Source organism: Micromonospora sp. A200 (assembly GCF_029893845.1).
GTDB classification, from domain to species: Bacteria; Actinomycetota; Actinomycetes; order Mycobacteriales; family Micromonosporaceae; genus Micromonospora; species Micromonospora purpureochromogenes.
Genome location: NZ_JARXXY010000032.1, coordinates 1 through 56,524 on the forward strand (window position 1 = coordinate 1; position 56,524 = coordinate 56,524).

The 56,524-nt window shown below is 73.3% G+C and carries 51 protein-coding genes (1 of these 51 cut by a window edge); 19 read left to right on the forward strand and 32 right to left on the reverse strand.

Going from position 1 to position 56,524, the window contains the following annotated elements:
* Positions 1–127 precede the first annotated feature (127 nt).
* From M2302_RS25550 to eno, 5 genes are read right to left on the reverse strand one after another with little or no spacing between them, the layout of a single operon-like run.
* A complete protein-coding gene (locus M2302_RS25550) occupies positions 128–1,492 on the reverse strand; it encodes a hypothetical protein (RefSeq protein WP_280840388.1) in 1,365 nt (454 codons plus the stop codon).
* Between the two features lie 30 nt (positions 1,493–1,522).
* Positions 1,523–2,035, reverse strand: a complete 513-nt coding sequence (locus tag M2302_RS25555; RefSeq protein ID WP_280840389.1) for an amino-acid N-acetyltransferase — start codon at positions 2,033–2,035, stop codon at positions 1,523–1,525.
* A 1-nt stretch (position 2,036) separates the two neighbouring features.
* The gene (locus M2302_RS25560) at positions 2,037–2,591 is read right to left on the reverse strand and encodes a DUF501 domain-containing protein (protein ID WP_088964863.1); all 555 of its coding nucleotides are present in this window, start codon (positions 2,589–2,591) and stop codon (positions 2,037–2,039) included.
* A 34-nt stretch (positions 2,592–2,625) separates the two neighbouring features.
* Positions 2,626–3,249, reverse strand: coding sequence for a septum formation initiator family protein (locus tag M2302_RS25565; protein WP_280840444.1), 624 nt, complete (start codon positions 3,247–3,249; stop codon positions 2,626–2,628).
* A gap of 30 nt (positions 3,250–3,279) precedes the next feature.
* Complete coding sequence (eno, locus tag M2302_RS25570; RefSeq protein ID WP_210776630.1) at positions 3,280–4,563, reverse strand: phosphopyruvate hydratase; 1,284 nt, start codon at positions 4,561–4,563, stop codon at positions 3,280–3,282.
* Between the two features lie 233 nt (positions 4,564–4,796).
* Between eno and M2302_RS25575 the strand changes: the two genes are divergently transcribed.
* Both M2302_RS25575 and nudC read left to right on the forward strand, forming a co-directional pair.
* Positions 4,797–5,489, forward strand: a complete 693-nt coding sequence (locus M2302_RS25575) for a hypothetical protein (protein WP_280840390.1) — start codon at positions 4,797–4,799, stop codon at positions 5,487–5,489.
* A complete protein-coding gene (nudC, locus tag M2302_RS25580) occupies positions 5,486–6,451 on the forward strand; it encodes an NAD(+) diphosphatase (protein WP_280840391.1) in 966 nt (321 codons plus the stop codon). The genes M2302_RS25575 and nudC overlap by 4 nt, the downstream gene beginning before the upstream one ends.
* A gap of 6 nt (positions 6,452–6,457) precedes the next feature.
* Here the strand turns inward: nudC and M2302_RS25585 are convergent, their stop codons facing one another.
* From M2302_RS25585 to mfd, 4 genes are all read right to left on the reverse strand, one after another.
* Positions 6,458–8,077 (reverse strand): DUF885 domain-containing protein, encoded by a 1,620-nt coding sequence (locus tag M2302_RS25585; protein WP_280840392.1) that lies wholly within the window; start codon positions 8,075–8,077, stop codon positions 6,458–6,460.
* Positions 8,078–8,301: 224 nt separating this feature from the next.
* The gene (locus M2302_RS25590) at positions 8,302–9,282 is read right to left on the reverse strand and encodes a nucleoside triphosphate pyrophosphohydrolase (RefSeq protein ID WP_280840393.1); all 981 of its coding nucleotides are present in this window, start codon (positions 9,280–9,282) and stop codon (positions 8,302–8,304) included.
* Positions 9,283–9,284: 2 nt separating this feature from the next.
* The gene (locus M2302_RS25595) at positions 9,285–10,076 is read right to left on the reverse strand and encodes a hypothetical protein (RefSeq protein ID WP_280840394.1); all 792 of its coding nucleotides are present in this window, start codon (positions 10,074–10,076) and stop codon (positions 9,285–9,287) included.
* Between the two features lie 62 nt (positions 10,077–10,138).
* On the reverse strand, positions 10,139–13,777 hold the full coding sequence (mfd, locus tag M2302_RS25600; protein ID WP_280840395.1) for a transcription-repair coupling factor: 3,639 nt from the start codon (positions 13,775–13,777) through the stop codon (positions 10,139–10,141).
* Between the two features lie 280 nt (positions 13,778–14,057).
* Between mfd and M2302_RS25605 the strand changes: the two genes are divergently transcribed.
* Positions 14,058–14,969, forward strand: a complete 912-nt coding sequence (locus tag M2302_RS25605; protein WP_280840396.1) for a cyclase family protein — start codon at positions 14,058–14,060, stop codon at positions 14,967–14,969.
* 77 nt (positions 14,970–15,046) lie between these two features.
* Here M2302_RS25605 and M2302_RS25610 read toward each other — a convergent pair whose 3' ends face one another.
* The gene (locus tag M2302_RS25610) at positions 15,047–16,087 is read right to left on the reverse strand and encodes an LD-carboxypeptidase (RefSeq protein WP_280840397.1); all 1,041 of its coding nucleotides are present in this window, start codon (positions 16,085–16,087) and stop codon (positions 15,047–15,049) included.
* A 133-nt stretch (positions 16,088–16,220) separates the two neighbouring features.
* On the opposite strand from M2302_RS25610, the gene M2302_RS25615 reads away from it, so the two are divergent.
* Complete coding sequence (locus tag M2302_RS25615; protein WP_280840398.1) at positions 16,221–17,258, forward strand: hypothetical protein; 1,038 nt, start codon at positions 16,221–16,223, stop codon at positions 17,256–17,258.
* A 120-nt stretch (positions 17,259–17,378) separates the two neighbouring features.
* Positions 17,379–20,165: a phosphoenolpyruvate carboxylase gene (ppc, locus tag M2302_RS25620; protein ID WP_280840399.1), complete on the forward strand. Its 2,787-nt coding sequence runs from the start codon at positions 17,379–17,381 to the stop codon at positions 20,163–20,165.
* A gap of 192 nt (positions 20,166–20,357) precedes the next feature.
* On the opposite strand, the gene M2302_RS25625 is transcribed toward ppc, so the two are convergent.
* Positions 20,358–21,146: a hypothetical protein gene (locus M2302_RS25625; protein WP_280840400.1), complete on the reverse strand. Its 789-nt coding sequence runs from the start codon at positions 21,144–21,146 to the stop codon at positions 20,358–20,360.
* 54 nt (positions 21,147–21,200) lie between these two features.
* Between M2302_RS25625 and M2302_RS25630 the strand changes: the two genes are divergently transcribed.
* Together M2302_RS25630 and M2302_RS25635 are read left to right on the forward strand one after the other, a co-directional pair.
* Entirely contained in the window at positions 21,201–22,364 is a 1,164-nt protein-coding gene (locus tag M2302_RS25630) for a DNA recombination protein RmuC (protein WP_280840401.1), read from the forward strand.
* Positions 22,365–22,512: 148 nt separating this feature from the next.
* Positions 22,513–25,812 carry a S8 family serine peptidase gene (locus tag M2302_RS25635; RefSeq protein WP_280840402.1) on the forward strand — a complete coding sequence of 1,100 codons (3,300 nt, stop codon included), beginning with the start codon at positions 22,513–22,515 and terminating at the stop codon, positions 25,810–25,812.
* A gap of 206 nt (positions 25,813–26,018) precedes the next feature.
* Here the strand turns inward: M2302_RS25635 and M2302_RS25640 are convergent, their stop codons facing one another.
* A complete protein-coding gene (locus M2302_RS25640) occupies positions 26,019–26,477 on the reverse strand; it encodes a hypothetical protein (protein ID WP_280840403.1) in 459 nt (152 codons plus the stop codon).
* 38 nt (positions 26,478–26,515) lie between these two features.
* A complete protein-coding gene (locus tag M2302_RS25645; RefSeq protein WP_280840404.1) occupies positions 26,516–27,502 on the reverse strand; it encodes a 4-hydroxy-3-methylbut-2-enyl diphosphate reductase in 987 nt (328 codons plus the stop codon).
* Between the two features lie 260 nt (positions 27,503–27,762).
* Between M2302_RS25645 and xseA the strand changes: the two genes are divergently transcribed.
* Both xseA and M2302_RS25655 read left to right on the forward strand, forming a co-directional pair.
* On the forward strand, positions 27,763–28,977 hold the full coding sequence (gene xseA, locus M2302_RS25650; RefSeq protein ID WP_280840405.1) for an exodeoxyribonuclease VII large subunit: 1,215 nt from the start codon (positions 27,763–27,765) through the stop codon (positions 28,975–28,977).
* A gap of 22 nt (positions 28,978–28,999) precedes the next feature.
* Positions 29,000–29,212 (forward strand): exodeoxyribonuclease VII small subunit, encoded by a 213-nt coding sequence (locus M2302_RS25655; protein WP_088964870.1) that lies wholly within the window; start codon positions 29,000–29,002, stop codon positions 29,210–29,212.
* A gap of 70 nt (positions 29,213–29,282) precedes the next feature.
* On the opposite strand, the gene M2302_RS25660 is transcribed toward M2302_RS25655, so the two are convergent.
* Together M2302_RS25660 and M2302_RS25665 are read right to left on the reverse strand one after the other, a co-directional pair.
* Positions 29,283–30,128, reverse strand: a complete 846-nt coding sequence (locus M2302_RS25660; RefSeq protein WP_280840406.1) for a hypothetical protein — start codon at positions 30,126–30,128, stop codon at positions 29,283–29,285.
* A gap of 322 nt (positions 30,129–30,450) precedes the next feature.
* Entirely contained in the window at positions 30,451–31,254 is an 804-nt protein-coding gene (locus M2302_RS25665) for a DUF4245 domain-containing protein (protein ID WP_280840407.1), read from the reverse strand.
* A gap of 158 nt (positions 31,255–31,412) precedes the next feature.
* Between M2302_RS25665 and glpX the strand changes: the two genes are divergently transcribed.
* Both glpX and M2302_RS25675 read left to right on the forward strand, forming a co-directional pair.
* The gene (gene glpX, locus M2302_RS25670; RefSeq protein WP_280840408.1) at positions 31,413–32,447 is read left to right on the forward strand and encodes a class II fructose-bisphosphatase; all 1,035 of its coding nucleotides are present in this window, start codon (positions 31,413–31,415) and stop codon (positions 32,445–32,447) included.
* Between the two features lie 47 nt (positions 32,448–32,494).
* Positions 32,495–33,415, forward strand: a complete 921-nt coding sequence (locus M2302_RS25675) for a DMT family transporter (RefSeq protein ID WP_280840445.1) — start codon at positions 32,495–32,497, stop codon at positions 33,413–33,415.
* A gap of 33 nt (positions 33,416–33,448) precedes the next feature.
* Here M2302_RS25675 and M2302_RS25680 read toward each other — a convergent pair whose 3' ends face one another.
* Positions 33,449–34,366: an NAD-dependent epimerase/dehydratase family protein gene (locus M2302_RS25680; protein WP_280840409.1), complete on the reverse strand. Its 918-nt coding sequence runs from the start codon at positions 34,364–34,366 to the stop codon at positions 33,449–33,451.
* 140 nt (positions 34,367–34,506) lie between these two features.
* Here M2302_RS25680 and M2302_RS25685 point away from each other — a divergent pair, with 140 nt between their 5' ends.
* Positions 34,507–35,196 (forward strand): TetR/AcrR family transcriptional regulator, encoded by a 690-nt coding sequence (locus M2302_RS25685; protein WP_280840410.1) that lies wholly within the window; start codon positions 34,507–34,509, stop codon positions 35,194–35,196.
* Positions 35,197–35,300: 104 nt separating this feature from the next.
* On the opposite strand, the gene M2302_RS25690 is transcribed toward M2302_RS25685, so the two are convergent.
* The 6 genes from M2302_RS25690 to M2302_RS25715 all read right to left on the reverse strand — a co-directional run bounded on the left by M2302_RS25690 (position 35,301) and on the right by M2302_RS25715 (position 40,625).
* Positions 35,301–36,269, reverse strand: a complete 969-nt coding sequence (locus M2302_RS25690) for an NAD(P)/FAD-dependent oxidoreductase (protein ID WP_280840411.1) — start codon at positions 36,267–36,269, stop codon at positions 35,301–35,303.
* A 118-nt stretch (positions 36,270–36,387) separates the two neighbouring features.
* Positions 36,388–37,041 (reverse strand): rhomboid family intramembrane serine protease, encoded by a 654-nt coding sequence (locus tag M2302_RS25695; protein ID WP_280840412.1) that lies wholly within the window; start codon positions 37,039–37,041, stop codon positions 36,388–36,390.
* Between the two features lie 114 nt (positions 37,042–37,155).
* Positions 37,156–37,845, reverse strand: a complete 690-nt coding sequence (locus M2302_RS25700) for a lytic transglycosylase domain-containing protein (protein ID WP_280840413.1) — start codon at positions 37,843–37,845, stop codon at positions 37,156–37,158.
* Between the two features lie 286 nt (positions 37,846–38,131).
* A complete protein-coding gene (locus M2302_RS25705) occupies positions 38,132–39,547 on the reverse strand; it encodes a PhoH family protein (RefSeq protein WP_280840414.1) in 1,416 nt (471 codons plus the stop codon).
* Positions 39,548–39,895: 348 nt separating this feature from the next.
* Positions 39,896–40,249 carry a hypothetical protein gene (locus M2302_RS25710; RefSeq protein WP_280840415.1) on the reverse strand — a complete coding sequence of 118 codons (354 nt, stop codon included), beginning with the start codon at positions 40,247–40,249 and terminating at the stop codon, positions 39,896–39,898.
* Between the two features lie 31 nt (positions 40,250–40,280).
* Positions 40,281–40,625, reverse strand: coding sequence for a hypothetical protein (locus M2302_RS25715; protein WP_280840416.1), 345 nt, complete (start codon positions 40,623–40,625; stop codon positions 40,281–40,283).
* A 264-nt stretch (positions 40,626–40,889) separates the two neighbouring features.
* On the opposite strand from M2302_RS25715, the gene M2302_RS25720 reads away from it, so the two are divergent.
* The 3 genes from M2302_RS25720 to otsB all read left to right on the forward strand — a co-directional run bounded on the left by M2302_RS25720 (position 40,890) and on the right by otsB (position 42,762).
* Positions 40,890–41,330, forward strand: coding sequence for a helix-turn-helix transcriptional regulator (locus M2302_RS25720; protein WP_280840417.1), 441 nt, complete (start codon positions 40,890–40,892; stop codon positions 41,328–41,330).
* Positions 41,331–41,492: 162 nt separating this feature from the next.
* Positions 41,493–41,846: a hypothetical protein gene (locus M2302_RS25725; RefSeq protein WP_280840418.1), complete on the forward strand. Its 354-nt coding sequence runs from the start codon at positions 41,493–41,495 to the stop codon at positions 41,844–41,846.
* A 91-nt stretch (positions 41,847–41,937) separates the two neighbouring features.
* Positions 41,938–42,762, forward strand: coding sequence for a trehalose-phosphatase (gene otsB, locus M2302_RS25730; RefSeq protein WP_210776572.1), 825 nt, complete (start codon positions 41,938–41,940; stop codon positions 42,760–42,762).
* Positions 42,763–42,793: 31 nt separating this feature from the next.
* On the opposite strand, the gene M2302_RS25735 is transcribed toward otsB, so the two are convergent.
* From M2302_RS25735 to M2302_RS25750, 4 genes are all read right to left on the reverse strand, one after another.
* Entirely contained in the window at positions 42,794–43,564 is a 771-nt protein-coding gene (locus M2302_RS25735) for an isoprenyl transferase (RefSeq protein ID WP_280840419.1), read from the reverse strand.
* 46 nt (positions 43,565–43,610) lie between these two features.
* The gene (locus M2302_RS25740) at positions 43,611–44,738 is read right to left on the reverse strand and encodes a geranylgeranyl reductase family protein (RefSeq protein ID WP_280840420.1); all 1,128 of its coding nucleotides are present in this window, start codon (positions 44,736–44,738) and stop codon (positions 43,611–43,613) included.
* Positions 44,739–44,953: 215 nt separating this feature from the next.
* Positions 44,954–45,817, reverse strand: a complete 864-nt coding sequence (locus tag M2302_RS25745; protein WP_280840421.1) for a hypothetical protein — start codon at positions 45,815–45,817, stop codon at positions 44,954–44,956.
* 37 nt (positions 45,818–45,854) lie between these two features.
* Positions 45,855–47,699 (reverse strand): phosphoenolpyruvate carboxykinase (GTP), encoded by a 1,845-nt coding sequence (locus tag M2302_RS25750; RefSeq protein WP_280840422.1) that lies wholly within the window; start codon positions 47,697–47,699, stop codon positions 45,855–45,857.
* A gap of 461 nt (positions 47,700–48,160) precedes the next feature.
* Between M2302_RS25750 and M2302_RS25755 the strand changes: the two genes are divergently transcribed.
* Together M2302_RS25755 and M2302_RS25760 are read left to right on the forward strand one after the other, a co-directional pair.
* Positions 48,161–48,697, forward strand: coding sequence for a GtrA family protein (locus M2302_RS25755; RefSeq protein ID WP_348529453.1), 537 nt, complete (start codon positions 48,161–48,163; stop codon positions 48,695–48,697).
* Positions 48,698–48,760: 63 nt separating this feature from the next.
* Complete coding sequence (locus M2302_RS25760; protein WP_280840424.1) at positions 48,761–49,477, forward strand: GtrA family protein; 717 nt, start codon at positions 48,761–48,763, stop codon at positions 49,475–49,477.
* Positions 49,478–49,588: 111 nt separating this feature from the next.
* Here M2302_RS25760 and M2302_RS25765 read toward each other — a convergent pair whose 3' ends face one another.
* Together M2302_RS25765 and M2302_RS25770 are read right to left on the reverse strand one after the other, a co-directional pair.
* A complete protein-coding gene (locus M2302_RS25765) occupies positions 49,589–50,161 on the reverse strand; it encodes a PH domain-containing protein (protein ID WP_280840425.1) in 573 nt (190 codons plus the stop codon).
* A gap of 118 nt (positions 50,162–50,279) precedes the next feature.
* Positions 50,280–51,155, reverse strand: a complete 876-nt coding sequence (locus tag M2302_RS25770; protein ID WP_280840426.1) for a biotin--[acetyl-CoA-carboxylase] ligase — start codon at positions 51,153–51,155, stop codon at positions 50,280–50,282.
* Between the two features lie 84 nt (positions 51,156–51,239).
* On the opposite strand from M2302_RS25770, the gene M2302_RS25775 reads away from it, so the two are divergent.
* On the forward strand, positions 51,240–52,823 hold the full coding sequence (locus M2302_RS25775; RefSeq protein WP_280840427.1) for an acyl-CoA carboxylase subunit beta: 1,584 nt from the start codon (positions 51,240–51,242) through the stop codon (positions 52,821–52,823).
* 51 nt (positions 52,824–52,874) lie between these two features.
* Here M2302_RS25775 and M2302_RS25780 read toward each other — a convergent pair whose 3' ends face one another.
* The 4 genes from M2302_RS25780 to M2302_RS25795 form a co-directional block, all read right to left on the reverse strand.
* Positions 52,875–53,774: a hypothetical protein gene (locus tag M2302_RS25780; protein ID WP_280840428.1), complete on the reverse strand. Its 900-nt coding sequence runs from the start codon at positions 53,772–53,774 to the stop codon at positions 52,875–52,877.
* The gene (locus M2302_RS25785; RefSeq protein WP_154939573.1) at positions 53,774–54,265 is read right to left on the reverse strand and encodes a SigE family RNA polymerase sigma factor; all 492 of its coding nucleotides are present in this window, start codon (positions 54,263–54,265) and stop codon (positions 53,774–53,776) included. Before M2302_RS25785 ends, M2302_RS25780 begins: the two co-directional genes overlap by 1 nt.
* A gap of 61 nt (positions 54,266–54,326) precedes the next feature.
* A complete protein-coding gene (locus M2302_RS25790; protein WP_280840429.1) occupies positions 54,327–55,310 on the reverse strand; it encodes a 2-dehydropantoate 2-reductase N-terminal domain-containing protein in 984 nt (327 codons plus the stop codon).
* 25 nt (positions 55,311–55,335) lie between these two features.
* Positions 55,336–56,079, reverse strand: a complete 744-nt coding sequence (locus M2302_RS25795; protein ID WP_280840430.1) for a M50 family metallopeptidase — start codon at positions 56,077–56,079, stop codon at positions 55,336–55,338.
* Positions 56,080–56,235: 156 nt separating this feature from the next.
* Here M2302_RS25795 and M2302_RS25800 point away from each other — a divergent pair, with 156 nt between their 5' ends.
* Positions 56,236–56,524, forward strand: partial view of a GH25 family lysozyme gene (locus M2302_RS25800; protein WP_280840431.1) — the beginning only. Its footprint extends 464 nt past the window's final position; 289 of the gene's 753 nt are visible here — the first part of the coding sequence; its start codon is at positions 56,236–56,238; its stop codon lies beyond the right edge, outside the window.

Sequence of the window (56,524 nt, forward strand, 5' to 3'; positions counted from 1 at the left end):
TCATCGCCCTGGCCATGCTCAGCCTCGGCGGCCACCGACCCCAACTACCCAACAGATGATCTACACCGACCCACAAACCCAGCAGAAGACCCATATTTATGACTCCCAGGCATACCGCTGAGAAGGGTCATGCCTCGGGCGGCGCGACACGCCGGGGCAGCGCCGTGGTGTCGGGCTGCCCGGCGGGCGCCGAGGCCGGCGAGGAGGGCGCGAACGGCCCGGACCCGGGCGTCGCGCCACGCGGCACGACCGGGGCCGTCGACCGGCGGCGCCGACGCAGCACCCACGGCAGCCACGGCAGGGCGCCGACCAGCACCAGCAGCGAGAGCAGCGGCAGCCGCCACCATCGCCCGACCGTGGCCGGGGGCGGGTCCGGCGGCGCGGACACCCACGGCCGGGCCGTCTTCGACCAGGCCACGAAGGCGTCCCCGACCGGCAGGACACCGAAGGCGTACCGCTTGGTGTGCGGGGTGTCCAGGGGCAGGCCGACCAGTTCGCCGTAGTTGGCGAGCCCGCCGGCCAGCACCATGTCACCCTGCGTCTGCGCGGCGCCCAGGGTGACCACGGTGGCCGACAGGCTCACCCCGAGCAGCAGCGGGCCCGAGTCGACGTCGGCCGGCCCGTCGAGTCCGCGCGGGTACTCGCGGACGGCCGGGCCGAGGCCCAGCGGCGACACGACGAACAGCTCCCGGAACCGTAGGTACTGCGCGCGGGCGAAGGCCGGGTCGATCTCCGCCAGGAAGCGCTGGATGACGCTCTGCGAGGTCCCCCGGGCAACCTCGGCCGGCGCGCCGCTGACCAGATCCACGCGGTGCGGCAGCAGGCCGGTCCGCGGGTCCAGCCGCTGGCGTACGCCATCCAGCCAGCGCCGGACCGTCGGGTCGAAGCGGGCCGGCAGCAGCGTGTCGTGCAGGCGCAGCGAGGCGACCGCCACGGTCGAGTCGACCGGCCACGCCTGCCCCGGGTACGCGGCCAGGTACGGCGAGGCCGACGCGTCGAAGGCGGCGGCGAGGCCGGTCGAGGCGGCGGCGAAGCGGGCGACCTCGGCCGGGTCGCGGCGCTGCGCCGGTTGCAGGGCGAGCACGCCGCCGCGCAGCCAGTTCGTCCACCCCTGGTAGAAGACTCCGTACCCGGGGGCCAGGTCGGGGCTGAACGGGGCGCGGCCGGCCGGCGACTCCAGCCGCTGAAGCGCCCAGCGGGCCTCCCGCAGCGCCTCGTCCCGCCGGTCCGGCGGCTGCCGCAGACCACTCTCGACCCGGGCCAGGCCGTACAGCACGTGCGCGAAGTACCACCCCTCGGGGAAGAGCGCCTGGGCGTCCTCCCCCGCGCCGTCGTCCAGCGCGGCGCGCAGGAAAGGGAGCTGCCGGGCCACCCCGGGCGGTTCGGCGGCGACGCCGGCGGTGGCGGGGGCGACGAGGCGTACCACCCCGAGCAGGGCGGCGAGGCTCACCAGCGCCGCCACGACCGCGGCCGTCCGCCGCACGATCATCACGGGCACAGCGTGCCGCAGACGATCAAGGGGCTACAGCCGCAGCAGCATCCGGGTGTTGCCGAGGGTGTTCGGCTTGACCCGCTCCAGGTCCAGGAACTCCGCGACACCCTCGTCGTACGAGCGCAGCAGCTGCTCGTAGACCGGCTGTGGCACCGGCGCCCCGTCGATCTCGGTGAAGCCGAACCCGCCGAAGAACCGGGTCTCGAAGGTGAGCACGAAGATCCGCGCGACGCCCAGCTCCCGGGCGGCGTCGATCAGCTCGCCCACGATCCGGTGACCGATCTTGCGGCCCCGGCACACCGGGTCCACCGCCACCGTCCGGATCTCGGCCAGGTCCTCCCACATCACGTGCAGCGCGCCGCAGCCGACCACGGTGCCGTCGCCGGTCACCGCGACCCGGAACTCCTGCACGTCCTCGTAGAGGGTGACGGTGGCCTTGCTCAACAGCCGCCGGTCGTCGGTGTACGTGTCGACCAGCCGCCGGATGCCGCGCACGTCACCGGTGCGCGCCCGGCGTACGACGATCTCGTCGGCGGCGCTCATCTCACTCCGCCGGCACGTCCACGCACGGCCCGGCCGCCCACCACTTCTCCACCAGCGCCAGCGTCTCGTCGCCGAACGGGTTGACCCCCGGCCCGGCGCCGAGCGCGTGCCCCAGGTGCACGTGCAGGCACTTCACCCGGCCCGGCATCCCACCGGCGGAGATGCCGGCGATCTCCGGCACCTGGCCGATCGCCTCCCGCCGGGCGAGGTAGTCCTCGTGCGCCGCGCGGTAGCGGGCGGCCAGCTCCGGGTCCTCGGCGAGGCGGTCGGCCATCTCCTTCATCAGCCCGGCCGACTCCAGCCGGCTGCACGCCGCCGTCGCGCGGGGGCAGGTCAGGTAGAACAGCGTCGGGAAGGGCGTGCCGTCGGCCAGCCGCGGCGTCGTCTCCACCACGTCGGGCAGCCCGCACGGGCACCGGTGGGCCACCGCCCGGGTGCCGCGCGGCGGGCGTCCGAGCTGCGCGGCCACCGCGGCCAGGTCGGCCTCGGTGGCCGGTTCCCGCTGCGGCAGGGGTACGGAGTCCGCCGCCGGCTCCTGCGGTGGTACGACAGTCACGGTGCCCATCTCTCGTTCGGTGCTCGGGTGGTGCTCACTTCTCGGGGCGCTCGCCGTTCGCCGCCCGCACGCTCGACCAGAGCGTGTCGTACCAGGGGTCGGGGGTCTTCGGCGGGACCGGCGGCCTGCCGGCGTTGGCGTCCCGGGCCGCACCCTCCGGATCGTTCAGCACGATCACCGGCGTCTCGCCCGGCCGGACCATGTAGAACCGCTCCCTGGCCTTGATCTCGATGTACGCCGGGTCCTGCCACTTCGCCGCCTCGGCCGACAGCTTCGAGATCTCCTGCCGCTGGGCGGCCTGCGAGCGTTCCAACCGCTCGATGTCCACCTGCTGGTCGAGGTAGACCCGGACCGGATAGGTGTAGGCCAGGGCGAGCGCGATCAGCACCGCGAAGAGCACGGTGGCCCGGCCGGTGAAGCGTCGGGGGTGGGGTGCGGTGAGCCGCTTGATGGTGCCGCCGGCCGCCGTACGACGGGCGGCGGCGGGACGGCTCGCGGAGCGTACGCCCTCGGCGCCCCGCGTGCGGCCGGCGGCCGCCCGCGGCTCGGCGCGGACCCCGCCGTCGCGCACGGTCGGCCGGGCGCCACGGGCCCCGCCCGGCCGACCGGTCGGTCGACGGGCGGGGCGCTGACCGCCCGGTGTGCGGCGCTGCTGCATCGTCACACCCCTCCCCCGAGGCTCAGCGGGTCAGGCCGAACGGTAACGCGGGAACGCGCCCGCGCCGGCGTACCGCGCCGCGTCGGCCAGCTCCTCCTCGATTCGCAGGAGCTGGTTGTACTTGGCCACCCGGTCGGAGCGGGCCGGCGCGCCGGTCTTGATCTGGCCGCAGCCGGTGGCGACGGCCAGGTCGGCGATGGTGGTGTCCTCGGTCTCGCCGGACCGGTGGCTCATCATGCACTTGAAGCCGGCCCGGTGCGCCAGGTCCACCGCGTCCAGGGTCTCGGTCAGCGAACCGATCTGGTTGACCTTGACCAGCACCGCGTTGGCGGCGTTCTCGGCGATGCCCCGGGCGATGCGCTGCGGGTTGGTCACGAAGAGGTCGTCGCCGACGATCTGGATCCGGTCGCCGATCGCCGCGGTCAGGGTCGCCCAGCCGCTCCAGTCGTCCTCGGACAGCGGGTCCTCGATGGAGACGATCGGGTAGTCGCCGATGAGCTTGGTGTAGTAGTTGCTCATCTCCTCGGCGGACTTCGCGCTGCCCTCGAAGGTGTAGGTGCCGTTGTCGAAGAACTCGGTGGCGGCCACGTCGAGCGCGAAGACGATGTCGGTGCCCAGCCGGTAGCCGGCCTTCTCCACCGCCTCGGCGATCAGGTCCAGCGCGGCGGCGTTGGTCGGCAGGTTCGGGGCGAAGCCGCCCTCGTCGCCGAGGCCGGTGGAGAGGTCCTTCTTCTTCAGCACCGACTTCAGCGCGTGGTAGACCTCGGTGCCGGAGCGCAGCGCCTCGCGGAAGCTGGGCGCGCCGATCGGCGCGATCATGAACTCCTGGATGTCGACGTTGGAGTCGGCGTGCGCCCCACCGTTGAGGATGTTCATCATCGGCACCGGCAGCAGGTGCGCGTTCGGGCCGCCCAGGTAGCGGAAGAGGCTCAGCTCGGCGCTGCCGGCGGCGGCCTTCGCCACCGCCAGGGAGACGCCCAGGATGGCGTTGGCGCCCAGCTCGGCCTTGTTGTCCGTGCCGTCGAGGTCGAGCATCTTCTGGTCGATCAGCCGCTGCTCGCTCGCCTCGTAGCCGATGAGCTGGTCGACGATCTTGTCCTCGATGTTGGCGACCGCGTTCTCGACGCCCTTGCCCTGGTAGCGGTCGGAGTCACCGTCGCGCAGCTCGATCGCCTCGAAGGCGCCGGTGGAGGCGCCGGAGGGCACCGCGGCGCGGGCGATCGTGCCGTCGTCGAGCCCGACCTCGACCTCGACCGTCGGGTTGCCCCGCGAGTCGAGAATCTCCCGGGCGACGATTCCCTCGATGGTTGCCACTGAGTCGCTCCTCGTTCGTGTGTGCGAATCCGGTATGGGCCGCGACGGTGCGGCTGGGGCAGGTGTTGAACGCAGCGTATCGGGCGACGGCCGGCCGCACGTCGTCGCCCGCCGTTCGTACCGCGCCCCGGATCCCCACCGGCGCGTGGGGTGAGACGGACATTCCCGGATTCTCGGGCCTCAACCGGCAACGGGTTTGCGTCGGGTGGACCCGATCGACCACGCTGGTCGCCATGCCCGCCGTATCGACCACCCTCCGCGTGCTGGCCGTGTCGGTCGCCGCGTCGCTCACGGTGACCGGATGCCAGACCCTCGACGACGCCGGCCGGGCGCTGGGCCGGGCCGACCTGGTCAACGACCTGGCCGCCCGGCTGGACGGCGCGCTGACCGGCACCTGGGCCGCGGACTACCGGTTCGCCGGCGGGCGGACGGCCTCGATCGCGCAGACGCAGGAGCCGTTGCGCTCCGCCTACACCTGGCCGGACGGCAAGATCACGGTGACCCAGGACGCGGTCACCCGGTGCGAGAACGCCGGCGGCCGGACCGCCTGCACCGTGCTGCCGCCCGAGCTGACCGCCGGCAAGCCGTCGGTGGTCGTCTACTCCGAGGCGGACAAGCGGGGCCTGGTCACCCCGCCGGCCGTGATGGCGCTGCTCACCGAGGCCGCCCTCGACCCGGACGCCCAGGTCACCCAGAGCGACACCACCGTCGCCGGCCACCACGCCACCTGCGTCGACGTGCGGCGCTCGGCCGGCGACTTCACCACCTGCGTCACCACCGAGGGGCTGCTGGGCAGCTTCACCGGCACCCTCGACGGCACGTCGACCGAGGTCACGCTGACCCGCTACACCGAGACGGTCGACCCGGCCGCCTTCGAGGTGCCGCCGAACGCGGGCGTGGTGGACCGCCGACCGGCCACCTCGTGACCGCGCCGCCCCCCGGCCTCCCCGCCGACCGGGCGTCCGCGGCCGGGGCGCCCGCCCAGACCGCGGACCCGACCGCCCTCGGGGCGTCCGCAGCCGGGGAACCGGTGCCACCCGCCGCGTCGGCGACGCCCGTTCGCGGCGGGTTCCTCCCCGGGACGGACCACACCGCCGCGCCGGCGCCGGACGACCTGGCCCTGCCGGTCTCCGGTCGCCGGGTGCTCACCCGCGCCGACGGGCGGTTCACCCGCGTCGGCGAGCTGCCCGCCGACACCGACTGGGTCCCGGTCGGCACGCTGGACGGCGTACCGGCGTGGGCGGCCGACGTCGCCGAGGCCGCGGAGTCGTGGGGGCGCTGGCGCAGCTGGCGGTCGCTTGCCGCCGAGCTGCCGGAGCCGTTCGCCACGGCGGCCGCGCGGGCGCTGGCCGTGGTCACCTGGCGGCGTACCCACCGGTGGTGCGGGGCCTGCCGGGCCGAACTGGCCGACGTGCCCGGCGAGACGGCCCGGCGGTGCCCCGGCTGCGACCTGTACGTGCCGATGCGGCTCTCCGCGGCCGTGCTCACCGCGATCACCCGCCCCGGCCCGGCCGGCGGCCCCGACGAGCTGCTGCTGGTGCGGCACGCGTACGGGCCGACGGAGCTGTGGGCGCTGGTCGCCGGGTTCGTCGAGGCCGGCGAGACGCTGGAGGCGGCGGTGCGCCGGGAGGTCGGCGAGGAGGTCGGGCTGGCCGTCGACCGGCTGGCCTACTTCGGCAGCCAGCCGTGGGCGATGTCCGGGCCGGGGACGCTGCTGACCGGGTTCACCGCCACCGTCGCCGACCCGTCCGCCGAGCCGGTGGTGGACGGGCGGGAGCTGACCGAGGCGCGCTGGTTCCCGCTGGACGCGCTGCCGGCGGAGCTGCCGCCGGCGTACTCCATCTCGCGCTGGCTGATCGACGCGGCGGTGACCGCCGGGCGGCGCTGAGCCGGGTCAGACGCCGAGCAGGGTCCGCAGGTGGCGCGGCGGCGGGCAGTCGTGCGCGAGCATCGCGTCGTGCCACTCGCGCACCGACACCCCGTCGGGGCGCGCCGCGGCGATGTCGGCCATCTCGCTGTAGCCCACGAAGTACGTGGAGAGCTGGGTGGAGGTGAGCAGCGCCCGCCGCCACTTGCCGGCCGCCTCGCCCTCCTCCTGGAAGCCGCGCCCGGTCATCAGCGCCATCGCCTCCGCCTCGGGCAGGTCCTCGCAGTGCACCAACTGGTCCAGCAGCGCGTTGATGGTCATTCGCAGCTGCATCTTGAGCTGCTGCAACCGCACCGGCAGGCCACCGAAGCCGAGGCCGGCCATCAGCTCCTCGGTGTAGACCGCCCAGCCCTCGACGAACACGCCGGACTCGGTCAGCGGGCGGACCCGGGTCGGGCCGGCGTACCGGCGGGCGTGCGCGAGCTGGAGGAAGTGGCCGGGCATCGCCTCGTGCACGGTCAGGTTGCGGATCATGTGGTCGTTGTACTCGCGGTAGAACGACTCCACCCGGTGCGCGGGCCAGTCCGCCGGGGTGGGCGAGATGCAGTAGAAGGTGGGCAGCGCCGCCGTCTCCAGCGGGCCGGGCGAGTCGCAGTAGGCGACGGCCACGCCCCGGGCGAACTCCGGCATCTCCTGGATCACGCACGGGTCGTCGACCAGGGTGACCAGGTCACGGTCCCGGACGAAGTCGACGGCCTCGTCCAGGGTGGTCGAGGCGAGGTCCACGATGGAATGGTTGTCGGGGTGCTCGGCGGCGAGCAGGTCCAGCGCCCGGCGTACCGTGTCGTCGTCGGCCGGGCCGCCGACCAGCTCGACGGCCGCGGCGCGGATCTCCTCGGTCACCCGGTCCAGGTTGGCCCAGGCGCGGCGCTGCACCTCGGCGGCGCCCAGCTCGGTGTCGAGGGTGTGCCACAGCCGCGCCTCCCAGCGGCGCCGCCCCAGCCGCGGGTCACGCCCCGGCCCGGCGTCGGCCTCGAGGCCGATGCGCAGCCACGCCACGAACTCCTCCAGCGCTGCGATCGCTCCGGTGGCGGCCGGCTCCACCCGGTCGAACATGGCGGGCGCCTGCGCCAGCAGCAGCGGCACCTCGTCGCGGATCAGCGCCGCCGTGCCGGTGAACTGCCCCACCGCCGTCTCGGCGTGGACCCGGGGCATGTCGCGCAGCGTCGCGCGCGCAGTCGCCAGCGCATCGGGTACGGCCGACAGCCGCCCGACCAGGTGGGTCAGGCGCTCCTCGACCGGGGCGTACGGGCGGGCGACGACCGCGTGCAGCAGCGGCCCCGGGTTGTGCCGCAGCGGGTCCCACTCGTACCCGCGGATCTCGCCCAGCTCGAACAGCTCCCGGTCGACCAGGGCGCTGAGCAGCGCGTGGTCGACCTGCTCCTCCACGTCCAGCGCGTCGGGGTCGAGTTCGGAGAGCGCGTCGGCGGCCTCCCGCAGCATCGCCTGATCGGCCTTCACGGCCTCCGGGGAGAGATCGGGCAGCCGATCGTCGTACCGGTGGTCACCGGCGGAGGTGGCCAGCCCGGGGCGGATCTCCAGCAACGCCTCGACGATCCGTTCCGCCAGCGGCACGAACTCTTCCATTCCCCGACCCTACCGACCGCACCGTCCCGACACCGCCCACCGGCCACCGGCCCTGGCCCCTGGCCCCTGGCCCCTGGCCCCTGGCACGAATTGCGGCGTGTCGCGGTGTCCGGGCCACGGGACGCCGCGACACGCCGCAAATGGAGTCGATCACGACCCGGGATGGACGGGCGCCGGCGCGGGGAAGGCAGTGACGGGAGGAGTGCCCGGCGCCGACGCGGGGTTCAGTCGCGGGTGGTGCGCTCGGCGGTGCGGACGGCGTCGGCGTAGGCGAGGGTGGTGCGGCGCAGGGCGGCCTCGGGGTCGATGCCGGCCTGCCGGGCGGCGGCGACGGTGGCCAGCAGGCTGGCACCGAGTCGCGCCTCCGGGTCGACCTGGGTGTCGGCCAGCGGGGGCGGGACGGCGAGGCCGATCCGGCCGGCGCGGTCCAGGATCTTGGCGGCCAGGGCGAGCGCGGGCTGGCTCAGCGCGATGCCGTCCAGCACCGAGGCGCGGGCCTTCTCGGCCTGCTTGATCCGCTCCCAGCTCGCCTCGATCTCCGCCAGCGTGCCCGCCTCCGCGCCGGCGAAGACGTGCGGGTTGCGGCGGACCATCTTGTCCACCAGGCCGCCGGCCACGTCGTCGACGCTCCACCGCTCGCCCTCGGGCAGTTCCTCCGCCAGCCGGGCATGCAGCAGCACCTGGAGCAGCACGTCGCCCAACTCCTCGCGGAGCGCGTCGGTGTCGTCGGCGCTGATCGCGTCGTACGCCTCGTAGCACTCCTCCAGCAGGAAGCCGGCGAGGCTGCGGTGGGTCTGCGAGCGCTTCCACGGGTCACCGCCGGGCGAGGCGAGCCGATCCATCACCTCGACCGCGTCGAGCAGCCGCGCGCCGGGCGGGTCCCACGAGCCGTACATCAGCTCCAGCTCGGCCAGCCCCGGCTGGCGGGCCAGCCGCAGGCCCAGCTCCCGGGCGAGCGCCTCGTCACCGGCGGGACCGGCCAGCCAGACCGCCGTGCCGTGCGCCGCCACCGCGTCGAGCAGCGCCTGCGTCGCGCCGGCCTCGACCACGGTGACCTCGGCGCCCGCCGCCCGCACCGCCGTGGTCAGCGCGCTCTCCCCGCCGGTCAGCACCGGCGCGGAGCGTACGACGTCCCAGGCGGCCGCGGTCAGCAGGCCGGCCGGCAGCCGGGGCGAGGTGACCAGCAGGACGATCCGTGCGGACATGCTCAGGGGGCCACCGACGCCGACCCGGCCTGCTCCGCCGGGGTGGTGACCGGCTCGGGGGTCGAGATGTCGGTCACCGGGCCGCTGGCGTCGACGTACGGCAGGGCGTAGAAGACGAGCTCCTGGCCCTTGTTGACCCAGGACGGGACGCCGAGCGGCCGGAAGCGCGGGTTGACCGACAGGTCCACCTTGTCGGCTTCCTCCTCCAGTGCCGCGCTGAGCGCCGACGCGGTACGGACGAACCCGCCCTCGCCGAAGAGCTGCCGCACCTCGCCCACCGAGAGCCCGGACTGGATCCCGCCGGTCTCCTCGATCGCGTGGTAGACGGCCATCACCGAGGCGTCGCTGAGCTCGGCCGGCGGCAGCTTCTGGCTGAGCACCATGGAGATGTCGGCCCACTCGCCCCAGAGCTTGGCGAACTCGGCCTGCGGCGGCATCTGGAGCTGCTGCGCGAGCTGCTCCGGGGTGACCTGGTCCGACACCTGGATGCCCTGCTCGGCCACGACCCGCTTACCCAGGTCGATGCTGACCAGCAGGTTCACCACGTCCTGCCGGGTCACCCGGGAGCGGAGCTGCTCCGCGTCCGGGGTGACGCCGGCCTGGGTCGCGCTCTGGCGCACGGCCTCCGCGAACTTCGCCTGGGCGTCGTCGTAGATCGCGTCCACCCGGTCGACCGAGTAGGTCCGGTCACCGACGTACGCGGCCACGTCGGGCGAGGACTTCCCGCAGGCGGCGAGGGAGAGGACACCGAGAGCCGCGACGCTGGCGGCGGCGATGAGACGGCGTGCACGCATGCGGGTCACTCTCTCATGCCCGGTACGGCGGTGTGACGCCGCCCACCACGGACGGGAGCGTCTCACGCCGACGCCCCGGCCAGCGCGGCCGGCTCGCCCAGCACGTCGGAGAGGAGCTGCGCGCACCACTCCAGCAGCGCCTGGTCGCGCAGCGGTTCGCCGCCGACCCGGCGGGTGCTCGGCCGCGGCACGCTGACCTGGTCGGTGGCCTGCTTGTAGACCGAGTCCGGGTGGTAGCGCTTGAGCCGCAGCTGCTTGGAATCCGGCAGCGGCAGCGGGCCGAACCGGAGGTGCTTGCCCTGCATCGACACGTCGGTCAGGCCGTACCGGCGGGCCAGCAGGCGGAACCGGGCCACCGCGACCAGGTTCTGCACCGGGGCGGGCGGCTCGCCGTACCGGTCGGTCATCTCGGCGACCACCTCGCGCAGCCGCTCCTCGTCGCGGGACTCGGCCAGCTTGCGGTACATCTCCAGCCGCAGCCGCTCCACCCCGACGTAGTCGTGCGGCAGGTGCGCGTCGATCGGAAGATCGATCTTGACGTCGGCCTCCTCCTCCTGGCGCTCGCCCTTGAACGCCGACACCGCCTCGCCGACCATCCGGACGTACAGGTCGAAGCCGACGCCCTCGATGTGGCCGGACTGCTCGCCGCCGAGCAGGTTGCCGGCGCCCCGGATCTCCAGGTCCTTCATCGCCACGTACATGCCGGCGCCCAGCTCGGTGTGCTGGGCGATGGTGGCCAGCCGCTCGTGGGCGTGCTCGGTCAGCGGCTTCTCCGGCGGGTAGAGGAAGTACGCGTACGCCCGCTCCCGGCCGCGACCGACCCGGCCCCGGATCTGGTGCAGCTGGGCCAGGCCGAGCAGGTCGGCCCGCTCCACGATCAGGGTGTTGGCGTTCGGGATGTCGATGCCGGACTCCACGATCGTGGTGCAGACCAGGACGTCGAACTCCTTCTCCCAGAAGCCGACCATCACCTTCTCCAGGGCGTCCTCGCCCATCTGGCCGTGTGCCACCGCGACCCGCGCCTCGGGCACCAGCTCGCGGATGCGCCGGGCCGCCTTGTCGATCGACTCGACCCGGTTGTGCAGGTAGAAGACCTGCCCGTCGCGGAGCAGCTCGCGGTGGATGGAGGCGGCCACCTGCCGGTCGTCGTACGCCCCGACGAAGGTGAGCACCGGGTGCCGCTCCTCCGGCGGGGTGGCGATGGTGGACATCTCCCGGATGCCGGTGATCGCCATCTCCAGCGTCCGCGGGATCGGGGTGGCCGACATGCTCAACACGTCCACCGAGGCGCGCAGCGTCTTCAGGTGCTCCTTGTGCTCGACGCCGAACCGCTGCTCCTCGTCGATGATCACCATGCCGAGCTGCTTGAACCGGGTCGCCGTCTGGAGCAGCCGGTGGGTGCCGATGACGATGTCGACGGTGCCGTCGGCGATCATCTCCAACGTCCGCTCGGACTCCTTCGGCGTCTGGAAGCGGGACAGCTGCCGGATGGTCACCGGGAACTGGCTCATCCGCTCGGCGAAGGTGTTGTAGTGCTGCTGCACCAGCAGCGTGGTGGGCACCAGCACGGCCACCTGCTTGCCGTCCTGCACCGCCTTGAAGGCGGCCCGGACGGCGATCTCGGTCTTGCCGTAGCCGACGTCGCCGCAGATCAGCCGGTCCATCGGGACGGTCTGCTCCATGTCCCGCTTGACCTCTTCGATCGCGGCGAGCTGGTCCGGCGTCTCCTGCCAGGGGAAGGCGTCCTCCAGCTCCCGCTGCCACGGGGTGTCGGGTGCGAACTGGTGCCCCTTGGACGCCTTGCGCGCGGCGTAGAGCTGGATCAGCTGCGCGGCGATCTCCTTGACCGCCTTGCGGGCGCGGGCCTTGGACTTCTGCCAGTCCGAGCCGCCCATCTTGTGCAGAGTGGGCTGCTCGCCGCCGACGTAGCGGCTGAGCTGGTCGAGCTGGTCGGTGGGGACGAAGAGCCGGTCGCCGGGCTGGCCGCGCTTGCTCGGCGCGTACTCGATGACCAGGTATTCCCGGGAGGCGCCGTTGACGGTGCGCTGCACCAGCTCGACGTACCGGCCGATGCCGTGCTGCTCGTGCACCACGTGGTCGCCGGCCTTGAGCTCCAGCGGGTCGATGGTGTTGCGGCGGCGGCTCGGCATCTTGCGCATGTCGCGCGTCGAGGTGCCCCGGCCGCCGGTGACGTCGTTGCCGGTGAGCAGCACGAACCGGGACGCCTCGTCGACGAAGCCGGCGGTCAGGCAGCCACAGCTGACCAGCACCTCGCCGGGGGCGGGCGCGGCCGGCACCTCCTCGACCAGCCGGGCGCCCAGACCGGCGTCGCGGAGCACCTCGACGGCCCGCTGGGCGGGGCCGTGCCCCTCGAAGACCAGCGCGATCGACCAGCCCTCGCCGGCCCAGCGCTTGAGGTCGTCCACCACCCGGGAGGTCTCGCCGTGGTAGAGCGGGGCGGGCCGCGCCGCCAGGCTCACCGCGATCGCGTCGTCGGGCGTGACGTCGACCTCGGTGGGCTCGTCCTCCCAGGGCTGCCGGACCGGTGCGGCGGCGTCCGCCTCGACCAGGCCGAACGGGGCGAGGGTCCACCAGGGCTGGCGCAGCGTGCGGGCCGACGCGCGTACCTCGGCCAGGGTCCGGAAGGCGGCGGCGCCGAGGTCGACCGGGGCCTGGCCGCCGACGGCGGCCGCGGCCCAACTGGCCTGGAGGAACTCGTCCGAGGTACGGACCAGGTCGTGCGCCCGGGTGCGGATCCGCTCCGGGTCGCAGAGCAGTACGTGGGTGCCGGCCGGCATGCAGTCCAGCAGCAGCTCCAGGCTCTCGTTGCCGAGCAGCGCCGGGACCAGCGACTCCATCCCCTCGACCGGGATGCCCTCGGCCAGCTTGTCGAGGATCTCGGCCAGCTCCGGGTGCTCCTGGGCCAGGGCGGCGGCCCGCTCCCGCACCGACGGGGTGAGCAGCAGCTCCCGGCAGGGCGGCGCCCAGAGCTGCGGGACCTGCTCGATCGTGCGTTGGTCGGCGACGGCGAAGGTGCGGATCTCCTCCACCTCGTCGCCCCAGAACTCGACCCGGGAGGGGTGCTCGTCGGTGGGCGGGAAGACGTCCAGGATGCCGCCGCGCACCGCGAACTCGCCGCGCTTGGTGACCAGGTCGACCCGCGCGTACGCCATGTCGGTGAGCCGGCGGGCCACCTCCTCCAGGTCGGCCTCGTCGCCGGCGGTGAGCTGCACCGGTTCGAGATCGCCGAGCCCCTTGAGCTGCGGTTGCAGCAGCGACCGCACCGGCGCCACGACCACCCGCAGCGGGCCGGTACGGCCGTGCGCGTCGGCCGACTGCGGGTGCGCCAGCCGGCGCAGCACGGCCAGCCGGCGGCCGACGGTGTCGGAGCGGGGCGAGAGCCGCTCGTGCGGCAGCGTCTCCCAGGACGGGAAGACCGCCACCTGCTCGGGCGGGAGCAGGCTGCCCAGCGCCGAGGCCAGGTCGTCGGCCTCGCGGGTGGTGGCGGTCACGGCGAGCACGGGCCGGCCGGCGCCGGCGTCGACCGGATCGGCCGCGACGGCGGCCACGGCGAACGGGCGCAGGGCGGCCGGGGCGGTGAGGTCGAGGCCGTCGACCTGGGCGGCACCGGAGCGCGCCAGGTCACGCGCCCGGGCCAGCCCGGGATCGGCCAGGGCGGCGGAGAAGAGTCCGGTGAGCATCTGTGATCACTTCCAGGAAATCGACGCACGGCGACTGCCCCGCGTCCAGCCGGACGGGGGGTGCACCTGTCGAGACTATCCCGCTCGGAAGACGATCCGGGCTGGAGCCGTGGCGGCCGGGCCGGTACCGGATCCGCGGCGGCCGCGGCGACGGGAGGAACGATGCCGGACCAGGTCGGCGCGGCGGAGGCCACGAGTTCTCCGACAGTGCGCGGATCTTGCAGGGGCCGCCGGGTCGGTGGATCTTGACTGGGGTGGGTGGGCGTGGTCGGGTGGGTGGATGGGAGAGCAGTATCGGGCGCAGTTCGACGCGGAGGTCACCTTCGCCAACGGGGGCGGGCTGCGGACCGACGGGTTCCGGCTGGACATCCCGGGGCGGGAGATCGACGACGAGGCGCTGGCCGCACTCTTCGTCCGGCACCTCGGGCTGCTGATGGTCGCCGACGTACGGATCACCGGCCGGACGATCATCGAGGAGCCGCACAAGGGCGGCCGGGCCGTCAGCGCCGAGCCCGGTGACACGGGGCGACGCCTGGTCGAGCTGAGTCACGTGATCACCGACGGCATGACCACCCTGCCCGGCTGGCCGGGCCCCCGGATCAGCGAGTGGCTGACCCGGGAGGCGTCCCGGGCGAACTACGCCCCGGGCACCGAGTTCCAGGTGGGCCGGATCGACATGATCGCCAACACCGGGACGTACCTGGACACTCCCGCGCACCGCTGGTCCGAGGGCGCCGACCTGACCGGCGTCCCGCTGGACCGGCTCGCCGACCTGCCCGGCCTGGTGGTCCGGGTGCCGGCCGGCACGCGAGCGGTGGACCGGCTGCTGCTGGCGCCGTACGACGTCGCCGGGCGTGCGGTGCTGCTGCACACCGGCTGGTCCGCGCACTTCGGCACCGACCGGTACGGCGCGCCGGACGCCCCCTACCTCACCGGCGACGGGGCCCGCGCCCTGGTCGAGGCGGGCGCCGCGCTGGTCGGCGTCGACTCGATCAACATCGACGACATGAGCCCGGCGTCCGGGGGCGAGCGCCCGGCGCACAGCGCGCTGCTGGCCGCCGGCATCCCGATCGTGGAGCACCTGACCGGCCTGGACGCCCTGCCCCCGGACGGGTTCCGCTTCACCGCCGCTCCGCCCATGGTGGCCGGCATGGGCACCTTCCCGGTTCGCGCCTTCGCCGTCGTCGGCTGACCCGACTCCTCGGCGCCCACCGGACGCGGGCACCCAGGAACAGCGAGCAGGGCTGGGACAGGGCTGCCCACCGCTGCTCAGTACCGGACCGAGATCCGGCGCTCGACGGCGTCCACCCGGATCTCCCCGCCGTACGGGATGATCAGCTGCGGGTCGGTGTGGCCGAGGTCGACGTCGAAGACCGCGACCGCGTCGGGGCGGTACGGGGCCAGCGCCCGGCTGACCGCCTCCCGCTGCGCCTCGGCCCACGCCAGCCGATCCGCGACCGACCGGGGGCTGTCGAAGTCCCACGCCTTGGGGCGGCCGACGACGACGGCGGGGAAGGCCGCGAGCAGTCCGCGCTCCCCCATGTTCCGCACCATCCGGAACACCTCCTGGGCGCTCGGAAGCTCCTCCGAGGTTTCGAGCACCAGCACCGAGCCGGCCAGTTCCGCGGCGGCGGGGACCCGGTCGGCGGCCATCAGCCAGTGCAGGATCTCCAGGTTGCCGCCCCAGGTGCGGCCCTGGACCACGGTCGACGGGCCCTGCCAGTGCCAGCCGGTGCCGGGGAACATCACCGGCTCCTGCGCCAGGGTGGCCGGGTCGCGCCAGTCGCGCGGCTCGTCGCCCCACTCCGGCGCGGGCGTGAGGTCGTACCAGCCGGAGGTGAAGAGGGCGGCGCGCAGCGAGTCGAGGGTGAGCGGGTGCGGCCGGCCGGACCGGCCGAGGTGCACCAGCACCGACCCGCCGTGGTACGCCACGATGCCCAGCCGGTAGAGGTGGTTGAGGACGTTGGTGTTGTCCGAGTAGCCGAAGTACGGCTTCGGGTTGGCCCGCAGCACCGCGTCGTCCAGGTGCGGGGTGACCGTGATCAGGTCGTCGCCGCCCACGGTGGCCAGCACGGCCGTGATCGTCGGGTCGGCGAAGGCGGCGGTGAGGTCCCGGGCCCGGTCCCTCGGGTCGGCGCCCATTGTCCGGGTCGTCGGATACTCCACCGGCTCCAGGCCGAACTCCTCGCGCAGTCGGCGCAGGCCCAGCTCGTACACGTGGGGGAAGAGACCCGGCAGGCCGGCGGAGGGTGAGACGACCGCGACCCGGTCGCCGGGGCGGGGCTTGCGCGGGTAGGTCGGGAAGGTCATGTCCGGACGCTACCGAGCGCGGCCAACGGGTTTTCCGGTCGTGTGGCCGACCGCGATCAGGTGGCGGGCCCCCGCCAGGCAGGGCGGGCGGAAACGCCCCGAACACGGGCAAGCGGGGCCCTAGGCTGGCGACGTGGAGGAGGAGCCGGAGCTGCGGACCCGCGAGTGGTTACCCCGCACGGCGGCCCTGCTGGTCGGCACCCTGACCCTGGCCACGGCGTTCATCGCGGCCTACGTGGGGGCGCTGCACCAGCCGACCCCGCGCGACGTCCCGGTCGGCGTGGTCCTCGGCGACCAGCGCGCCCAGGCCGTGCTCGCCGGGGTGCGCGGCCGGACCGGCACGATCAAACCCATCGAGTACGACGACCCGGGTGCGGCCGACGACGGCCTGATCGGCCGCGAGGTGTACGCGGTGCTCAGCTCGACACCTCAGGGAAAGCTCCTGCTGACCACCGCCACCGCCTCCGCGCCCGCCGCCACGGAACTCGTCACGCAGGTGCTGACCACCGCGGCCGAGCGCGCGCAGACCCCGATCGAGGTCACCGACGAGGTGCCGGTCGCCGCCGACGACCCGCGCGGCGTGGTGCCGTTCTACCTGGCGGTCGGCCTGGTGCTGGGCGGCTACCTGGGGTCGACCGCGCTGGGCATCTCGCTCGGCACCGCCCCGCACAGTCTCCGCCGGGCCGGCCTGCGGATCGCCTCGCTGGCGGTGCACGCCGTGCTGTTGGCGGTCATCGCCACGCTGCTGGTCGGGCCGGTGCTCGACGTCTGGGACCACGACCTGCCGACGCTCGCCGCCGTCGGCATGCTCACCACCTTCGCCGCCGCGATGGTCGCCGCCGCCGTCCAGGCCTGGCTGGGCCTGCTCGGCACCGGACTGGTGATCCTGTTGCTGGTGGTGCTCGGCAACCCCGGCTCCGGCGGCATCTACGCCCCGGAGTTCCTGCCCGCGTTCCTGCGTGGCATGCACCGCTGGAACGTCCCCGGGCTGGCCACCGATCTGGTCAAGTCGGCGGTCTACTTCGACCTGCGGTCCGCCCGATGGCCGCTGGCCGGGCTGCTGGTCTGGGTCGCGCTCGGCCTGGTCGGCCTGCTCACCGCCACCCTGGTGCGGGGCCGCCGGGCCGCTCGACGGCCGGGCCGGCAGCTGGACACCAGGCCGGACGCGTGAGCCCGGCGGAGATCGTGGGGAAGGTGACATTGCGGGCCCCCTCCTTACCGGCGGGTCCCCACGGATACGATCGACGGAGTCGGACAGCGCTGTCCTTCGTACTCACGTAAGGAGCGCATGGTGACCGACCAGCACGACCACGACGGCCCCGACGCCGCCCTGCGGGCCGACATCCGCCGCCTCGGCACTCTGCTCGGCCAGACCCTGGCCCGCCAGGAGGGCCGCCCCCTGCTCGACCTGGTCGAGGAGATCCGCGCCCAGGTCCGCTCGGACGCCCCCGCCGCCGCGCAGCGGCTCGGCGGGCTGGACGTCACCACCGGCACCAAGCTGGCCCGCGCCTTCTCCACCTACTTCCACCTGGCCAACATCACCGAACAGGTGCACCGCGCCCGGGACCTGCGCCGACGCCGGGCGGCGCACGGTGGGTGGCTGGACCAGGCGGCCAAGATGATCGCCGAGCGCGGCGTGCCGGCCGAGGAGATCGCCGCGGCGGCCCGCCGGCTCGCGGTACGCCCGGTCTTCACCGCCCACCCCACCGAGGCGGCCCGCCGCTCGATCCTGTCCAAGCTGCGCGCCATCGCCGACGAACTGGACACCGAGACCACCAACGCCATCCTCTACGGCGCCAGCGACGAGGGCCCGGCCAACCGGCGCCTGGCCGAGCTGCTGGACCTGATGTGGCAGACCGACGAGCTGCGGCTGGACCGGCCGGACCCGACAGACGAGGCCCGCAACGCCATCTACTACCTGCGCGACCTGTACGCCGAGGCCGCCCCGCAGGTGCTCGACGACCTCGCCGACACCCTGCGCACCCTCGGCGTGGAGACCTCGCCGACGGCCCGCCCGCTGACCTTCGGCACCTGGATCGGCGGCGACCGGGACGGCAACCCGTTCGTCACCCCGACGGTCACCCGTGAGGTGCTCCACATCCAGCACGAGCACGGCATCAGCGCCACCGAGAAGGCGATGGACCAGCTCATCAACGAGGTCTCGGTCTCCCGGCGGCTGCGGGCGGTGTCGCTGGACCTCTCCGCCAGCCTCGCCGCCGACCTGGACGCGCTGCCCGAGGTGGCGCCCCGGTTCCGCCGGGTCAACGCCGAGGAGCCGTACCGACTCAAGGCGCGGTGCGTGAAGGCGAAGCTGGCCAACACCCGGGAGCGGCTGCGCCGGGGCACCCCGCACGTGCCGGGGCGGGACTACCGCGGCTCGGCCGAGCTGATCGCCGACCTGGAGCTGCTGCGCGCCTCGCTGGCGCGCAACTCCGGGCAGCTCACCGCGGTCGGCCGGCTCGCCTCCACCATCCGTACGGTCTCCGCGTTCGGCCTGCACCTGGCCACCATGGACGTCCGCGAGCACGCCGAGGCGCACCACGCGGTGCTGGCCCAGCTCTACGCGGCGGTCGGCGAGGTGTCGGACTACCCGTCGCTGACCCGGCTGGAGCGGACCAAGCTCCTCGCCGACGAGCTGGCCGGCCGCCGGCCGCTGTCGACGCTGGACACCCCGCTGACCGAGAACGCGCAGAAGACGTTCGACGTGTTCGGCGCGATCCGCGAGGCGCAGGACCGGTTCGGCGCCGAGGTGATCGAGTCGTACATCATCTCGATGACCCTCGGCGTCGACGACGTGCTCGCCGCCGTGGTGCTGGGGCGCGAGGCCGGGCTGATCGACGTGCACAGCGGCCGGGCCCGGATCGGCTTCGTGCCGCTGCTGGAGACCCCGGCCGAGCTGAACGCCGGCGGCGAGCTGCTCGACGAGCTGCTGTCGCTGCCCGCGTACCGGGCGCTGGTCGCGGCCCGCGGCGACGTGCAGGAGGTGATGCTGGGCTACTCCGACTCGAACAAGGAGGCCGGCATCACCACCAGCCAGTGGTCCATCCACCGGGCACAGCGGGCGCTGCGGGACGTGGCCGCCCGGCACGGCGTGCACCTGCGGCTCTTCCACGGCCGGGGCGGCACGGTCGGGCGCGGCGGTGGGCCGACCCACGAGGCGATCCTGGCCCAGCCGTACGGCACCCTGGACGGCGCGATCAAGGTGACCGAGCAGGGCGAGGTCATCTCCGACAAGTACACGCTGCCGGCGCTGGCCCGGGAGAACCTGGAGCTGACCGTGGCGGCGGTGCTCCAGGCGACGCTGCTGCACACCGCGCCCCGCCAGCCGGCCGAGATGCTGGAGCGCTGGGACGCGGCGATGGACGTGGTCTCCGAGTCGGCGTTCCGCTCGTACCGGGGGCTGGTCGAGGACCCGGACCTGCCGGCGTACTTCTGGGCCTCCACCCCCACCGAGCTGCTCGGCGCGCTCAACATCGGCTCCCGGCCGGCGAAGCGGCCGAACACCGGGGCGGGGCTGGGCGGGCTGCGGGCCATCCCGTGGGTGTTCGGTTGGACGCAGACCCGGCAGATCGTGCCGGGCTGGTTCGGGGTCGGCTCCGGGCTGGCGGCGGCGCGGGCGGCCGGGCTGGAGGACGTGCTCGCCGAGATGAACCGCAACTGGCATTTCTTCCGCACGTTCCTGTCGAACGTCGAGATGATGCTCACCAAGACCGACCTGAGCATCGCCCGCCGCTACGTGGAGACTCTGGTCCCGAAGAAGCTGCACCCGATCTTCGACAAGATCGAGCAGGAGTACGAGCTGACCAAGCAGGAGGTGCTGGCGGTGACCGCCGCACCGGCCCTGCTGGAGAACTCGCCGGTGCTCCAGCGCACCCTCGCGGTCCGGGACACCTACCTGGAGCCGCTGCACCACCTCCAGGTGGCGCTGCTGCGGCAGTACCGGGACTCCGGGGCTGCCGGGCGCGCGATGGCGACCGCGCCGGGCGGCCGCCGCGCACCGAGCGACGGTACGGCGTTGGAGCGGGCGCTGCTCACCACGGTCAACGGCATCGCCGCCGGGATGCGCAACACCGGCTGACATCTGGGTACGACAGGCGACGGCCCCGGTCCGCCAGGACCGGGGCCGTCGTCACGTCGTTCGCGGCTGGCCGGCGGGCGGCCGGGACCGCAGGGACGCGGTCTCAGCGCGCTCTTCCCGCCGCGGGCATCGGACTGCAACGGGTGCGTCTGTTGTCGTTCCAGCGACAACAGGCGCACCCGGAGGCGGCAGTCACCAGTCCCCGCCCCCGAAGTCGCCGCCGCCGAAGTCCCCGCCGCCGAAGTCGCCGGCCTGGTCGGCGGCGCCGAAGTCGCCCTGGTCACCCGCGTCCGCGCCCTGGTCGCCGGCGTCCGCGCCCTGGTCGCCGGCGTCGCCGAAGCCCTCCTGGTAGCCGGCCTCGTAGCCGTAGCCCGGGTCGGCGAAGGCCGGCGAGAAGAGCGCGTCGGCGATCAGCAGCCCGCCGAGCACCCCGGCGCCCGCGCCCAGCGCGGTCTTCCACCAGGGGGTGGAGTACCAGCCGGCCGGCACCGGCCGCCCCTGGTAGCGCCCGCCCGGGTAGTAGTAGGGCGTGTCCTGGCCCGGCTGCGGGCCGGCCTTGAACGTCTGCCCCTGCACCTGCACCTGACGTTCCCTGGTCAACTCGCCGGCGCCCTGCGCGGCGGCCAGCGGGGGCAGCTCCGGCCCCGGGTCCAGGCCGAGCGCCACCCGCGCCGCCCGGGCGTACGCCAGCCCCTCCAGCGCGGTCTCCCGGGCCAGCCGGTACTGCTGGACCGTCCCGGCCTGCTCCAGCTGGCTGCCGGCGGCGTTGTAGCGCTCCGCCGCGTCGACCAGCGCCTGGCGGACGGCCGGGGCGTCGCCGTGCAGGTTCATCACCTGGCCGCCGAGGCGTTCGTACCAGCGCTGGGCGTCGGCGCGCACGTCGGCGAGACTGCGCGCCTCGCGGGCGGCCTGTTCCCGCCGCCACCAGACGAACCCGCCGACCAGGAGGGCCACGAGAATCGCCACGAGCAGAAATTCCATGCCGCTGAACGTACCCGCAGACGTCCGGTCGTATCCGTTTGGCAAGCTCTGGTGATGGACTTCTCGACGCTGGCCGTGGTGGTCGTCTGCCTGGCCGGGGGCGGCGCGGCGGGCTGGTACGCCGCCCGGGCCCGGTCGGCCACCGAGATCGCCCGCCTGGAGGCGACCCTGGCGGCCACCCGCGAGGGCGAGGGGCGGCTGGAGCAGTCGATGCGGGCGCTGAGCTACGAGGCGACCGCCCAGTCGCAGGAGGCGGTGGCCCGGGCGGTGGCCCCGCTGCACGACACCCTGCGCCGCTACGAGCAGCGGGTGGGCGAGCTGGAGCGCGACCGGGTCGACGCCTACGCCGAGCTGCGCGAGCAGGTCCGCGCCATGAGCACGGTCTCCGGCGAGCTGCGCACCGAGACCAAGCAGCTGGTGGCGGCGCTGCGGGCGCCGCAGGTGCGGGGCCGCTGGGGCGAGCACCAGCTGCGCCGGATCGTCGAGGCCGCCGGCATGCTGGAGCACTGCGACTTCAACGAGCAGGTCACCGCCGCCACCGACCACCAGGGGGTGCGCCCCGACCTGGTGGTCCGGCTGCACGGCGGCCGGACGGTGGTGGTGGACGCCAAGGCGCCCTTCGACGCCTACCTGACGGCGATGGAGGCGCGCGACGAGCGGGGGCGGGACTCGCACCTCGACGCGCACGCGCGGCACCTGCGGGCGCATGTCGACGCGCTGGCCGCGAAGTCGTACTGGGCGGCGTTCGACTCGACACCGGAGTTCGTGGTGCTCTTCGTGCCGGCCGACCCGTTCCTGGACGTGGCGTTGCAGCGCGACCCGACGCTGCTGGAGCACGCCTTCGCCCGGGACGTGGTGCTGGCGACCCCGGCCACCCTGGTGGCCCTGCTGCGCACGGTCGCCTACTCCTGGCGGCAGGAGGCGCTGGCCCGCAACGCGGTCGCCGTCCACTCGCTGGCCCGCGAGCTCTACGGGCGACTGTCCACCCTGGGCGACCACGTCGGCAAGCTGGGCACCTCACTCGGTGGGGCGGTCACGGCCTACAACCGCGCGGTGGGCTCGCTGGAGGCGCGGGTGCTGGTCAGCGCCCGCAAGCTGGCCGAGCTGGGCGTCTCCGACCAGGAGCTGGCGGCCCCGGCCCAGGTGGAGGTCGCGCCCCGGCAGCCGCAGGCCCCGGAGCTGTTGGATGGCACGTCCAACCTGGACCGGTCCAGCTAGCGTCCTGGATGTGACAGTGCGCACCTGTGCATGTCACGAAGTGGTCACAAGGCAGCGTTCGGTAGTGACACCGCCACAACGCAGCACAAAGGATTCGCTCACGCGTGCCCTGTCATCTCAGGGCCCTGTTCTCTGGAGGAAAGAGAACGTGAGCAAACCCCGCAACCTGAGCCGGCGTACCTCCGCCGGGCTCTTCGCCTCGGTCGTGGCCGCCGGCGCCATGGCCGGCGCGGGCGGCGCCGCCACCGCGAGCGCCGCGCCCGCCACCACCCCGGACGCCCCGGCCAACGCCGTCGAGGCGCTCGGCTCGCACGACGCCAAGCTGCTCGCCGAGGCCGAGGCGAAGCACGCGCCGACCGTGACCCTGATCGTCGCCACCGAGAAGGGTGAGGCGAAGGACGTCGCCGCGGCGATGAAGGACCTCGGCGGCACGGTCAGCCAGCGCTTCGACTCGATCGGCTACGTGCTGGCCAAGGTGCCTACCGCAAAGGTGCTGAAGGCCGCCACGCTGCCGGGCGTCGCCGCGGTCGACCTCGACGAGACCATCCAGCTCCCCGACCCGACCCCGGAGTCCGCGCCGAACGGCGCAACCGCCGCCGCGCAGGGCGAGACCCTGGCCGGGCCGGGCGTCGGCACCGGCGCGGTCAACCCGTACATGCCGACCAACGAGACCGGCGCGGAGGCCTTCAAGGCCACCCACCCCGAGTGGGACGGGCGCGGGGTCACCATCGGCATCATGGACTCCGGTGTGGACCTGGATCAGCCGGCGTTGCAGAAGACCACCACCGGCGAGCGCAAGATCGTCGACTGGGTCACCGCGACCGACCCGCTGGAGGACGCCACCTGGCGGGCGATGATCACCGAGGTGACCGGCCCGACGTTCACCATCGGCACCACCGCCTGGACGGCCCCGGCCGGCACCTACCGGTTCGCCACCTTCCGTGAGTCGATCACGGTGGGCAGCGACCCGGCCGGCGACGTCAACCGCGACGGCGACACCACCGACTCGTGGGGTGTCCTCTACGACACCACCAGCCACGACATCTGGGTGGACGTCAACCAGAACCGCAACTTCACCGACGACGAGCTGATGCGCCCGTACAAGGAGAAGTTCCAGGTCGGGCACTTCGGCACCGACAACCCGGCCACCGCGGTCCGCGAGCAGATCCCGTTCGTGGTCGAGTACCGCGAGGACGTCGACACCGCGCCGGTGGGCGGCCCCGGCCTGGTCGACTACGTCAACATCGGCATTATCGAGGCCACCCACGGCACGCACGTCGCCGGCATCACCGCCGCCAACGACATGCTCGGCAACACCGCCCTCGACGGCGCGGCGCCCGGCGCCAAGCTGGTCTCCGCCCGGGCCTGCTCCTGGGGCGGCGGCTGCACCGCCGCGGCGCTCACCACCGGCATGGCCGACCTGGTGATCAACCGCAAGGTCGACGTGGTCAACATGTCGATCGGCGGCCTGCCGGCGCTGAACGACGGCTCCAACGCCCGCGCCCAGCTCTACAACGACCTGATCAGCACCTACGGCGTGCAGCTGTTCATCTCGGCCGGCAACTCCGGTCCGGGCCTGAACACCATCGGCGACCCGTCGGTGGCGTCCAACGTGGTCAGCGTCGCGGCCAGCATCAGCAAGCAGACCTGGTTGGCCAACTACGGCTCGGTGGTCCGCAAGGACAATGCGCTGTTCAACTTCTCCTCGCGCGGCCCGCGTGAGGACGGCGGCTTCAAGCCGAACATCGCGGCCCCCGGCTCGGCGATCTCCACCGCGCCGACCTGGCAGGCGGGCAACCCGGTCCCCGAGGCCGGCTACCCGCTGCCGCCGGGCTACCAGATGCTCAACGGCACCTCGATGGCCTCCCCGCAGGCCGCCGGCGCCGCCGCGCTGCTGCTCTCCGCCGCCAAGGCGAACGACCAGGGCGTCACCCCGGCCGCGCTGCGCCGGGCCATCTTCACCTCGGCCCAGCCGATCGCCGGTGTCGCCACGTACGCCCAGGGCTACGGCATGCTCAACGTGCCCGGCGCCTGGGACCTGCTCGCCGACGGCGTCGAAACCCGCTCGTACGCCTCCGACGCGCCGGTCTGCACCGAGCTCTCGAAGAACCTGACCCGCTACGACGCGGGCACCGGGCGCTTCGTGCCGAACCCGAACCGGGGCACCGGCGTCTACAACCGGTGCGCAGCCGGCCTGGGCGGCCAGAAGGTCGACCAGACCCGGACGTACAAGGTCAAGATCACCCGCACCAGCGGGCCGGCCCGCAGCATCCGGCACGACGTCACGCTGCGCGGCAACGACGGCACCTTCACCGCGCCGCGGTCGGTGGTGCTGCCGCTGAACAAGACGGTCACCGTCAACGTGGTCGCCAAGCCCCGCACCGACGGCGCGCACGGCGCCCTGATGACCATCGACGACCCGGCCACCTCGGTGGTCGACTTCGAGGTCTCCACCGTGGTGGTCGTCGGCAACGAGGTGAAGAAGCCCGCGTACTCCTACTCGGCCGAGGGCTCGGTCGAGCGGAACAGCTTCACGTCGTACTTCGTGACGGTGCCGGCCGGGGCGGGCGCGCTCCAGGTCAACCTCTCCGGCATCGCCACCGGCTCGCAGACGCGGTTCATCGCCATCAACCCGTACGGCGTCCCGGTGGAGAGCACCGCCAGCACCGCCTGCTACACCAACTTCTCCGACGCGGCGGTCTGCAAGCCGCAGGAGCGGGACTACCAGAACCCGATCCCGGGCATCTGGGAGATCGAGGTGGAGTCCCGGCGCACCTCGCCGGCGCTGAACAACCCGTACCAGTTCCAGGCGCGGGTGCAGGGCGTCAAGGTCGAGCCGGCCGTGGTGGAGCTGCCGTCGGTCACCGCCGGCACCCCCACCGAGGTGACCTGGGACCTGACCAACACCTTCGGCCCGGTCGCGGTGACCGGCAGGGGCGGCCCGCTGTCCAGCGTGCACGCCGAGCGGCCGACCATCGCCGAGGGCGCGCAGCAGGAGTACACCGTGACGGTGCCGGCCGGGGCGACCAGCTTCACCGCCCGGATCGGCAACACCGCCAACCTCGGCGCCGACCTGGACCTGTCGGTCTTCCGGGGGGCCACCCGGGTGGGCATCTCGGCCGACGGTGACTCGGAGGAGGCGGTCACCCTGAACAACCCGGTCGCCGGCACCTACCGGGTCGTGGTGGACGGGTACGCCGTCGACGGCCCGGGCACCAGCACCGCCTACGACTACCGGGACTCGTTCTCGGCGCCGTCGCTGGGCACGCTGGCCGCCCCGACCACCCCGCTGCCGCTGGACAACGGCGACACCGCCACCCTGACCGGTACGGTGACCGCCCTGTCCGCCCCGGCCGCCGGCCGGGAGCTCTACGGCGACCTGGCCGTCACCACCACCGAGGGCGCGGTCGTCGGCCGTGGCTCGGTCGCGATCGGCGCGGTGAACTGAGCACCGCCTGACGGCGGTCCCCGGACCGCCGAGCACCAGAGGAGCCCGTCCCCGATCCCCGGGGGCGGGCTCCTCCCTTCGCCCCCCTTTGCTCTGCTGCGGCGGGGGCAACACTGGGAGCGCTTCGCCGTTGCCGGGAGGCAGCAGAGCAAAGCGCGCGGGACAGGGGCGTACCCGTCTTACCTCAGTGGAGATCGGCGCTGGTCTCAGGAGCGGCGGGCGGACTCGACGACGAAGGGGGTGCCCTGCTGGCAGGTGGTCATCATGTCCGGCTTGGGCTGGCCGGTGACGGTGACCCGGGCGCCGACGGTGAGCACGTCCCGGGGGCCGCCGATGAGCTGGTAGCCCTCGACCAGCAGGCAGTTCGGCTCCACCCCGGCCTGGACGGTGCCGGTGATGGTGGTGGCGCCGGGGCCGGGGCCAGGCGGCACGCTGGGGCCGACCGGCGGCCGCTTGGTCGGGGGCAGCGCGGTCGGGGGCGGAGCGGTCGGCGGGACGGCGGTCGGGTCGCCCGGCTGCGCCGGGCCGCTGCTGGGCGCGCTGGTCACCGGCAATCCTTCCGAGGGGCTGGGGGTGCCCGTCCGGTCGTCGCCGTCCTGGCCGCCGCAGGCGGTCAGCGCCGCGCAGGCGACCAGGGCGGCGAGGACCATCCGAGGAGTCTTCATGCCCACTGGGACGTGACCGGCGGGCGATCCGTTCCCGGTCAGGCCCGCGCGGCGGCGGCCTTCATGTCGCGCTTGAGCTCCTGCGGCAGCGAGAAGGTCAGCCGCTCGTTGGCGGTGGTGATCTCCTCGACGTCGGTGAAGCCCCGCGCGGCGAGGTGGGTCAGCACGTCCTGCACCAACTCGTCCGGCACGCTCGCGCCGGACGTGACGCCGACCGTGCCGGCACCGGCCAGCCAGGCGTCGTCGATCTCGTGCGCGAAGTCGACCAGGTGCCCGGCGCGGGCGCCGGCGTCCAGGGCGACCTCGACCAGGCGCACCGAGTTGGAGGAGTTGCGCGAGCCGACGACGATCACCACGTCGCAGTCGGGGGCGATCTCCTTGACCACGTGCTGCCGGTTGGAGGTGGCGTAGCAGATGTCGTCGCTGGGCGGCGACTGGAGCAGCGGCAGCCGAGACTTGAGCCGGGCGACCGTCTCCAGCGTCTCGTCCACCGACAGGGTGGTCTGGGAGAGCCAGACGACCTTGTTCGGGTCCCGCACGGTGACCTTGTCGACGCCTTCGGGGCCGTCCACCAGCTGGATGTGCGCGGGGGCCTCGCCGGCGGTGCCGATGACCTCCTCGTGCCCCTCGTGGCCGATCAGCAGGATGTCGTAGTCCTCGGCGGCGAACCGCTTCGCCTCCTGGTGCACCTTGGTCACCAGCGGGCAGGTCGCGTCGATCGCCTTCAGCGAGCGCGCCTTCGCCTGCTCGTAGACCTCCGGGGCGACGCCGTGCGCGGAGAAGATGACGGTGGCGCCCTCCGGCACCTCCTCGTTCTCCTCGACGAAGATCGCGCCCTGGGCCTCCAACGTCCGCACCACGTGCTTGTTGTGCACGATCTGCTTGCGCACGTAGATCGGGGCGCCGTAGAGCTTGAGCGCCTCCTCCACGGTCTGCACCGCCCGGTCGACGCCCGCGCAGTAGCCGCGGGGCTTGGCCAGGAGCACGCGCTTGCCGGTCCGGGGGGTCGTCTCAGCCTGGGTCACCCGACCATCGTACGTGCCGGGTTTTCCGCCGGCAGCGGCTGCGACCCTCACCACAGCCGGGTCGGGACTGGCAGAAATGGGCGGACCGGCAGCGCGTACGGCCACCGGCCACCATCCGAAACCCACATTTCGGGCACGAAAGGACGCGCGCCACGGCGATCACCGACCAGGGCCCGTGGGTGCTCACCGCCCGGCCCGGCGAGCGGCACGCGCTGTCGGGGCTGCCGCAGGTCGTCGGGGGCTGACCGTAGGGTGGGCGGGTGACCGACGCCCCGCGCAGCACCCCCGAGGAGCCCTGGCCGGTCCGGGTGGTCAGCCAGAAGGTCGGCGCCTGGATCGCCAAGCTCGGCTGGGTCTGGGTGGACGGGCAGGTGGCGCAGATCAGCCGGCGCCCCGGCGCCAGCACCGTCTTCCTCACCCTGCGCGACCCGTCCGCCGACCTCAGCCTGACCGTCACCACCAACCGGGACGTCCTCGACTCCGGCGCGCCGGAGCTGCGCGAGGGCGCCCGGGTGGTGCTGCACGCCAAGCCGGAGTTCTACGCGGCCCGCGGCACGCTGAGCCTGCGCGCCGACGAGATCCGCCAGGTGGGGCTCGGCGAGCTGCTGGCCCGGCTGGAGAAGCTCAAGAAGCTGCTCGCGGCGGAGGGGCTCTTCGACCGGTCCCGCAAGCGCCGCCCGCCGTTCCTGCCGCAGCGGGTCGGGCTGATCACCGGGCGCGCCTCGGCCGCCGAGCGGGACGTGCTGACCAACGCCCGGCGGCGCTGGCCGGCGGTGGAGTTCCGCACGGTCAACGTGGCGGTGCAGGGGCCGAGCGCGGTGCCGCAGATCGTCGACGCGTTGAAGGTGCTCGACGCCGACCCGAGCATCGACGTGATCATCCTGGCCCGGGGCGGCGGCGGCATCGAGGACCTGCTGCCCTTCTCCGACGAGGCGCTGTGCCGGGCGGTCTTCGCCTGCCGCACCCCCGTGGTCAGCGCGATCGGCCACGAGACGGACGCACCGCTGGTCGACTACGTCGCCGACGTCCGCGCGTCCACGCCGACCGACGCGGCCAAACGGGTCGTACCCGACCTCACCGAGGAGGTCCGCCTCATCGGTCAGGCCCGGTCCCGGCTGGAACGCGCGGTCCGCAACCTGGTCGACCGGGAGTCGCACCGGCTCGACCTGCTCCGTTCCCGACCGGTGCTGGCCCGCCCGCAGGTGATGGTCGACCAGCGGGCCGCCGAGGTGAGCGCGCTGCGGGACCGGACGGGCCGCTGCCTGGACCACCGGCTCGGCGCGGCCGGCGAGGACCTGCGGCACACCCTGGCCCGGCTGCGCGCCCTCTCCCCCGCGGCCACCCTCGACCGCGGGTACGCGATCGTGCAGCGCGCCGACGGCCACGTCGTCCGCGCCGCCGCCGAGGTGGCCAAGGGCGATCCCCTGCGGGTACGCCTCGCCGACGGCGAGCTGACCGCGACCGTCGACGGCTGAGGAGTGTGGTGGGATGGGTGCGATGACCGACGAGACGAAGGACGAGCGGCTCAGCTACGAGCAGGCTCGCGCCGAGCTGGCCCAGGTGGTCGAGAAGCTCGAGGCCGGCGGCACCTCGCTGGAGGAGTCGCTGGCGTTGTGGGAGCGCGGCGAGAAGCTCGCCGAGGTCTGCCAGCGCTGGTTGGACGGCGCCCGGGCCCGCATCGACGCCGCCCGGCAGGCCGCCGACTCCTGACGCCCGCCCGACCGGGGCGGTGGACAGCAGCGGCGGGGCGGCGACAGCCACCCCGCCACTGATCGACGGCTCAGTTGAACAGGTTGTAGAACTCCTTGGGCGCCTCGACCACCTGGCCGGCCGGCGGCTTCTGCGCGGCGGCGGCGTTGCCGTAGTCCGAGTAGGTGACCTTGATGTCCTGCGCGGCGTTCTGGCCGGCGGCCGGAATCTGGACCACCATCTCGCTGAGCCGGCCCTGCGGGTCCAGCTTCGCCGTGAACGGCACCGACTTGGCCTGCGGGCCGAGCGCGGTGATCACGGACTGGTCCACCGAGCCGGCCTCGGCGGCCTTCGACACGTCGAGCGTGCCGGCGTAGGTGCCCTCGCCGGTCTGCCGTACCTCGGTGATGCCCTGGGTCAGCACCTCGCTGCCGGCCGGGTCGATCTTGTCGAAGTCGAAGCCCAGCGCCTTGTTGCCCTTGATCCGGGTCTGGTCGAGGTGCTGGTACTTGCCGAGGTTGAGCTTCTGCGCCCCCGGGATGCTGCCGGCGGACTTGCCGCCCAGCTCCAGCTTCACCCAGCTGTCCGGCTTGGCGTGGATCAGGTCGAGCTTCATCGACAGGTCCGAGGAGGCGTCACCGATCAGGACGCGCATCTCGGCGCTCTGGCTCGGCTCGTGCACCTGCCCCTCGGCGCTCGAACCGGCGCCGGACATGGTGAACCGGAAGTTGCCGTTCCTGATCTCGTTGGTGGAGTTGAGCAGGGCCTGCTTGGCGTCGCCGTTGATCGCGCCGGAGGCGCCCGGCGAGGCGCTGCCGGAGACCGTGGGGGACGCGGAGGCCCCCGCCTCGCCGGTCCCGGTGCTGTTGCAGGCGGCAAGCCCAGGAGTGAGCAGCGTCGCGGCGAAGACCGCCGCGCTGAAGCGCCGAATGGTCACGTGAACCTCTCAAGTGGGTCGTCCGGCCCGCGGGGGCGCCGGAGGCGTGGCGTCGAGGCCTTGCACCTGCCCCGCCGCACGAGTCCCGTCCGGCCGACGGAACGAGCCGGCGAGGTCGCGTACCTTCTGTTCCCTGACGCCGCGTTCGGCAATCCCTGTCCGGTCCACCTGATGGAACACTACTTCTCGGGTGGGGGCGACGGACCACGCCGCACCCCACCCCGGAGGCGTCAGTCCTTGAACATCTCGTAGACCTGGTCGGACGCCTCGACGACCGGCTTCGCCGGGGGCTTCTGCACAGGCCCGCCCAGGCCCGGCGGCGTCAGCGCAACGAGCCGGCGAGCTGCCGCAACTCGTTCTCCCGGGCGTCGCCGATCACCAGGATCGTGCGGTTCGGTTCGAGCAGCACCAGGGCCTGGTCGTTGCCCCGGCCGGTGTACCGCTGCCAGTTGCGCCCGCCCAGGTCGGTGGGCCCCTGGGGCTGCCCCTCGGCGGTCAGCTCGGCCGGCAGCAGCTTCTCCGGCGGCACGTTGCTCTGCAGGAGCTGGACGCCCCGCCCCTCCGGAGTGAGATAGCCCACGCGCAGGTTGGCGCCACCCTCGACGGTGCGGTAGCTGGCGCTGACCGTACGCCAGCCGGAGCTCAGCCGGGCCGGCTCGCTGACCGGGAAGGCGTTCGCCGCGCGGGCCTGCTCGTAGGCGGGCGCGGCGTCGATCACGGTCGGCTGTTCGCCGCCGAGGAAACCCCGGTAGAAGGCGACCAGCAGGGCGATCGGGACGAGGAGCACCAGCAGCGAGAGCGCCATGTCCTTCGGCGACCGCTCGGAGCGGGACTTCTCCTTGCCGGCGGGCCGCCCCCCGGCGGCCGGCCGCGCCGGCGGCACGTCGGCGTCCACTGCGGCGGCGTCGGGCGTCGGCTCGACCAGCGCCAGGTCGCCGTCGCCGGCGGGCGTCTCGACCAGCGCCGCCTCGGTGCCGGCCCCGGTCGCCGAGCCGCCGCCGGCCGGTCCCTTCGACGGGCGGGACCCGGCCACCGCGTCGGTCGCCCCGGTCGGGGTCACCGGCGGCTGGCCGTCGGGCGGGGTCTGGTCGGCGGGTACGCGGTCGGCAGGCTGTGCGGGGTCCACCCGTCCATTCTCGCAGCCGCGCGGGTGACCGATCCCGCCCACCACCGCCCCGCCCCGGCCCCGGACCTGTCATCGTGTGAGGATCAGCGACAAAGCCGGCAGCGGCGACCGCAGAACCCTGCCGGTCCACCCCGCAACGTCGCGAGGAGGAAGCCGTCATGACGACGAACACCAGGACGCGGATCCCCCAGGATCTCGACCGCAACCTTGCCCTCGACCTGGTCCGGGTCACGGAGGCAGCGGCGATGGCCGCCGGCCGGTGGGTCGGCCGGGGCGACAAGGAGGGCGGCGACGGGGCAGCCGTCGACGCGATGCGCAAGCTGATCAACTCGATCCAGATGCGGGGCATCGTGGTGATCGGCGAGGGCGAGAAGGACAACGCCCCGATGCTGTTCAACGGCGAGGAGGTCGGCGACGGCACCGGTCCCGAGGTGGACGTGGCGGTGGACCCGGTCGACGGCACCACGTTGATGAGCAAGGGCATGCCGAACGCGCTGGCGGTGCTCGCGGTCTCCGAGCGCGGCGCGATGTTCGACCCGAGCGCGGTCTTCTACATGGAGAAGCTCGCCGTCGGTCCGATGTACGCCGACGTGGTGGACATCAACGCCGGGGTGGCCGACAACCTGCGCCGGATCGCGAAGGTCAAGGGCACCGACGTTTCCGAGGTGACGGTCTGCGTGCTGGACCGCTCCCGCCACGACGACCTGGTCAAGCAGATCCGGCGGACCGGGGCGGGCATCCGGTTCATCTCCGACGGCGACATCGCGGGCTCGATCGCGGCCGCCCGGGGCGAGTCCGACGTCGACGTGCTGATGGGCATCGGCGGCACGCCGGAGGGGATCATCTCGGCCTGCGCCCTCAAGTGCATGGGCGGGGCGATGCAGGCCAAGCTCTGGCCGCGCGACGCCGAGGAGCGGGAGAAGGCGCTGGCCGCCGGGCACGACCTGGACCGGGTGCTCAGCACCGACGACCTGGTCACCGGCGACAACTGCTTCTTCGTGGCCACCGGTGTCACCTCCGGTGACCTCCTGCGCGGCGTGCGCTACCGGGCGGGCGGGGCGTACACGCAGTCGATCGTGATGCGCTCCAAGAGCGGCACGATCCGGGTGATCGACTCGTACCACCGGCTGGAGAAGCTGGCCCTCTACTCGGCGGTCGACTTCGACGGCCGGCCGCTGGCCGAGCAGGAGTGAGCACGGCCGGGACGGCGGTCCGTCCGACCGTCCCGGCGTCCCGGCGGATCGCCGCGACCGGGCTGGCGACCGCCTCGGGGGTCACGGTGGCCGTGCAGTCCCGGATCAACGGCGAACTGGGCGTACGCCTGGCCGACGGGATCGCCGCCGCGGTGGTCTCGTTCGGGCTGGGCCTGCTGGTGCTGCTGGTGCTGGTCCCCGCCACCCCGGGTGGGCGGCGGGGACTGCGCGACCTGCGCGCGGCGCTGCGGGACGGCGCCCTGCGCCCGTGGCAGTGCCTGGGTGGGTTGTGCGGGGCGTTCCTGGTCGCCACCCAGGGGCTCACCATCGGCACGCTCGGGGTCGCCGTCTTCACGGTGGCGGTGGTCGCCGGCCAGTCCGCGAGCAGTCTGGCGGTTGACCGGGCCGGGGTGGGCCCGGCCGGCCGGCAGCCGGTGACGCCGAGCCGGCTGGCCGGTGCGGCGCTGACCGTGCTCGCCGTCCTGCTGGCGGTGGGCGACCGGCTGGGCGACCGGGGAGCCCTGATGCTGGCCCTGTTGCCGCTGCTGGCCGGGGTCGGCATCGCCTGGCAGCAGGCGGTCAACGGTCGAGTCCGGGTCGCCTCGGGCAGCGCCCTGGCGGCCACGCTGGTCAACTTCACCGTCGGCACGATCGCCCTGCTGGTCGCCTTCGCCGTCGACGGCGCGGTCCGGGGCTGGCCGGCCGGCGCCCTGCCCGCCGAGCCGTGGCTCTACCTGGGCGGGCCGATCGGCATCGTGTTCATCGCGATCGCGGCGGCGATCGTCCGCTTCACCGGGGTGCTGCTGCTCGGGCTGGCCACCATCGCGGGGCAGATCGTCGGGGCCGTACTGCTGGACCTGGTCCTGCCCACCGCGGCCTCGCACCCGGGGCCGGCGACCCTGGCGGGCGCCGCGCTGACCCTGGTGGCGGTGCTGGTGGCCGCGCTCGGCCCGGCGCCCCGCCGCTGAGCCCGGGCCGGGCTCGCGGCGGGTGCCGGCGGGTCAGCGGCGCAGGGCCGTGACCGTCTCCTCGATCGCGCGGTCCAGCGGCGTCGCGTCGATGCCGAGGGTGGCGGTGGCGGCGGTGGAGTCCATCAGGTACGGCCGGTCGAACTGGTAGGCCGTCTCGCGCAGCTCCCGCGCGAACGGGTCGGCCAGGCCGCCGAGCCAGAGCACCGGGTAGGGCATCCGGGTCAGCTTCGGCGCGGGCGCGCCGACCAACGCCGCCGCGCGGGTGGCCAGCTCGCGCATGCCGGCGGCGGGTGCGCTGGGCACGTGCCAGGCCCGGCCCCAGGCCCGCGCGTCGGCGGCGGCGACGACGAGGGTACGGGCGACGTCCGGGATGTACGTCCAGGTGTGCGGGGCGTCCCAGTCGACCGGGAGGAAGACCCGCCGCCCGTCGAGCACCCGGGGCAGCACCAGCATCGGCAGGGACGTGCCGCCGGCGCCGAGGTAGTCGGAGCCGCGCACCTCGGTGACCCGGGCCCGGCCGGCCCGGTGGGCGGCGAGCGCCTCGGACCACATCCGGTTGCGCACCCCGCCCTTGGTGCCGGTGGCGGCGAGCGGGGTCTGCTCGGTCATCGGGCCGTCGGCCGGCCCGTACCCGTAGAGGTTGCCGACCGTGGCGAGCACGGCGCCGGTCCGCTCGGCGGCGGTGAGCAGCGCGCCGGCCAGCGGCGGCCAGTCGGTCGGCCACCGGTGGTACGCCGGGTTCGCGCAGTTGTACAGGGCGTCCGCGCCCTCGGTCAGCGCGGTGAGCCGGTCGGCGTCGGCGGCGTCGGCGGCGACCCGCTCGACGGCGGGGTGCTCCGGCCCGCTGCCCCGGCGGGTCACCACCCGGACGCGCTCACCCCGGTCGGCGAGGAGACGGGCGGTGGCCGTGCCGACCGGACCGGAGCCGACGATCACGTGCAGCGACATGGGACGCCTTTCGAAGCGGGGATACTAACCGAGAGCACTGCTCTCACTTGCCGACACCAGCATGCCCGTTCGCCCATCGGGTCGTCAAGAGCAGTGCTCTCTTTTTTGATTGCCGCTCCAGTCCGTGGCAGAGTGGACCCATGCCCGCTTCCTCGATCCGCGCCCGGGTCCGCGCCGAGATGCTCGACGAGATCAAGGCGGTGGCCCGCCGCCACCTCGCCACCGACGGCGCCAACCTCTCGCTGCGGGCGGTCGCCCGGGACATGGGGATGGTCTCCTCCGCCATCTACCGCTACTTCCCGAGCCGCGACGACCTGCTCACCGCGCTGATCCTGGAGGCGTACGACGCGCTCGGCGACGCGGTGGAGTCGGCCGACGCCGACGCCGACCGGCAGGACCTGCGCGGCCGCTGGCACGCGGTGTGCCGGGCGGCCCGGGACTGGGCGCTCGCCCACCCCGCCGAGTACGCCCTGCTCTACGGCAGCCCGGTGCCCGGGTACGCCGCACCCGACGACACCGTCCTGCCGGCCCAGCGCCCGCCGGTGACCCTGGTCGGCATCCTGCGCGACGGGCTGGTCGACGGGCGGCTGGCCGCCCCCGACGACGAGTTGCCCGAACCGGTGCGCGCCGACCTGGCCGAGATCGCCGCCGGGCTCTTCCCCGGCCTGCCGGAGTCGCTGCTGGCTAGGGGCATGGCCGGCTGGACCCAGCTCTTCGGCCTGATCAGCTTCGAGCTGTTCGGCCGGATCAACCGGACGCTCCCGCACCGAGACGCGTACTTCAACCACCAGACCGGCCTGATGGCCGACCTCATCGGCCTCCCCCACTGACCACCCGTCCCCGTCTCCCGCGATCTTGCACTTGCTGCCCCGACAAAGCGGCCATAGGGGACACACCAAGGTCCAAAAGTGCAAGATCGGCGCGGTGGGGTGGGTCAGCCGGCGTCGGAGGAGTGGCCGGGGAAGAGGTGGGCGCTCGGGTCGATGGCGACGGCGGCGTTGTTGACCGCGGTGGCCGCCTCGCCGAAGCCGGTGGCGATCAGCCGCACCTTGCCCGGGTATTCCGTGATGTCCCCGGCGGCGAAGACGCGCGGCAGGTTGGTCGCCATCGCGCTGTCGACCACGATGTGCCGGCGGTCCAGCCGCAGCCCCCACTCGGCCAGCGGTCCGAGGTCGGCGGTGAAGCCCAGCGCCGCCACCACCGTGTCGACCGGCAGCGTCTCCGCGTCGCCGCCGCGCACGGTGATCTCGGCGGCGGTCACCGTCGCGTCCCCGTGCAGCCGGGTCAGCTCGGCGTTGACGATCACCCGCACGGGCAGGGCCAGCACCCGGGAGACCGTCGACGCGTGCGCCCGGAACTTCTCCCGCCGGTGCACCAGCGTCACCGAGCGGGCCAGCGGTTGCAGGGTCAACGCCCAGTCGAACGCCGAGTCCCCGCCGCCGACGATCAGCACGTCCCGGTCGGCCAGTGCCGTCGGCTCGGGTACGAAGTAGACGATCCCGCCGCCCACGAAGCTCTCCGCCACCGGCAGCGGGCGCGGGGTGAAACTGCCCAGCCCACCGGTGATCACCACCGCGCCGCAGCGCAGCTGGTCACCGCCGGCGAGCCCGAGCACCGGCCGGCCGTCGACGTGGGCGAGCTTCTCGGCCCGGGTGCCGAGCAGGTACTCCGGGTGGAACGGCGCGGCCTGGGCGACCAGGTTCGCCACCAGGTCCCGCCCCTTGACGGCGGGGAAGCCGGCGACGTCCAGGATCAGCTTCTCCGGGTACATCGCGGTGATCTGCCCGCCCGGCTCGGGCAGCGCGTCGACGACCGCCACGGACAGCCCGCGGAACCCGGCGTAGTACGCGGCGAACAGGCCCGTCGGGCCGGCCCCGATCACCGCGACATCGACCTCGCGCATGGGCGTACCGTCGCTTTCCGCTGGCGGATCAACGCGTGCTGATGCCGACGGTAGGCCCGCCGCACCGGCCGGGCAAGCATGTCCCGATCTCCGGTGGCCCAGCGGCGGGTCGCCCGGCTCAGGGCATGGTGAGGGTCGACTCCGAGTGGTACGGCCCGCCCGGCTCGGGCCGGCGGCGCCGGAACAGGATCGCCGCGACCACCCCGCCGAGCAGCCCGAACAGGTGCCCCTGCCAGGAGATCCGCTCGTCGGTGGGGAGGATGCCGAGCAGCTGCCAGCCGTAGAGCAGGCCGACCAGCAGCACCACCGCCAGGTTCCACCAGCTGCGCTCCACCAGGCCCCGGGTCAGCAGCATGCCGAGGTAGCCGAAGATCACCCCGCTGGCGCCGACGACCACCGAGTTGGGCGCGCCGGTGAACCAGACGCCGAGCCCGCTGACCAGCACGATGATCAGGGTGGACCAGAGGAAGCGCCGGGTGCCGGCGGCGAGCACGAAGGTGCCGAGCAGGATCAGCGGAATGCTGTTGCTGTAGAGGTGCTCGAAGCCGTGGTGCAGGAACGGCGAGAAGAAGACCCCGTCCAGGCCCTGGATGCGGTGCGGGATGATCCCCGCCGCCACGTCGAGGCCGAAGTCGAGCCCCTGGTCGAGGGCCTCGATGAGGAAGAGGAACGGCACGACCGCGCACATGGCGACGAAGGCCCGGCCGAGGGCGGCGTAGAACGCGTCGGTGCCGAACCGGGCCGGGTCGCCGCCCGGTGGGTGCAGGGTCACCCTGACAGGGGTATCAGCATTCGTGGCCGACCGCCACCTGGGCGGCGCGCCGGCCCGGGGCACGACGAGGGCGGGGCAGGTGGTCGCCCACCCGCCCCGCCCTCGTTCGCACGATCAGTACCAGCCGACGTTCTGGCTGTGCGCCCAGGCGCCGCAGGGGGTGTCGTACCGACCCTCGATGTAGCCCAGGCCCCACTTGATCTGGGTGGCCGGGTTGGTCCGCCAGTCGTCGGCGACCGTGCCCATCTTGCTGCCCGGCAGGGCCTGCGGGATGCCGTACGCCCCGGAGGAGGGGTTGCTGGCCTTGTGGTTCCAGCCGCTCTCCTTCGTCCAGAGCTTGTCCAGGCACGGCATCTGGTCAATCTTGAAGCCGGCGTCGAGCAGCAGCGCGCAGCCGATCTCGCGGTTGCCGCTGAACTCGTTGCAGGACGCGGGGATCGGACCGGTGAACGGCTGGGTCTTGGCCTCGGCCTCCTTGGCCGCCGCCTCCCGCGCCTTCTTCCGGGACGCCGCGGCGGCCTCGGCCTCGCGGGCCCGCTCGGCGGCCTCCTTGGCGGCCGCGGCGGCCCGCAGCTTCGCCTGGTACTCGGCGGCCCGCTGCTTGGCGGAGCTGCGCTGGTGGTCGGCCTGCCGCTCGCGCTGGTAGTCGTACTCGGCCTGGTCGACCTGGAGGCCGACCTGCGCGGTCAGGCCCTGTTGCTGGGTTTCCCGGTCTTCGCCCAGATAGAAGCCGCCGGCAACGCCCACGGAGAGCAGTGCGACGGCGGCCGTACGGGCGCCGAACCGGCTCCACAGCCGACTCACGAAGTGGTCCCTTCGTCGGGGGCAAGGACGCGGCGCGGGCCGGCCGTCTCCGGACGCGGTCGTGCCGCGAGCGCCCCGACCGGAGCCGGTCGCATCCGACGCACCGACTCTCGCCGGGGCTCGTCCTGGGGTGGGACGAACGATACTCGACGATCTTGTCGGGGCGCGGGCGCTCGTTGGACACCATCGCGCACAGTGAGGCTGATGGGAAACCAAGAGACCCATTTGTGACCTGCGCCACAAGGTGAATGTGGACGGAAGTGGGCGCAACGGACGCCCGAGACGACTACTGCGGGATGTCCTCCAGCAGATCAGTCACCATCGCGGCGATCGGCGACCGCTCCGAACGGCTCAGCGTGACGTGCGCGAAGAGCGGGTGGCCCTTCAGCGCCTCGATCACCGCCGTCACGCCGTCGTGCCGGCCCACCCGCAGGTTGTCCCGCTGGGCGACGTCGTGGGTGAGCACCACCCGGGACCCCTGACCGATCCGGGACAGCACGGTGAGCAGCACGCCACGCTCCAGCGACTGCGCCTCGTCGACGATCACGAAGGCGTCGTGCAGGCTCCGGCCCCGGATGTGGGTCAGCGGCAGGACCTCCAGGATGCCCCGGGAGGTGACCTCCTCCAGCACGTTCTCGTGCACCACCGCGCCGAGGGTGTCGAAGACCGCCTGCGCCCAGGGCGACATCTTCTCCGACTCCGAGCCGGGCAGGTAGCCGAGTTCCTGGCCGCCGACGGCGTACAGCGGGCGGAAGACGATCACCTTCTTGTGCCGGCGGCGTTCCATCACCGCCTCCAGGCCGGCGCAGAGCGCCAGCGCGGACTTGCCGGTGCCGGCCCGCCCGCCCATCGAGACGATGCCGATCGACTCGTCCAGCAGCAGGTCCAGCGCGACGCGCTGCTCGGCCGAGCGACCGTGCAGGCCGAACGCCTCCCGGTCGCCCCGCACCAGCCGGACGGTCTTGTCGGGCAGCACCCGGCCCAGGGCCGAGCCGCGGGCCGAGTGCAGCACCAGGCCGGTGTGGCAGGGCAGGCCCGCCGCGGCGTCCAGGTCGAGGGTCTCACCGGCGTAGAGCCGGCCGATCTCCTCCTCGCCCAACTCCAGCTCGGCCATGCCCGTCCAGGTGGGGTCGCTGGCCTGCCCGTGCCGGTACTCGTCGGCCCGCAGCCCGACCGAGGCGGCCTTGACCCGCAGCGGCATGTCCTTGCTGACCAGGGTCACCTCCCGGCCCTCGGCGGCCAGGTTCAACGCCACGGAGAGGATCCGGGCGTCGTTGGACTCGGTGCGGAAGCCCGGCGGCAGCACGCCGTCGTCCGAGTGGTTGAGCTCCACCCGCAGCGTGCCGCCGGCGTCGTTGGCGGGCACCGGACGGTCCAGCCGCCCGTGCCGCACCCGCAGCTCGTCCAGCATGCGCAGGGACTGCCGGGCGAACCAGCCCAGCTCGGGGTGGTGGCGCTTGCCCTCCAGTTCGGAGATGACCACCAGGGGCAGGACCACCTCGTGCTCGGCGAAGCGGTGGAACGCCGCCGGGTCGGACAGGAGCACCGAGGTGTCCAGGACGAACGCCTGGCCGGCTGGTCGGGGCTCCTCGGTGCCGGCCGGGGCGGCGGCCGTCGTACGGCGGCTCCGGGTGGCTCGGCGGGTCGTGGCAGTCGCGGCCGGGGTCTGGTCGGCACCGGCGGGCGTACGGCGAGTCGTCACAGGCCTGCTCCGACGGATGGGCACCCGCCACCCGTGTTCCGCCTCCTCCGGTGCCCGGGGACACGGGGTCGGATGCGGAACCCCGTGCGCGAGGTCGCAGTTCCGGGCGGACCGGCTGGCCCGGGAGAACCCCGTGCCATGCCTAGACGCTAGCGGCGCCGGGCCACCTCGGCTAGAGGTGGAGATGGATCTCCCTCGACCGGGACGTGAACGGCGGCGGCGGACCGGCCGGGATGCATGCCCCCTGCGCGCATCCCGGCCGGTGGGGCCACCGTCACCGGTCTGACGTGGCCCCGACGGTGCGTGCCCGCCGCGGACGACGCACCGGGTCGGTGCCGGCGTGGGTCGTCAGCCCTGCCGCCGGACGAGGGTCCCGGTCGGGTGCCGGCCGGTGACCGGCGGGACCGGGGCGGTGAACGAGGAGCCGGTGTACGTGGTCCCCTGGCGGGCGACCGCGGTGGTGGTGACCGTCGCGGTGGTCACCACCGGTGGCCCGCTCACCGGCCCAGCCAGGGCCGAGGCGATCGCGGCCTGGGCGTCGCGGCGTCGCCGGTTCCACGCCCCCCGGTCGCCGTCGAAGTAGCCCTGCCGGTAGCCGAAGCGATAGCCGATCCGGTAGCTGAGCTGGCCATGCAGCCGGCCCGCCGCGTAACTGGTGGCGCCGAGGACGAGGACGAGGAAGACCGCGAGGAACGGGCTCATCCGGCGGCTCCGCCGCGCCGCGCCGGCCCGGTCACCGGTCCTCCGGCTCGATCGTGGTGGGGTCGACGACCAGGAGCCGCTCCAGGTCGTCGGTGCTGACCTCCTCCACCAGCTCGACGCTGATCCGGCACCCGTCCACGACGATCTCGGCGACCGAGGAGCGGCGGATCTCTCCGCCGGCGTCGTAGACCCGGACGCTCAGCTCCGGGCAACCGAGATGGGTACGCCAGGCGTTCCACTCGTCCCGGTCCCCCACGCTCAGGGACAGGTAGCGGCACCCTCGGGCGAGGTAGAGGCGCCAGGGTGCGCTCAGTCCCGCGGCCACCCCCTCCGCGATCAGGCCGAAGGCCTGGGCACGGGTCGCGAGCTCGGTCACCGCACCTCCCTCGCGCTGGGGGCGTGACGCATGTGAGCACTAATCGTCTCATGCACGTGACACACCGTAGATTGTCCCACGAGCGTGACAGTATCAGCTTTTCGTCCGGTTACCGCCGCACCTAAGTCCTTCTATTCTGCCCAGGTGACACCCCTCGGAAAGGCCCCTGGATCGTTAACACGCGCCCGGAGAGAGTCGTCCCGTTCGCGTGACACCCGTACGCACGGACTCCCCACCACGGCCGTCCGGCCGTACCGTCACGGGGTGACCGAGACCGCCCCCGCCCGGAAGATCGCCTTCGCCACTTTCGTCCGCCGGGCGCTCGACGACGCCCGGGCGATGCGGGCCTGGACGGGCACCGAGGTCTCCCGCCGCACCGGCGTCTCCCGGCAGACCATCAACCGGTGGGTCCGCGGCGACTGGGCCAGCGACCCGGAGGTGGAGCGGGTGGTCGCCTTCTGCGAGGGGCTCGGGCTCAACCCCGCCGCCGCCTTCGCCGCGCTGGGCTGGGACCGGGCCGCCGCGCCCCGCGCCGCGGCGACGCCACCCCCGATGGACCCGGACGTGGAGGCCCTGCTGCGCCGGCTGGTCGATCCCGCCGTCTCGGAAGCGGAGAAGTTCCACATTCGAGAAACCATTCGTTACCTCGCTTATCGCCCGACTCTGCCGGCCGACGTCCGAAAACGAGACGAACAGGCCGGGTAGTTCCTCAGATGGCGAAAGAACGCCTGGTCAGACCTCTTCGTTTCGCTACGGGCCGGGATCGGGCGCGCTAGCGTCCGTATTCGTACTGCTTGGGCTCGTCATCGGCGGGGGGACGGGACAAGGCCGAACCCAGCCCTGCGGGACAGAAGGAGGGGTCTGTCCATGACCCTGAAATGGTGGGCAGTCGTGGTCGCGGCGGTGTCGGTGACATCGTTCGTGACCGCAAACGTCGCGATAGGCGCGGTCGAGGGCGAGCAGATGCCACTGGTCGTCAACCTCCTCGCGCTCACCACCGCCGGCACCGCGGTGGTGCTGGCCGTGGTCGCCGAGCTGCACGAGCGGCTCAACGACCGGGTCAGCGCACTGACCGAGTTCCTGGTCGCCCGGCTCAACGAGATCGAGACGCACGCCGGCGACCGGAACACCGGATTCGTCGAGGGTTACCTGCTCAGCCACGGCCAGGCGGCCGACGTGGTGCCGTTCGGGCGCCCGCGCCGGGGAGCCGCCGAACGCTGACCGGCCACCGGAAATCGCCCACCGCCGGAGGCGAGAAGACGTCATCTCGCGGCCACGAATGAGCCGTCGCCGCCGGGGTACGCTGTCGCGCGTGCCGCCGTTGAATCTGGGCAACCAACAGCCGAAGACTCCGTTGGACGCCGAACACGCCTGGCGGGCCACCGCCGCGCGGGCGGCCCACACGGTGCTCTTCTTCGACTTCGACGGCACCTTGGCGCCGGTCGACGACGACCCCACCGCCGTGCAGCCCGCGCCCAAGGTGCTCGCCGCGCTGGAGGCGCTCGCCCCGGTGGTGCAGCGGGTGGCGATCGTCTCCGCCCGCCCGGTCGACTTCCTCCGCGACCACCTCGGTGGCCTCGCCGGCATCGACCTGTACGGCCTGTACGGGCTGGAGCACAGCCACTCCGGGGGCGAGACGGTGACCGAGCCGGCCGCCCTGCCCTGGGTGCCGACCATGGCCGAGCTGGCCGACCTGGCCCGGGCCGAACTGCCGGCCGGCACGCTGGTCGAGTTCAAGCGGTTGAGCGTCGCCCTGCACTGGCGTACCGCGCCGGGGCTGGGGCCGCAGGTCGAGCAGTGGGGACGGGCGCAGGCCGAGCGGCTGGGGCTGAAGGTGCAGGCCGGCCGGATGGTGCTGGAGCTCAAGCCCCCGGTCGACCGGGACAAGGGCCTGGTCATCGGCGAGATCGTTCGCGACGCCGGTGGCGCCTGGTACTTCGGCGACGACGTCTCCGACATCAAGGCCTTCGCCGCGCTGCGGGCCCGCGCCGCCGCCGACCCGGACTTCTTCGGCGTCTGCGTGGCCGTGGCCAACCCGGAGACCGGTCACGAGGTGGCCGACGCCGCCGACCTCACCCTCGACTCACCGGCCGCCCTCGGCGACTTCCTCACCAGGGCCCTGCCCCACCTGACCTGACCGGCGGCCGCCGTGGGCGCGGGCGAGCCCGTCAGGCGCCGAAGCGGCGCTGGCGGTTGACGTAGGAGCGCAGGGCGCGGAGGAAGTCGACGCGGCGGAAGTCGGGCCAGTTGAGCTCGCAGAAGTAGAACTCCGAATGGGCCGACTGCCAGAGCATGAAGCCGGAGAGGCGCTGCTCACCGCTGGTCCGGATGATCAGATCCGGGTCCGGCAGGCCCTTGGTGTAGAGGTGCTCGGAGATGTGGTCGACGTCCAGCGCGCCGGCCAGCTCCTCGATGGTGCCGCCGGTGGCGGCGTGCTCCAGCAGCAGGGAGCGCACCGCGTCGGCGATCTCGCGTCGGCCGCCGTACCCGACGGCGATGTTGACCTGGGCGCCACCGGCGCGGTCCCGGGTGCGCTCCTCGGCGGCCTTGAGGGCCTGCGCGTGGTGCGAAGGCAGCACGTCGAGCGCGCCGACCATCCGCAGCCGCCAGGGGTTGCCCTCCTCGGCCAGCTCGGTGGTCAGGTCCTCGATGATCTGGAGCAGCGGATCCAGTTCCTCCGCCGGCCGGGAGAGGTTGTCGGTGGAGAGCAGCCAGAGCGTGACGTGGCCCACACCGGCGGCGTCGCACCAGCGCAGCAGCTCCTTGATCCGCTCAGCGCCCATCCGGTGCCCGTCGTTGGGGTCGACGAAGCCCATCTCCCGCGCCCACCTGCGGTTGCCGTCGCACATGACGCCGACGTGCCGAGGCACCGGCTTGCCCGCGAGCGACGCCGTCAGCCGGCGCTCGTACACGGAGTAGAGGAGGTTCCGCAGAGTCATCACCTTGCAGGGTAGCGACCCGCCCGGCCGATGGTGACCTCGGAGGTTAACTACGCGCCGAGAGACCGATGCCGATCATGGCGAGGGTGCGGGCGTCCAGCCGGCCGTCACCGAGCCCCAACTCGACGACGCTGCGGTAGACCCGGTCGTCGCGGCGGGCCGCCCGGACGGCGGCGTCGACCACCCGCCGGTGCCGGGCCAGCCAGGCGGCGATCGAGCTGTGCCGCAGGTGCGTACCGAGCCGCCGGCGCAGCGCCTGGGCGTACCGGTCGGCCGCCCGCTCCGGTGCCGCCGCGGCGGCCGCGCCGGCCAGCGCCCCGGAGAGCAGCGCGTAGAAGATCCCCTCGCCGGTGAACGGGTTGATCAGGGAGAGCGCGTCGCCGGCCAGCACCACCCGACCCCGACCGGGCGACGGCCGGTGCGTCGACAGCGGCAGGTGGTGGGCGCGCAGCCCGGTGACCGTGGCCGGGTTTGTCGCCGGCAGCAACGCGGCGAGCCGGTCCAGCAGGTGCGCGCGGCTCAGCGGCTCGCCCCGCAGCACCTCCCCGTACCCGACGTTCGCGCGACCGTCGCCGATCGGGAAGGACCAGGCGTACGCCGGCCAGCGCGGCCCCGAGGTGACGATGAACTGTTCGGGCGGGCCGGGCAGCGCCGGGGCGTACCCCCGGATGGCGAGGGCGAGGTGGCGGTCCGGGTTCGGCGGGTGGCCGAGCGCGCGGCGGACGATCGACCCGGCCCCGTCCGCGCCGACCACCGCCCGCGCGGCCAGTTCCCCGTCCAGCACCACCCGGTCGTGGCGCGGCTCGACCCGGCGGACGGTGTGCCGGCACAGCACGGCGCCGGCGGCCACCGCCGCCGCGACCAGCCGGGCGTCGAACACCTCGCGGGGCACCGTGTACGCGGGCCGGGGCAGCGCCCGGGCCACCGCCGGGCCGCCCGGACCGACCAGGCGCAGCGCGGGCAGCGGGGCGTACCCGGCCACCGCATCGGTCACCCCCAGCCCGGCGAGGACGTCCAGCGCGTGCGCCGCGATGCCGTCCCCGCAGGCCTTGTCCCTCGGAAAGTCGGACCGGTCCAGCAGCAGCACCCGGGCACCGGCCCGGCGGGCGGCCAGCGCGGCGGCCGCCCCGGCCGGACCCGCCCCGACCACGATCAGGTCGAATTCGTCGCTCACCGCGTCGCCTCCCGCCCGCAGCCGCCCACCGGCCCATCCTGCCCGCCCCACGCCCCCGAACCCCGCCGCCACCCCGACCACCCACCCCAACCCCCGGCCCACCCCCGCCCGCCTGACCCCGTTGATCAAGAAGTTTGCGTCGGAACAGGGCGGGATCCTGACGCAAACCTCTTGATCAACGGGGTCAGGCGGCTCGGGGCCCGGTGGCCGGGGGGTCAGGTGGGGGGTGGGGGTGGTTCGGCGCGGGTGGCGCGCCAAAGGCCGTAGAGGGCGAGGACGGCGGCGGCGACGAGCGGGCCCCCGTCCCGGACCAGGCCGTCGACGCCGAGCAGCCACCAGCAGAGCGGCAGGTCGACGGCGAGCACGCCCACGGTGATCGCCACCAGCAGGGTGCGGGCCCAGCGCCGCCCGCGCATCAGGAACGCGGTGCAGAGGAGCACCGCGTAGCTGACCGCGATGCCGGCGAGGAACCAGAACACCACCGCCGGCGCGGCGGCCAGCCGGCCGTCCAGGATCGCGCCCCCGGCCACCAGCGCCGGCACCAGCATCAACGGGCTGTACGTGAAGGCGGCGACCCGACTGGTGAGCAGCCACCCGGTGACCGACGGCCGCTTCGGGGCGGCCTCCCGCCAGGAGATCGTGCCGCCGGAGACCACCAGGGTCCTGCGGTGCCGGACGAGGTACGCGCCGACCGCCTCGGAGCGGTAGAGCAGCGCGACCACGCTCACGCAGAGCGCGGTGAGCAGGGCGAAGCCGAGCAGCCCGGGCAGCGGCGGCACCCCCTGCCGCGGCACCACCAACCGGCCCACCGCGAAGATGGTGGTCACTGCGAGGATCAGCCCGAACGGCCGGGCCACGGTACGACCGCGGTTGACGTGCCCGATCAGCACCAGGAAGGCGAGTGAGCGGAGCATCGCCCAACCGGTGCGTACGGCCAGGCCGAACTCCTGCTCCGGGGCGTACCACCAGTTGAGCAGCTCGACCACGACGGTGGCCGCCGCCGTGACGGCGAGCAGCGTGGTCAGCGCCCGGACGGCGGACGGCCGCCGGACCTCGGTGGTCTCGGCGGCCGTCCTCATGGGATCCGATGTTGCCCGGTACGGGCAACCGTCACACCTACTTCTGCGGCTGCTCCGCGTCGAGCCGGGCGCGCAGCGCGTCCAGCTCGGCCCAGAGGACACCCGGCAGCTTGTCACCGAACTTCTCGAACCACTCGGTGACCAGCGGAAGCTCGTTGCGCCACTCCTCCGGGTCCACCTTGAGGGCGATCCGGACGTCCTCCGGGGTCATGTCCAGGCCCTCGACGTCCAGCGCGTCCTGCGCCGGGACCATGCCGATCGGGGTCTCGACCGCGTCGGCGGTGCCCTCAATCCGCTCGACGACCCACTTGAGCACCCGGGAGTTCTCGCCGAAGCCCGGCCAGAGGAAGCTGCCCTCCGGGTCCTTTCGGAACCAGTTGACGTAGTAGATCTTGGGCAGCTTGGCCTCGTCGCCGTCGGTGCCCTTGCTCATCTCGATCCAGTGCCGGAAGTAGTCCCCGGCGTGGTAGCCGATGAACGGCAGCATCGCCATCGGGTCGCGCCGGACGACGCCGACCGCGCCGGAGGCGGCGGCGGTGGTCTCCGAGGACAGGGTCGCGCCCATGTAGACGCCGTGCACCCAGTCGCGGGCCTCGGTGACCAGCGGGATGGTGTCCTTGCGACGGCCGCCGAAGAGGATCGCGTCGATCGGCACGCCGTTCGGGTTGTAGTAGTCCTCGGCGAGGATGGGGCACTGGGTGATCGGGGTGCAGAACCGGCTGTTGGCGTGCGAGGAGAGGCTGTCGCTCTCCGGCGTCCAGTCGTTGCCCTTCCAGTCGATCAGGTGCGCCGGCGGCTCACCCATGCCCTCCCACCAGATGTCCCCGTCGTCGGTCAGGGCCACGTTGGTGAAGATGGAGTTGCCGCGGTCCAGCGTCCGCATGGCGTTGGCGTTGGTCTTCCAGTCGGTGCCGGGCGCGACGCCGAAGAGGCCGTACTCGGGGTTGACCGCGTAGAGCCGACCGTCCTCGCCGAAGCGCATCCAGGCGATGTCGTCGCCGATGGTCTCGACCTTCCAGCCCGGGATGGTCGGCTCCACCATGGCGAGGTTGGTCTTGCCGCAGGCGGACGGGAACGCGCCGGCGATGTGGTAGACCTTGCCCTCCGGCGAGGTGATCTTGAGGATCAACATGTGCTCGGCGAGCCAGCCCTCGTCGCGCCCCATCACGCTGGCGATTCGCAGCGAGTAGCACTTCTTGCCGAGCAGCGAGTTGCCGCCGTAGCCGGAGCCGAAGGACCAGATCTCCCGGCTCTCCGGGAAGTGCGAGATGTACTTCGTCTCGTTGCACGGCCAGGCGACGTCCTGCTGGCCGGGGGCGAGCGGGGCGCCGATGGAGTGCAGCGCGTGCACGAAGTCGGCGTCGTCGCCCATCGCATCGAGGACCTTGGCGCCCATCCGGGTCATGATCCGCATCGAGGCCACCACGTACGGGCTGTCGGTGATCTCGACGCCGAACATGGGGCTCTCGGCCTCGACCGGGCCCATGCAGAACGGGATGACGTACATGGTGCGCCCGCGCATGCTCCCGCGGTACAGCTCCGTCATCGTCCGCTTCATCTCGGCCGGCGCCATCCAGTTGTTGGTGGGGCCGGCGTCCGCCTCGTCGACGGAGCAGATGTAGGTGCGCTCCTCGACCCGGGCGACGTCCGTCGGGTCCGTGCGCGCGTAGAACGAGTTGGGCTTCTTCTCCGGGTTGAGCCGGATCAGGGTGCCGGACTCGACCAGCTCGTCGGTGAGGCGCCGCCACTCCTCATCGGACCCGTCCACCCACACCACGCGGTCGGGGGTGGTCAGTTCCGCGACTTCTCTGACCCAGGCGAGCAGCTTGGGGTGGGTAGTCGGGGCCTGATCGATACCCCGAACAGTAGCCGGAGCAACCATGACACATCTCCTTGTGGTCGACGCTGACCGTTCTATGGGTGCACGAGTCTGGCGGGCGCGAGCCGCGTCGCCATCGTGGAAACCTGGGATTGCGCTCAGCGTAAACCGGGCCGAGCCGCGAGTCAGTGGGACTGGTTGTGAAGAACTGCACAAGGTACGGCCCGGCTGCGGCATCACGAGCTAATACCCGCTTTCCCGCGCAGTTTCACGCAAATCCTGCGGCGAACTGTTGTCGGCCACCCGGAACGGACGACGACGGACAGCGGAACCGGGCTTCCGGTGACGGGCACGTCGATTGGGCGAACCGATCGGCGATCGGTCCACAAAGAGTTACGCTCTGCTCACCTGCGGCGGCAGCGGACGGGCCGGTCACGACCCGCGTCGGGACGATCCGGGCCGGCTCGCCGTTGCTGCGCGTCCGGCTCGCTCCCGACCGGTACGCTCGGCGGGTGGCCGCGACGATGACCGGGGACCAGCCAGGGTCTCCGCCGACCCGCCCGGGCCTGGTCCGCACCCTGCTGGACCGCTTCGGTCACCTCGTCCGCGAGCTGAGCAAGTTCGCCACGGTGGGCGGGATCGCCTTCCTCATCGACTTCGCGCTCTTCAACTACCTGACGACCGTGCGCGACGTCGAGCAGGTGACCGCCAAGACGATCTCCACCGTCATCGCGGCCAGCGTCGCCTTCGTCGGCAACCGGTTCTGGACCTGGCGCCACCGCAAGCGCTCCAACCCGGCCCGCGAGTACGCGCTGTTCTTCTTCTTCAACGCGGTGGGCCTGGGCATCGCCGTGGCCTGTCTGGCGTTCAGCCGGTACGGCCTGGGCAGCATCTGGCCGGAGGTGTTCCAGACCCCGCTGGCCGACAACATCGCCAGCTTCATCGTCGGCACCGGCCTGGGGACGCTGTTCCGGTTCTGGTCGTACCGACGGTTCGTCTTCGTGGAAGCGGGAAATCCCCCGGTTCCGGAGGCGGCGCACGACCGGCCGCCGGGGGCGTGACCTGCCGCCCACCTCGTCCGGCCGGGACCTGCCGGCCCCAACCACTGCCCTAAGGTGTTCCGCATGCGTCTTGTCCGTCTGCTGCCCGAGCGCTGGCAGAAGTTCATCCACGAGGCGCTCAAATTCGGCGTCGTCGGTGGCATCAACACCGTCATCAATTACGCCGTGTTCAATGTCCTGGCACTCACCGTTTTTGTCAACGGTCAACTGAAGGCGACCGTGATCGCCACCGTGGTGGCGACGATCACGTCGTATCTGATGAATCGGCACTGGACGTACCGGGATCGACCGAAATCCGCGTTGAAGCGGGAATACGTCCTGTTCTTCCTGTTCAACGCCACCGGCCTGCTGATCGAGCTGGGCGTCCTTGCCGCCGCCAAGTACGGCCTGGGCGTGAACAGCCTGCTCGCGCTCAACGTGGCGAAGACCGGCGGCGTGCTGCTGGCGACCATGTTCCGGTTCTGGTCGTACCGGACGTTCGTGTTCCAGCCGGTGCCCGTGCACGCCGAGGAGACCTGGCACACGATCCACCGGGACGAGTGGGACACCATGGCCGAGCTGGACCCGGTGGCCGAGCTCGCCGAGTCGGTCAGTGAGCTGGAGGAGGCCCAGCAGCAGGCGGCGCAGCGGCCCGGCAGCCTGAAGGCCGAACCGGTCTTCCCGCAGCCGACCGGACGTCCCGCCCCGCTGGACGCCGGGCTGGGCAGCACGGTTGGCGCCGACCTCGACGCCGAGCTGGCCGCGGAACTGCACGCCAGCACCCGCCGCCCCCGCCGCTGACCCCGCCGCCCGGGACGACCCGGGCACCCGAAGGTCGCCAGGTGGCGGTGTCCGTTCGGACACCGCCACCGCTGCGGACCGGGGTCGATCAGGCCGGAGTCGGGACAGGAGTCAGCTGGTGGGGTCGCGCAGCGGCTTGCCCTCGCGCATGTCGGCCAGGATGTCGCGCATCTCCCCGTCGCCCAGCGAGTGCTCGTCGTGGTGGGCCTCGACCAGCTCGTAGAGCTTGGTCTGCACCTGGCCCACGGACGGGACGTCGCGCAGCACGGACTGGCCGCGCTCGCCCGCCGACTCGATGGTGAGCGTGCCGCAGCCGAGCAGCCGCTCGACGAAGCGCTGGCTCATCGCGTGGTCGTTGATCCGGGTGAGCGGGATGTCCCGCCGATCCCGGGAGAGCACGCCCTGTTGGAGCAGCACCCGCTCGTCGGTGAACAGGTAGTGCGTGGTGCGCCAGACCAGGAACGGCCAGAGGCCCAGCCAGAGCGCCAGCACCAGGGCCAGCCCGGCGATCACGTACAGCGCGATCGTGGCGCCGTCGCCGTCGGGCAGCAGGACCCAGCCCGCCACCACGGCGGCGACGCCGAGGACCAGCACCAGGATCGGCCGCAGCAGCGCCTTCCAGTGCGGGTGCAGATGCAGGACGACGTGCTCGTCCTCGGTGAGCACGTCTTCGGGAAACGCCACGGGGAACCTCCTCGGCACGGATCGGACGCGCTGACCGTAACCGGTCACCGCGAGCCGCCGGATCAGCCGCGCGGCCCGATCGCGGCGCCGCGCCCGAACCGGACCGCCACCCGAGCGCTCAGCGCAGGTGCAGCACGTCCCCGGCCGCCAACCGCCGCTCCCCGGCGCCCGTGTCGACCAGCAGCTGGCCGTCGGAATCCACGCCGGTGGCGAGGCCGGTCAGCTCGGCGCCGTCGGGCAGCAGCACCCGCACCCGCCGGCCGACGGTGGCGCAGGAGGCGACGTAGGCGTCCCGCAGCCCGCTGGCCACCGCGTCGCCGCCGGCGGTGCGCCAGCGGTCGTACCAGTCGGCCAGCGAGCGGAGCAGCGCGCGCAGCAGCGGATCCCGGTCGGTGGCCGTCGCGCCGGCCAGTTGCAGCGAGGTGGCCGGCAGGCCGGTCGGGTTCTCCGGCAGCTCGTCGGCGCGGAGCGTGACGTTGAGCCCGATCCCGAGCACGATCGCCGGCGGCTGCGCCGGGGACGTGCCCGGCACCGCCTCGGCCAGGATGCCGGCGCACTTGGCGTCGTCGACCAGCAGGTCGTTCGGCCACTTCAGCCGAGCCTCCAGCTCCGCCAGCCGGGCCACCGCCTCGACCAGCGCGACGCCGGCGAGCAGCGGCAGCCAGCCGTACCCGGTGGCGGGGGCCGGCGGCCAGCCGCGGTCGGCGACGGCCTCGCCGGGCCGGAGCAGGACGCTGGTCGCGATGCCGGCGCGGGCCGGCGACTGCCAGACCCGGCCGCGCCGGCCGCGCCCGGCGGTCTGCCGCTCGGCGACCACCACCAGGCCCTCCGGCTCGCCCGCCCGGACGGCCGCCACCGCGTCGGCGTTGGTGGAGCCGGTCTCGGCCCGCAGGTCGAGCCGGCGCCAGGGCCCGTGCGGCGCGGTCAGCGCGCGGGCCAGCCGCGCCGCCGACAGCGGCGGGCGGTCCAGATCGGTGTACGGCGAGCCCGGCATCCCGTCAGCCTACGGCCGGGCGACGGAGGGTATTGAGGCGTACTGCACAGCGGCATCGTCCTGAACCATCGTTATATTCCCTGGGTGACTACCGAGACCGGGATCAACATCCACAGCACCGCGGGCAAGCTGGCGGACCTGGAGCGACGGGTCGACGAGGCGGTGCACGCCGGGTCGGCGCGCGCGGTCGAGAAGCAGCACGCGCGGGGTAAGAAGACCGCCCGGGAGCGGATCGAGCTGCTGCTCGACGAGGGCTCCTTCGTCGAGCTGGACGAGCTGGCCCGGCACCGGTCGACGGCCTTCGGGCTGGAGAGGAACCGCCCGTACGGCGACGGCGTGGTCACCGGCTACGGCACCGTCGACGGCCGGCAGGTCTGCGTCTTCGCCCAGGACTTCACCGTCTTCGGCGGCTCCCTCGGCGAGGTCTTCGGCGAGAAGATCGTCAAGGTGATGGACCTGGCCATGAAGATCGGCTGCCCGGTGGTCGGCATCAACGACTCCGGCGGCGCCCGGATCCAGGAGGGGGTCGCCTCCCTCGGGCTCTACGGCGAGATTTTCTTCCGCAACGTCCGGGCCAGCGGCGTCATCCCGCAGATCTCGCTGATCATGGGCCCGTGCGCGGGCGGCGCGGTCTACTCCCCGGCGGTCACCGACTTCACCGTGATGGTCGACCAGACCTCGCACATGTTCATCACCGGCCCGGACGTCATCAAGACGGTCACCGGCGAGGACGTGGCGATGGAGGAGCTGGGCGGTGCCCGCACCCACAACTCGCGCAGCGGCAACGCGCACTACCTCGCCACCGACGAGGAGGACGCGATCGAGTACGTCAAGGCGCTGCTGTCGTACCTGCCGTCGAACAACCTCGACGAGCCCGTCGTGTACGAGGCCCCGGCCGATCTCGACATCTCCGCGGAGGACCGGGAGCTGGACACGCTGATCCCGGACTCGGCCAACCAGCCGTACGACATGCACCGGGTCATCGAGCACGTGCTCGACGACGGCGAGTTCCTGGAGGTGCAGCCGCTCTACGCGCAGAACCTCGTCATCGGCTACGGCCGGGTCGAGGGGCGCCCGGTCGGCGTGGTGGCCAACCAGCCGATGCACTTCGCCGGCACCCTGGACATCGCCGCCAGCGAGAAGGCCGCCCGGTTCGTGCGTACCTGCGACGCGTTCAACATCCCGGTGCTGACCTTCGTGGACGTTCCCGGCTTCCTCCCCGGCACCGGCCAGGAGTGGGACGGCATCATCCGGCGCGGCGCGAAGCTGATCTACGCGTACGCCGAGGCGACCGTCCCGAAGGTCACCGTGATCACCCGCAAGGCCTACGGCGGCGCGTACGACGTGATGGGCTCCAAGCACCTCGGCGCGGACCTGAACTTCGCCTGGCCGACCGCGCAGATCGCGGTGATGGGCGCGCAGGGCGCGGTGAACATCCTCTACCGCTCGGAGCTGGCCGGCGCCGAGGACCCGGCCGCCGTCCGGGCCCAGAAGATCGCCGAGTACGAGGACACCCTGGCCAACCCGTACATCGCCGCCGAGCGCGGCTACGTCGACAGCGTGATCCCGCCGCACGAGACCCGCGCCCAGATCGTCCGCGCGCTGCGGGTGCTGCGCACCAAGCGGGAAACCCTGCCGCCGAAGAAGCACGGCAACATCCCGCTGTAGCGAGCGTTACCGGAATCCCCGCGTCCCTGGTGGTCGCGGGGATCTTCCGGTTCAGCAGCGCGGGTCGGCGGCGGCGCAGAGCCGACCGGCGGCGGTGCGACCGAGCCCCTCCAGGTCCGCCCGGCTCAGGCCCGGGCCGGGACCGGTGCCGTCGGCCTTGAGGGTGTCCGGCCCGGTGGTGATCACGGTGACCAGGTCACCGACCCGCACCACCATGGTGGCCTCGACCTCTGGCGGGAGCTTGAACGCGGTGCCGTCGGCGACGCTGGCCGGCGGCAGCGACACGTGGCGCAGCAGCACGGACTCGTCGCCGGCGAACCCGCTGGCCGACCGCTCCCACCGGTGCGGGGTCACGGTCGGCACCGTCCTGCCGCCCAACTGCCCCGACCCGCTGATCTCCCACTGGGCGCAGGCGTCGAGCAGCAGGGCGACGGTGCCGAAGAGCAGCCGGCTCTGCGCCGGGTCGATGCGGTAGACGTCCTGGGTGAGCACCGGTGGCACAACCCCGTCGGCCGCCGGCCGCAGCAGGGTCTGCGACCGCGAATAGCGCGACGTCGCCGCCGAGGGCACACCCCGCTCGCGGCCACACGCCTCCAGCACCGGATCGACCCGTACCGCCTCGCCCAGGCCGGCCGCCCCGATCTGCGTGCCGGTCTTCAGCCGCACGTCCCGCGCCGACAGCAGCGCCTCGCGCGGGATCTCGGCCGGCCCGGCGGTCGCCGTCGACGCGGAGACGGCCGCCACCGGCGGCGCGGGAGGCGCCGTCGCCCCTGACCGACCCGCCACCACGTACCCGGAACCAGAAAGCACCGCGAGTACGGCGGTCGCCGCCAGCACTGCCGTACGCCGGCTGCGGCGCCGCGCCCGGGCGCGGATCTCCTCCGGCTCGGCCCAGCGGACCCCGCCCAGGTCCCGGTGCAGCCGATCGACGAAGTTCGTGTCCTCACGCATCAGGCCTCCTCCAGGTCAGAGACGGCGAGCAGCCCGGCCAGCGCGGCGCGCCCCCGGGAGAGCCGGGCCTTCACCGTGCCGACGGGGGCCTCGGTCTGCCGGGCCACCTCGGCAACCGGCATGCCGAGCAGGTAGTACAGGGCGAGCGCGGTGCGCTGCTCCTCGGGGAGCCGGCGCAGCGCGGCGACCACCTCGACGGTGTCGACGCCGGGGCCGGGCACGCTCTCCTCGACGCCGTGCCGCAGATACGCCCGGGCGCGACTGCGCAGGCTGCGCCAGCGGCTGACCGCGATGCGGGAGGCCACCACCCGCACCCACGCCTCCGGGTCGTCGTACCCGCTCACCGTCGACCAGCGCTGCCAGGCCCGGATGTACGCCTCCTGGACGGCATCCTGCGCCTCGGTCACGTTGCCGGTCAGCACGTAGACGAAGCCGAGCAGCCGTTGCCGGCTGCCCCGGTAGAACTCGTCGAACCCGTCGACGTCGGGCACGTGCTCACCTCCCGTGGCGTTCGGAGGAGACACGCGCGGCGGCACCACGCCGGTTGCCGGATCAGCCGATCATCTTCGCCAGTTCCGCGGGCGGGAAGCCGCCGGCCGGGATCCGCTCCCGGGCCGCCCGGCGCACCGCGTACGCGACGGCGGCGTTGGCCGGGGTCGGCACCCCGTGCAGCCGACCGAGCAGGACGATCTCCCCGTTGAGGTGGTCGACCTCGGTGGAGCCGACACCCCGGGCCAGGCTCTGCCAGGTGGAGCTGCCGGACCGCTCCTGCCCGTCGACCGGCCGGTGCCCGACCCGGTCGCCCCGCTCGGCGGCCTCCTCCTCGCTGCTGGTGTGCGCGATCCCGGCCGCGGCGAGCACCGCCTGCCCCTCCGCGCGGACCCGGTCGCGCAGGTCGGCGGGGACGTCCCCGCCGAGCAGCGCCTGGAGCCCGTTGCCGAGGTTGGCCAGCAGCTTGCCGTACTTCCACCGCATCACGTCGTCGCGCACCGGGGCGACGAAGCCGGCGCCGGTGAGGTCGGCGGCCACCGTGTGGTCCAGCGCGTCCGAGCCGGCCGGGTAGCGCCCGAGGTGCAGCATCCCCGGGTGCGGGTACCCGTTGGCGACGACCACGCCCGGTTCCAGGTGGGTGGCGGGCAGCCAGACGCAGACCGCGTGCACCCGGGCGAAGAGCCGCAGCGCCGTCGGCTCGTTGGCCACCCCGTTCTGGGCGGTGAACAGCGGCAGCCGTTCCCCCGCCGTGCCGCCACCGACGACCGGCGCGTCCGCCCAGGCGGCCAGCGCGGCCGGGGTGTCCTGTGACTTGACGGTGAGCACCAGGACGTTGTCGGCGGCCAGCGGCCGCTCCCCGGGAGCGTCGGTGGCCGGCCCGCGCCAGGTCGCCGTGCGGTCCGGGGTGCGCAGGGTCAGCCCGCGCCGCCGGATCGCGTCCAGGTGCGCGCCGCGGGCCACCAGCGTCACGTCGTGGCCGGCCTCCCCCAGCCGTACGCCGATGGTGCCGCCGACCGCGCCCGCTCCGATGATCACGTACCGCATGCGGCCATTCTGCTCCCCCGACCGGTCAGAGGGTCAGGCCGGCGTCGGTGAGGATCGGGCCGGCGAGCAGCGCCGCGCCGACGGCCAGGGCGAGCAGGTTCACCAGGGCGAACACGGTCACCCAGAACAGCGCGGGAAACGGGGTCAGCCGGGCCAACTGGTCGGCGTCGGACTGCGGCATCCGTCCCCGGCTGCGCAACCGTTGCAGCTCCACCACCGGCCGTACCCCGCCGAGGAGCAGGAACCAGACGCCGGTCCAGGCGAAGGCGGCCTGCACCTGCGGCGCGGCGTACCAGGAGACGGCGAGCACCACGCCGCCGGTGACCAGCAGCGACAGCACGCCGAAGACGTTGCGGATGAGCACCAGCATGGCCAGCAGCAGCGCCACCGCCAGCCAGAGCAGCAGGGTGATCCGGTTGCCGCCGAGCAGCCAGGCCCCGGCGAGGCCGACCAGCGACGGGGCGACGTACCCGGCCAGCAGGGTGAGGATCATGCCGGGGCCGGTGGGGCGGCCGGCGGAGAGGGTGAGGCCGGAGGTGTCCGAGTGCAGCCGAATGCCGTGCAGCCGGCGCCCGGTCAGCAGGGCGGCGAGGGCGTGGCCGCCCTCGTGCGCGATGGTCACCGCGTTGCGGCCGACCCGCCAGGGCAGCCGGGTGGCGACCACCACCAGCGCGACGACGGCGGTGATCAGGACGAGCAGCGGGGGTGGGTCGGGCTGCGCGCCGAGGAGTCTGTCCCAGAGGTCGCCCAGCCCGTCGATCGACACCATGGGCGGGGAGCCTACCGGCATGCCGCGGCTGACCGATACTGATCAGGCAGGGAGCCACATACGGACGTCGATGAAAATTTTCTTAACCCCTCTTGCGATCTAGGGCAACTACCTCCAAAGATTGGCGTCAATCAATCGGCGTCCCTGGAGGCATCCATGACCCGTCCGAAGTTTTCGCTGCGCCGGCTCCTCGCCGCCGGCCTCACCGTCGTCGCCACCGCGGCGGCGGCCCTCGTCGCCACCGCCGGACCGGCGGCCGCGGCCACCACCCCCGGCATCGACGTCTCCCGCTACCAGGGCACCATCAACTGGACCAGCGTCCGCAACGCCGGCATCCAGTTCGCCTTCATCAAGGCCACCGAGGGTACGAGCTACAAGGACCCGAACTTCAACAGCAACTACGTCAACGCGTACAACGCCGGGGTGATCCGCGGGGCGTACCACT

What these genes read in the sequence shown, in the direction of transcription:
- M2302_RS25760 (WP_280840424.1), top strand. Translation starts at nt 48,761, where the DNA reads ATGCGTCTTGTCCGTCTGCTGCCCGAGCGCTGGCAGAAGTTCATCCAC.
- M2302_RS25735 (WP_280840419.1), bottom strand. Translation starts at nt 43,564, where the DNA reads ATGACTCTGCGGAACCTCCTCTACTCCGTGTACGAGCGCCGGCTGACG.
- M2302_RS25595 (WP_280840394.1), bottom strand. Translation starts at nt 10,076, where the DNA reads ATGCGTGCACGCCGTCTCATCGCCGCCGCCAGCGTCGCGGCTCTCGGT.
- M2302_RS25745 (WP_280840421.1), bottom strand. Translation starts at nt 45,817, where the DNA reads ATGAGGACGGCCGCCGAGACCACCGAGGTCCGGCGGCCGTCCGCCGTC.
- M2302_RS25755 (WP_348529453.1), top strand. Translation starts at nt 48,161, where the DNA reads ATGACCGGGGACCAGCCAGGGTCTCCGCCGACCCGCCCGGGCCTGGTC.
- M2302_RS25610 (WP_280840397.1), bottom strand. Translation starts at nt 16,087, where the DNA reads ATGACCTTCCCGACCTACCCGCGCAAGCCCCGCCCCGGCGACCGGGTC.
- mfd (WP_280840395.1), bottom strand. Translation starts at nt 13,777, where the DNA reads ATGCTCACCGGACTCTTCTCCGCCGCCCTGGCCGATCCCGGGCTGGCC.
- M2302_RS25625 (WP_280840400.1), bottom strand. Translation starts at nt 21,146, where the DNA reads ATGGAATTTCTGCTCGTGGCGATTCTCGTGGCCCTCCTGGTCGGCGGG.
- glpX (WP_280840408.1), top strand. Translation starts at nt 31,413, where the DNA reads ATGACGACGAACACCAGGACGCGGATCCCCCAGGATCTCGACCGCAAC.
- M2302_RS25795 (WP_280840430.1), bottom strand. Translation starts at nt 56,079, where the DNA reads ATGGTGTCGATCGACGGGCTGGGCGACCTCTGGGACAGACTCCTCGGC.
- M2302_RS25685 (WP_280840410.1), top strand. Translation starts at nt 34,507, where the DNA reads ATGCCCGCTTCCTCGATCCGCGCCCGGGTCCGCGCCGAGATGCTCGAC.
- M2302_RS25690 (WP_280840411.1), bottom strand. Translation starts at nt 36,269, where the DNA reads ATGCGCGAGGTCGATGTCGCGGTGATCGGGGCCGGCCCGACGGGCCTG.
- M2302_RS25575 (WP_280840390.1), top strand. Translation starts at nt 4,797, where the DNA reads ATGCCCGCCGTATCGACCACCCTCCGCGTGCTGGCCGTGTCGGTCGCC.
- M2302_RS25630 (WP_280840401.1), top strand. Translation starts at nt 21,201, where the DNA reads ATGGACTTCTCGACGCTGGCCGTGGTGGTCGTCTGCCTGGCCGGGGGC.
- M2302_RS25750 (WP_280840422.1), bottom strand. Translation starts at nt 47,699, where the DNA reads ATGGTTGCTCCGGCTACTGTTCGGGGTATCGATCAGGCCCCGACTACC.
- M2302_RS25590 (WP_280840393.1), bottom strand. Translation starts at nt 9,282, where the DNA reads ATGTCCGCACGGATCGTCCTGCTGGTCACCTCGCCCCGGCTGCCGGCC.
- M2302_RS25725 (WP_280840418.1), top strand. Translation starts at nt 41,493, where the DNA reads ATGACCCTGAAATGGTGGGCAGTCGTGGTCGCGGCGGTGTCGGTGACA.
- M2302_RS25555 (WP_280840389.1), bottom strand. Translation starts at nt 2,035, where the DNA reads ATGAGCGCCGCCGACGAGATCGTCGTACGCCGGGCGCGCACCGGTGAC.
- M2302_RS25770 (WP_280840426.1), bottom strand. Translation starts at nt 51,155, where the DNA reads ATGCCGGGCTCGCCGTACACCGATCTGGACCGCCCGCCGCTGTCGGCG.
- M2302_RS25780 (WP_280840428.1), bottom strand. Translation starts at nt 53,774, where the DNA reads ATGCGTGAGGACACGAACTTCGTCGATCGGCTGCACCGGGACCTGGGC.
- M2302_RS25585 (WP_280840392.1), bottom strand. Translation starts at nt 8,077, where the DNA reads ATGGAAGAGTTCGTGCCGCTGGCGGAACGGATCGTCGAGGCGTTGCTG.
- M2302_RS25640 (WP_280840403.1), bottom strand. Translation starts at nt 26,477, where the DNA reads ATGAAGACTCCTCGGATGGTCCTCGCCGCCCTGGTCGCCTGCGCGGCG.
- M2302_RS25680 (WP_280840409.1), bottom strand. Translation starts at nt 34,366, where the DNA reads ATGTCGCTGCACGTGATCGTCGGCTCCGGTCCGGTCGGCACGGCCACC.
- M2302_RS25605 (WP_280840396.1), top strand. Translation starts at nt 14,058, where the DNA reads ATGGGAGAGCAGTATCGGGCGCAGTTCGACGCGGAGGTCACCTTCGCC.
- M2302_RS25655 (WP_088964870.1), top strand. Translation starts at nt 29,000, where the DNA reads ATGACCGACGAGACGAAGGACGAGCGGCTCAGCTACGAGCAGGCTCGC.
- M2302_RS25565 (WP_280840444.1), bottom strand. Translation starts at nt 3,249, where the DNA reads ATGCAGCAGCGCCGCACACCGGGCGGTCAGCGCCCCGCCCGTCGACCG.
- M2302_RS25710 (WP_280840415.1), bottom strand. Translation starts at nt 40,249, where the DNA reads ATGAGCCCGTTCCTCGCGGTCTTCCTCGTCCTCGTCCTCGGCGCCACC.
- M2302_RS25790 (WP_280840429.1), bottom strand. Translation starts at nt 55,310, where the DNA reads ATGCGGTACGTGATCATCGGAGCGGGCGCGGTCGGCGGCACCATCGGC.